This is a genomic window from Cupriavidus sp. 207A1, from assembly GCF_057798955.1.
The window spans coordinates 336,265-392,103 of record NZ_JBYOJO010000002.1; the positions used below are offsets into that span (position 1 = coordinate 336,265).

The 55,839-nt window shown below is 69.3% G+C and carries 51 protein-coding genes (2 of these 51 cut by a window edge); 31 read left to right on the forward strand and 20 right to left on the reverse strand.

The features are described 5' to 3' along the window. Positions 1-2,245: the 5' portion of an ABC transporter transmembrane domain-containing protein gene (locus AC3FMM_RS04320; RefSeq protein WP_115711553.1), read on the reverse strand. It extends 458 nt beyond the left edge of the window; only the first 2,245 of its 2,703 coding nucleotides appear in the window; the start codon lies at positions 2,243-2,245; its stop codon lies beyond the left edge, outside the window. A gap of 174 nt (positions 2,246-2,419) precedes the next feature. Between AC3FMM_RS04320 and AC3FMM_RS04325 the strand changes: the two genes are divergently transcribed. Then, complete coding sequence (locus tag AC3FMM_RS04325) at positions 2,420-3,028, forward strand: UdgX family uracil-DNA binding protein (RefSeq protein ID WP_414249743.1); 609 nt, start codon at positions 2,420-2,422, stop codon at positions 3,026-3,028. A 5-nt stretch (positions 3,029-3,033) separates the two neighbouring features. Here AC3FMM_RS04325 and AC3FMM_RS04330 read toward each other — a convergent pair whose 3' ends face one another. Further along, the gene (locus AC3FMM_RS04330; protein WP_115679503.1) at positions 3,034-3,315 is read right to left on the reverse strand and encodes a hypothetical protein; all 282 of its coding nucleotides are present in this window, start codon (positions 3,313-3,315) and stop codon (positions 3,034-3,036) included. 280 nt (positions 3,316-3,595) lie between these two features. Here AC3FMM_RS04330 and AC3FMM_RS04335 point away from each other — a divergent pair, with 280 nt between their 5' ends. Beyond that, positions 3,596-3,979: a hypothetical protein gene (locus AC3FMM_RS04335; protein WP_326348629.1), complete on the forward strand. Its 384-nt coding sequence runs from the start codon at positions 3,596-3,598 to the stop codon at positions 3,977-3,979. A gap of 6 nt (positions 3,980-3,985) precedes the next feature. Here the strand turns inward: AC3FMM_RS04335 and AC3FMM_RS04340 are convergent, their stop codons facing one another. Beyond that, entirely contained in the window at positions 3,986-4,927 is a 942-nt protein-coding gene (locus tag AC3FMM_RS04340) for a zinc-binding dehydrogenase (RefSeq protein WP_414249745.1), read from the reverse strand. Between the two features lie 209 nt (positions 4,928-5,136). On the opposite strand from AC3FMM_RS04340, the gene AC3FMM_RS04345 reads away from it, so the two are divergent. Together AC3FMM_RS04345 and AC3FMM_RS04350 are read left to right on the forward strand one after the other, a co-directional pair. Beyond that, positions 5,137-6,150 (forward strand): LacI family DNA-binding transcriptional regulator, encoded by a 1,014-nt coding sequence (locus AC3FMM_RS04345; RefSeq protein ID WP_414249746.1) that lies wholly within the window; start codon positions 5,137-5,139, stop codon positions 6,148-6,150. Between the two features lie 79 nt (positions 6,151-6,229). Next, positions 6,230-7,174 carry a LysR substrate-binding domain-containing protein gene (locus AC3FMM_RS04350; RefSeq protein WP_252674618.1) on the forward strand — a complete coding sequence of 315 codons (945 nt, stop codon included), beginning with the start codon at positions 6,230-6,232 and terminating at the stop codon, positions 7,172-7,174. A 51-nt stretch (positions 7,175-7,225) separates the two neighbouring features. Here AC3FMM_RS04350 and AC3FMM_RS04355 read toward each other — a convergent pair whose 3' ends face one another. From AC3FMM_RS04355 to xseA, 5 genes are all read right to left on the reverse strand, one after another. Continuing rightward, complete coding sequence (locus AC3FMM_RS04355) at positions 7,226-8,938, reverse strand: amidohydrolase (protein WP_473703436.1); 1,713 nt, start codon at positions 8,936-8,938, stop codon at positions 7,226-7,228. A 66-nt stretch (positions 8,939-9,004) separates the two neighbouring features. Further along, positions 9,005-9,985, reverse strand: a complete 981-nt coding sequence (locus AC3FMM_RS04360; RefSeq protein ID WP_115708332.1) for a tripartite tricarboxylate transporter substrate binding protein — start codon at positions 9,983-9,985, stop codon at positions 9,005-9,007. Between the two features lie 53 nt (positions 9,986-10,038). Beyond that, positions 10,039-11,133, reverse strand: coding sequence for a porin (locus AC3FMM_RS04365; RefSeq protein WP_488686161.1), 1,095 nt, complete (start codon positions 11,131-11,133; stop codon positions 10,039-10,041). 450 nt (positions 11,134-11,583) lie between these two features. Beyond that, entirely contained in the window at positions 11,584-12,165 is a 582-nt protein-coding gene (sodB, locus tag AC3FMM_RS04370) for a superoxide dismutase [Fe] (protein WP_012351891.1), read from the reverse strand. Between the two features lie 200 nt (positions 12,166-12,365). Further along, positions 12,366-13,751 carry an exodeoxyribonuclease VII large subunit gene (gene xseA / locus AC3FMM_RS04375; RefSeq protein WP_488686162.1) on the reverse strand — a complete coding sequence of 462 codons (1,386 nt, stop codon included), beginning with the start codon at positions 13,749-13,751 and terminating at the stop codon, positions 12,366-12,368. 1,073 nt (positions 13,752-14,824) lie between these two features. On the opposite strand from xseA, the gene AC3FMM_RS04380 reads away from it, so the two are divergent. From AC3FMM_RS04380 to AC3FMM_RS04410, 7 genes are all read left to right on the forward strand, one after another. Then, positions 14,825-15,445, forward strand: a complete 621-nt coding sequence (locus tag AC3FMM_RS04380) for a MotA/TolQ/ExbB proton channel family protein (RefSeq protein WP_026164567.1) — start codon at positions 14,825-14,827, stop codon at positions 15,443-15,445. 24 nt (positions 15,446-15,469) lie between these two features. Beyond that, positions 15,470-15,895 carry an ExbD/TolR family protein gene (locus AC3FMM_RS04385; protein WP_115679493.1) on the forward strand — a complete coding sequence of 142 codons (426 nt, stop codon included), beginning with the start codon at positions 15,470-15,472 and terminating at the stop codon, positions 15,893-15,895. 149 nt (positions 15,896-16,044) lie between these two features. Then, positions 16,045-17,148 carry a tetraacyldisaccharide 4'-kinase gene (gene lpxK / locus AC3FMM_RS04390; protein WP_115708329.1) on the forward strand — a complete coding sequence of 368 codons (1,104 nt, stop codon included), beginning with the start codon at positions 16,045-16,047 and terminating at the stop codon, positions 17,146-17,148. Next, positions 17,129-17,332, forward strand: a complete 204-nt coding sequence (locus tag AC3FMM_RS04395) for a Trm112 family protein (RefSeq protein WP_012351886.1) — start codon at positions 17,129-17,131, stop codon at positions 17,330-17,332. Before lpxK ends, AC3FMM_RS04395 begins: the two co-directional genes overlap by 20 nt. Positions 17,333-17,343: 11 nt before the next feature. After that, complete coding sequence (kdsB, locus tag AC3FMM_RS04400; RefSeq protein ID WP_115679491.1) at positions 17,344-18,153, forward strand: 3-deoxy-manno-octulosonate cytidylyltransferase; 810 nt, start codon at positions 17,344-17,346, stop codon at positions 18,151-18,153. 390 nt (positions 18,154-18,543) lie between these two features. Further along, entirely contained in the window at positions 18,544-19,209 is a 666-nt protein-coding gene (gene adk, locus AC3FMM_RS04405; protein WP_488686163.1) for an adenylate kinase, read from the forward strand. Positions 19,210-19,419: 210 nt separating this feature from the next. Then, positions 19,420-20,178 (forward strand): 3-hydroxyacyl-CoA dehydrogenase, encoded by a 759-nt coding sequence (locus tag AC3FMM_RS04410; protein ID WP_018008911.1) that lies wholly within the window; start codon positions 19,420-19,422, stop codon positions 20,176-20,178. Positions 20,179-20,196: 18 nt separating this feature from the next. Here AC3FMM_RS04410 and AC3FMM_RS04415 read toward each other — a convergent pair whose 3' ends face one another. Further along, positions 20,197-21,006 carry a helix-turn-helix transcriptional regulator gene (locus tag AC3FMM_RS04415; RefSeq protein WP_488686164.1) on the reverse strand — a complete coding sequence of 270 codons (810 nt, stop codon included), beginning with the start codon at positions 21,004-21,006 and terminating at the stop codon, positions 20,197-20,199. 154 nt (positions 21,007-21,160) lie between these two features. On the opposite strand from AC3FMM_RS04415, the gene AC3FMM_RS04420 reads away from it, so the two are divergent. Beyond that, positions 21,161-21,940 carry a class I SAM-dependent methyltransferase gene (locus tag AC3FMM_RS04420; protein WP_488686165.1) on the forward strand — a complete coding sequence of 260 codons (780 nt, stop codon included), beginning with the start codon at positions 21,161-21,163 and terminating at the stop codon, positions 21,938-21,940. Between the two features lie 15 nt (positions 21,941-21,955). Here AC3FMM_RS04420 and AC3FMM_RS04425 read toward each other — a convergent pair whose 3' ends face one another. Next, entirely contained in the window at positions 21,956-22,873 is a 918-nt protein-coding gene (locus AC3FMM_RS04425; protein ID WP_115708324.1) for a LysR family transcriptional regulator, read from the reverse strand. Between the two features lie 104 nt (positions 22,874-22,977). Between AC3FMM_RS04425 and AC3FMM_RS04430 the strand changes: the two genes are divergently transcribed. After that, entirely contained in the window at positions 22,978-24,003 is a 1,026-nt protein-coding gene (locus AC3FMM_RS04430) for a bile acid:sodium symporter family protein (protein ID WP_115708322.1), read from the forward strand. A gap of 78 nt (positions 24,004-24,081) precedes the next feature. On the opposite strand, the gene AC3FMM_RS04435 is transcribed toward AC3FMM_RS04430, so the two are convergent. Both AC3FMM_RS04435 and tsaE read right to left on the reverse strand, forming a co-directional pair. Further along, a complete protein-coding gene (locus AC3FMM_RS04435; RefSeq protein ID WP_116378193.1) occupies positions 24,082-25,602 on the reverse strand; it encodes an N-acetylmuramoyl-L-alanine amidase in 1,521 nt (506 codons plus the stop codon). Further along, positions 25,596-26,108, reverse strand: a complete 513-nt coding sequence (gene tsaE, locus AC3FMM_RS04440; protein ID WP_115708318.1) for a tRNA (adenosine(37)-N6)-threonylcarbamoyltransferase complex ATPase subunit type 1 TsaE — start codon at positions 26,106-26,108, stop codon at positions 25,596-25,598. Before tsaE ends, AC3FMM_RS04435 begins: the two co-directional genes overlap by 7 nt. A gap of 16 nt (positions 26,109-26,124) precedes the next feature. Here tsaE and queG point away from each other — a divergent pair, with 16 nt between their 5' ends. Next, positions 26,125-27,339, forward strand: a complete 1,215-nt coding sequence (queG, locus tag AC3FMM_RS04445) for a tRNA epoxyqueuosine(34) reductase QueG (RefSeq protein WP_115708316.1) — start codon at positions 26,125-26,127, stop codon at positions 27,337-27,339. 21 nt (positions 27,340-27,360) lie between these two features. Here queG and AC3FMM_RS04450 read toward each other — a convergent pair whose 3' ends face one another. Continuing rightward, on the reverse strand, positions 27,361-28,254 hold the full coding sequence (locus AC3FMM_RS04450) for an AEC family transporter (protein ID WP_116312195.1): 894 nt from the start codon (positions 28,252-28,254) through the stop codon (positions 27,361-27,363). Between the two features lie 157 nt (positions 28,255-28,411). Here AC3FMM_RS04450 and AC3FMM_RS04455 point away from each other — a divergent pair, with 157 nt between their 5' ends. The 6 genes from AC3FMM_RS04455 to plsY all read left to right on the forward strand — a co-directional run bounded on the left by AC3FMM_RS04455 (position 28,412) and on the right by plsY (position 32,944). Next, positions 28,412-29,107, forward strand: a complete 696-nt coding sequence (locus AC3FMM_RS04455; protein WP_488686166.1) for a chalcone isomerase family protein — start codon at positions 28,412-28,414, stop codon at positions 29,105-29,107. Positions 29,108-29,210: 103 nt separating this feature from the next. Next, complete coding sequence (locus AC3FMM_RS04460) at positions 29,211-30,179, forward strand: tripartite tricarboxylate transporter substrate binding protein BugE (protein ID WP_115662932.1); 969 nt, start codon at positions 29,211-29,213, stop codon at positions 30,177-30,179. A gap of 106 nt (positions 30,180-30,285) precedes the next feature. After that, complete coding sequence (locus tag AC3FMM_RS04465; protein ID WP_488686167.1) at positions 30,286-30,765, forward strand: methylated-DNA--[protein]-cysteine S-methyltransferase; 480 nt, start codon at positions 30,286-30,288, stop codon at positions 30,763-30,765. Then, positions 30,762-31,700 (forward strand): site-specific tyrosine recombinase XerD, encoded by a 939-nt coding sequence (gene xerD / locus AC3FMM_RS04470; protein WP_488686168.1) that lies wholly within the window; start codon positions 30,762-30,764, stop codon positions 31,698-31,700. Before AC3FMM_RS04465 ends, xerD begins: the two co-directional genes overlap by 4 nt. Before the next feature lie 19 nt (positions 31,701-31,719). Beyond that, positions 31,720-32,211 carry an aminoacyl-tRNA deacylase gene (locus tag AC3FMM_RS04475; RefSeq protein ID WP_116312193.1) on the forward strand — a complete coding sequence of 164 codons (492 nt, stop codon included), beginning with the start codon at positions 31,720-31,722 and terminating at the stop codon, positions 32,209-32,211. Positions 32,212-32,335: 124 nt separating this feature from the next. Continuing rightward, complete coding sequence (gene plsY, locus AC3FMM_RS04480; RefSeq protein WP_115708308.1) at positions 32,336-32,944, forward strand: glycerol-3-phosphate 1-O-acyltransferase PlsY; 609 nt, start codon at positions 32,336-32,338, stop codon at positions 32,942-32,944. 99 nt (positions 32,945-33,043) lie between these two features. Here plsY and AC3FMM_RS04485 read toward each other — a convergent pair whose 3' ends face one another. Further along, positions 33,044-34,315, reverse strand: a complete 1,272-nt coding sequence (locus tag AC3FMM_RS04485; RefSeq protein ID WP_116378188.1) for an ATP-binding protein — start codon at positions 34,313-34,315, stop codon at positions 33,044-33,046. Between the two features lie 33 nt (positions 34,316-34,348). After that, on the reverse strand, positions 34,349-35,092 hold the full coding sequence (locus AC3FMM_RS04490; RefSeq protein ID WP_111518539.1) for a response regulator: 744 nt from the start codon (positions 35,090-35,092) through the stop codon (positions 34,349-34,351). Between the two features lie 336 nt (positions 35,093-35,428). Between AC3FMM_RS04490 and AC3FMM_RS04495 the strand changes: the two genes are divergently transcribed. From AC3FMM_RS04495 to AC3FMM_RS04510, 4 genes are read left to right on the forward strand one after another with little or no spacing between them, the layout of a single operon-like run. Then, entirely contained in the window at positions 35,429-36,904 is a 1,476-nt protein-coding gene (locus AC3FMM_RS04495; RefSeq protein ID WP_488686169.1) for an MdtA/MuxA family multidrug efflux RND transporter periplasmic adaptor subunit, read from the forward strand. 9 nt (positions 36,905-36,913) lie between these two features. Next, complete coding sequence (locus AC3FMM_RS04500) at positions 36,914-40,036, forward strand: MdtB/MuxB family multidrug efflux RND transporter permease subunit (protein ID WP_115708305.1); 3,123 nt, start codon at positions 36,914-36,916, stop codon at positions 40,034-40,036. A gap of 2 nt (positions 40,037-40,038) precedes the next feature. Continuing rightward, positions 40,039-43,335: an efflux RND transporter permease subunit gene (locus tag AC3FMM_RS04505; RefSeq protein ID WP_115708304.1), complete on the forward strand. Its 3,297-nt coding sequence runs from the start codon at positions 40,039-40,041 to the stop codon at positions 43,333-43,335. Between the two features lie 17 nt (positions 43,336-43,352). Continuing rightward, positions 43,353-44,864, forward strand: a complete 1,512-nt coding sequence (locus AC3FMM_RS04510) for an efflux transporter outer membrane subunit (RefSeq protein ID WP_116312190.1) — start codon at positions 43,353-43,355, stop codon at positions 44,862-44,864. Here the strand turns inward: AC3FMM_RS04510 and AC3FMM_RS04515 are convergent. Beyond that, positions 44,861-45,763 (reverse strand): LysR family transcriptional regulator, encoded by a 903-nt coding sequence (locus tag AC3FMM_RS04515; RefSeq protein ID WP_115679469.1) that lies wholly within the window; start codon positions 45,761-45,763, stop codon positions 44,861-44,863. The two genes, AC3FMM_RS04510 and AC3FMM_RS04515, sit on opposite strands and share 4 nt — an antisense overlap. 108 nt (positions 45,764-45,871) lie before the next feature. Between AC3FMM_RS04515 and AC3FMM_RS04520 the strand changes: the two genes are divergently transcribed. The 7 genes from AC3FMM_RS04520 (at position 45,872) to AC3FMM_RS04550 (ending at position 52,625) form a co-directional block, all read left to right on the forward strand. Next, on the forward strand, positions 45,872-46,336 hold the full coding sequence (locus AC3FMM_RS04520; protein ID WP_115708301.1) for a PACE efflux transporter: 465 nt from the start codon (positions 45,872-45,874) through the stop codon (positions 46,334-46,336). A 152-nt stretch (positions 46,337-46,488) separates the two neighbouring features. Then, positions 46,489-47,742 carry a flavin-dependent oxidoreductase gene (locus AC3FMM_RS04525; protein WP_116312189.1) on the forward strand — a complete coding sequence of 418 codons (1,254 nt, stop codon included), beginning with the start codon at positions 46,489-46,491 and terminating at the stop codon, positions 47,740-47,742. A gap of 111 nt (positions 47,743-47,853) precedes the next feature. After that, positions 47,854-49,005 carry an ABC transporter substrate-binding protein gene (locus tag AC3FMM_RS04530; RefSeq protein WP_116312188.1) on the forward strand — a complete coding sequence of 384 codons (1,152 nt, stop codon included), beginning with the start codon at positions 47,854-47,856 and terminating at the stop codon, positions 49,003-49,005. Next, positions 49,002-49,589, forward strand: coding sequence for a MarR family winged helix-turn-helix transcriptional regulator (locus tag AC3FMM_RS04535; RefSeq protein ID WP_115708296.1), 588 nt, complete (start codon positions 49,002-49,004; stop codon positions 49,587-49,589). Before AC3FMM_RS04530 ends, AC3FMM_RS04535 begins: the two co-directional genes overlap by 4 nt. A 51-nt stretch (positions 49,590-49,640) precedes the next feature. Beyond that, positions 49,641-51,278 carry a D-alanyl-D-alanine carboxypeptidase/D-alanyl-D-alanine endopeptidase gene (gene dacB, locus AC3FMM_RS04540; RefSeq protein ID WP_488686170.1) on the forward strand — a complete coding sequence of 546 codons (1,638 nt, stop codon included), beginning with the start codon at positions 49,641-49,643 and terminating at the stop codon, positions 51,276-51,278. Positions 51,279-51,465: 187 nt separating this feature from the next. After that, the gene (locus AC3FMM_RS04545) at positions 51,466-52,302 is read left to right on the forward strand and encodes an AzlC family ABC transporter permease (protein ID WP_115708292.1); all 837 of its coding nucleotides are present in this window, start codon (positions 51,466-51,468) and stop codon (positions 52,300-52,302) included. Continuing rightward, positions 52,299-52,625: an AzlD domain-containing protein gene (locus AC3FMM_RS04550; RefSeq protein ID WP_092307849.1), complete on the forward strand. Its 327-nt coding sequence runs from the start codon at positions 52,299-52,301 to the stop codon at positions 52,623-52,625. Before AC3FMM_RS04545 ends, AC3FMM_RS04550 begins: the two co-directional genes overlap by 4 nt. A gap of 48 nt (positions 52,626-52,673) precedes the next feature. Here the strand turns inward: AC3FMM_RS04550 and AC3FMM_RS04555 are convergent, their stop codons facing one another. The 4 genes from AC3FMM_RS04555 to AC3FMM_RS04570 all read right to left on the reverse strand — a co-directional run. After that, positions 52,674-53,663, reverse strand: a complete 990-nt coding sequence (locus AC3FMM_RS04555; RefSeq protein WP_115708290.1) for an L-threonylcarbamoyladenylate synthase — start codon at positions 53,661-53,663, stop codon at positions 52,674-52,676. A gap of 39 nt (positions 53,664-53,702) precedes the next feature. After that, the gene (locus AC3FMM_RS04560; RefSeq protein ID WP_488686171.1) at positions 53,703-54,947 is read right to left on the reverse strand and encodes a 5-(carboxyamino)imidazole ribonucleotide synthase; all 1,245 of its coding nucleotides are present in this window, start codon (positions 54,945-54,947) and stop codon (positions 53,703-53,705) included. A gap of 41 nt (positions 54,948-54,988) precedes the next feature. Further along, a complete protein-coding gene (purE, locus tag AC3FMM_RS04565; protein WP_115708286.1) occupies positions 54,989-55,486 on the reverse strand; it encodes a 5-(carboxyamino)imidazole ribonucleotide mutase in 498 nt (165 codons plus the stop codon). Positions 55,487-55,653: 167 nt separating this feature from the next. Further along, positions 55,654-55,839, reverse strand: partial view of a phosphoribosylaminoimidazolesuccinocarboxamide synthase gene (locus AC3FMM_RS04570; protein ID WP_116312185.1) — the end only. Its footprint extends 723 nt past the window's final position; the window shows 186 of its 909 coding nt (coding positions 724-909); the start codon falls outside the window, past its right edge — the gene reads right to left on this strand; its stop codon occupies positions 55,654-55,656.

A 55,839-nucleotide genomic window follows, 5' to 3' on the forward strand; every position in this document is an offset into this window, starting at 1 on the left:
CGGCGTGCGGCGTGGCGTCCGGCGCGCGACGCGGCTCGGCCTCCTGCACGGCGCGCATCGGCATCAACAGCTGGTAGGCGTGCGCGGGCCCGTCGGCAGTCAGCGTGACGCCGTGCTCGGCCAGCCATTCGTGCAGGCCCTGCACATCCGGCAAGGGCAGATCGCCCGGCGTGGCGGACAGCCGCAGGCCGGCCTGGCCGTCCAGCCGCTCGAGCCGCAGTTCCAGCCGCCCGCCCGGCTCGATGGTGGCGATCATGTGCTGGCACAGCTCCCAGATCGCCTTCTGCAGCACGCCCGGATCGCCGGTGACGCGCAGCTCCGACTCGCTCTGCACCGTGAACAGGTTGACATGGCGCTCGGCGATCAGCTCGCGCAGCCCGTCGACCACGCTGGCCAGCAGGATCTCGAGGCGCACCGGCTGCAGCGCCAGGCGCCGTTCGGCGCGTTCCAGCTCGCGCTGCTGCTGCTGCAACTGCCACATCTGGGTGTAGATGCCGCCGCGCTCGAGCAGCGTGGCGTGGTTGCCGTCTTCGACGATGCGGCCGTGCTCCATCACCAGGATGCGGTCGGCATCGACGATGGTCGAGAGCCGGTGCGCGATGATCAGCGCGGTGCGCCCGCGCGCGACTGCGGACAGCTCCTGCTGGATCGCGCGCTCCGAGCGCGTGTCCAGCGCCGAGGTGGCCTCGTCGAAGACCACGATGGGCGGGCGCTTGAGCATCGCGCGCGCGATCGCCACGCGCTGGCGCTCGCCGCCCGACAGGCGCACGCCGCGCTCGCCCACCTGGGTTTCGTAGCCGTCGGGCAGGCGGTCGATAAAGGCGTCGAGCTGCGCCGCGCGCGCCGCGGCGACGATGTCGGCGCGGGTGGCGCCTTCGCGGCCATAGCCGATGTTGTAGGCAATGGTGTCGTTGAACAGGATGGTGTCCTGCGGCACGATGCCGATCAGTTCGCGCAGGCTGCGCTGCGTCACCAGGCGCAGGTCCTGGCCGTCGATGCTGATGCTGCCGCTGTCGGGCTGGTACAGCCGGAACAGCAGCCGCGCCAGGGTCGACTTGCCCGAGCCGCTGCCGCCCACCACCGCCACGGTCTGGCCGGCGCCGGCGCGGAAGCTGACGTCCCACAGGGTCTGGTGGCTGGGGTCATAGCTGAAGTTGACGCGGTCGAAAACGATCTCGCCGCGGCTCACGCGCAGCGGGCGCGCCGCCGGCGCGTCGCTGTCCTCGCCGGGCTTGCCATGGGCGTCTAGCAGCGCGAACAGCCGCTCGACATTGGTCATGGCGTCGTTCGACTCGCGGAAGATAAAGCCGAGCGTGTTGAGCGGCAGCACCACCTGGATGATGTAGGCGTTGATCAGCACCAGGTCGCCCACCGACAGCGAGCCCTGGATCACGCGCTGCGTGGCCAGCAGCATCACCGCGCCGACCCCCACCGCAATGCACACGCTCTGCCCGATATGCAGGGCCGACAGCGCATACTGGTTTTCCACGCTGATGCCGATCCAGCGCTGCAGCATCTCGGACAGGCGCCGGGTCTCGAACGACTCGCGTGCGAAGAACTTGACGGTGTCGTAGTTGAGCAGGCTGTCCACCACCTTGCTGTTGGTGGTGGCCTCGACCGCATTGACCTGGCGCTGCACGCGCATGCGCCGCTGCGTGAAGACATAGGTAAAGCCCGCGTACAGCACGAACACGCCGAGGATGATGGCGGCGAAGGCCGCGCCATAGGCGCCGATCATGATGGCCAGTACCGAAACGATCTCCATCAGCGTCGGCACGATGGTGAAGACCGCCACGCCCAGCAGGAAGCCGATCGCCGCGGTGCCCTTCTCGAGGTCGCGGATCACGCTGCCGGTGGCGCGCTGCGCGTGGAAGCGGGCGCCCAGCGCATGCAGGTGCGCGAAGGCGCGTTCCATGAAGCCCGCCACCGTGCTCTGCGTGACGTAGGCAAAGACCACGTCGCGCAGTTCGCTGAAGGCGTTGCCGAGCAGCCGCAGGATGGCATAGGCCAGCACCAGGAACACCGGCATCGCCACCAACCCCAGCCGCGCCGCATCGGTGCCGGCCGCGGCGGGCGTGACCTCGTCGACCACCAGCTTGAGCATCAGCGGCACCGCCACGGCACAGGCCTTGGCCAGCAGCAGCAGCGACACCGCGACCAGCACGCGCGCGCGGAAGCGCCAGATCGCGCGGAACAGTTCGGCGGCGATGCGGCGGCGGGAGGCGGGACGGTTGGTCTGGGGCATGCGCGGTTCAGGCGTCAGGCGTTCGGTGCAGCATGGCAAGGCACGCATGGCGTGGCCGGCGCGCGATCCCTCGGAGAAGGCAAGTTCCATACCGATCGCAACGCGGCGCCATGGCGCGAAACCTGCAGCGCATCGGCAGCAGCGCCCGCGCGCGCTGCGTCACCGCCATCCGCCATGCCCGAGCGCATCAAGCCGCCTGTCAGCCGCGGCGAACTGAACCAATGCCGGCGCTGCCCGTTGTGGCGCAACGCCACCCAGGGCGTGCCCGGCGCCGGCGCGGCGCACGCGCGGATCATGCTGGTGGGCGAACAGCCGGGTTCGCAGGAAGACCTGCAAGGCTCGCCTTTTGTCGGGCCGGCCGGACACCTGCTGGATGAAGCGCTGCAGGCCGCCGGCCTGGACCGCGACAAGCTTTTCATGACCAACGCGGTCAAGCATTTCAAGTTCGAGTGGCGCGGCAAGCGCCGCCTGCACAAATCGCCGGCGCAGCAGGAGATCGAGGCCTGCAACCTGTGGCTGGAGCGGGAGCTGGAAAAAGTGCACCCAGCGGTGGTGGTGGCGCTCGGCGCCACCGCGGCGCGCGCGGTGCTGGGCCGCAAGAGCGTGACGCTGGCGGGCATGATGCAGACGCCGGTCGAGCACGAGGGGCGGCTGGTCATCGCCACCTACCACCCCTCGTTTGCCCTGCGCCAGCGCAGCGACGAGGCGCGTGCCGCGGCCTTCGACCGCATCGTGCGCAGTCTGCAGGCTGCCGCGCGGCTGGCGCGCGGTGCCAGGCAATGACCGGATCAGGACCGGTTCACTGTCGGCGGCGCGTCGGGATCGCGGCTGCCGGGATCGTGCAGGTCACGCGCGCCGACTCCCGGCGGCATCTCGCCCTTGCCGCCCTTGTCCGGCTTGCGCGCCGGTTGGTCATCCTTGCGGTGTGATGCCGCATGCTCCCAATCGGCACGGGCGCGCTCGCGCGCACGCTGGTTGTCCGCGGCGTTTTCCTTCAGTTCACGGTCATCCAGGCCCTGGCGCCGGTCCAGCGCCGGATCGTTCGACGTGTCGTGCTTGCTGTGTTTCATGACGCCTCCGCTGAGGTGGGCCGCAATCGCGGGCCAACGCTTAAGTGCGCGCAACTTCCGTTCCCGCGGCACTGGCCCCGGCCGCTGCCCGCGCCTGCCGGCACCGCTGCGCCCGTCGTCGCCGCGTCCTTGTAACAACCACCGGCGCTTGTAGAAAGTGCGTTGCGCCGGTGCTCCGCCCGGCCCCGCTCGGCGGTATGCGAGATGGCCCGGCAAATGCTTTTGCCGTACCAGCATGCCCGCGCTTGACAGCACGCCAGCGTTCAACAGGAGAATCCAGATGCGATCCACCATCCCCCGCGCCGCGGCCGTCGCGCTGCTGTGCGCGCTCGCCGGCGGCACCCTGGCGCAGCCGCCCGAAACCGGCGTGCGCACCGACAAGGGTCCCAAGGGCAGCCAGACCATACCGCCGCCCGGTGCCAGCGTGGCGCCGGGCAGCACGCCGGGCGCCACGCCCACCAACCCGGGCGGGCTGGCCAGGGATCTCGGCGACGTGCCCAAGGAGCCGCACACCGCCGGCGGCCTGCCCGGCCACGACAAGGCCAAGCCGGCCTCGGAAAGCGCCGGCAAGGTCGATCGCGACGGCCTGCATGGCAAGCCGCGCACGGGCACCGGCGGGGCCTCGATCGACCAGACCCGCGTGCCGGACTCCAAGGCGCGCTGATTTTTTTCAGGGCATCAGCACGAAGCGCTGGCGCGCGCCGCGGGCCTGCGCCGCCCACACGCGCCCGATCGCTTCCAGCGGCTCGGCGACGATATCCATCTCCATGCGCCCCGCGGCGGTATGCCGGCACAGTTCGGCGTAGGCCTGCGCCTGCGCCGCGATGGGCGCGTGGTAGTAGGCAAAGCCCATGATGTCGAAGCACGCCTGGCGCGCGGCGGCGCCGGCAAAGGTGATGGTCGGCGCGACCGTGGTGCCGATATGGACCAGCCGGCCGCCGTGGCCCAGCGCCAGCAACGCGGCTTCGGCGGGCGCGCCGCACAGGTAGTCCAGCACGATATCGACGCTGCCGTCGGCCGCATTGCGGTAGGCGTCGAGCAGGTCGCCGGGCTGGTCGAGCGGCACTACCGCATCGGCGCCCAGTCGGCGCGCACGCTGCAGCGCGTGCTCATCGCGCCCGGCGGCGATGACGCGGCCCGCGCCGAGCAGCTTTGCCGCGGCCACGGCCAGCAGCCCTGAAACGCCGGTTGCCCCAAGCACCAGCACGGTTTCGCCGGGCTGCATGCGGGCGCGCCATGACAGCGGCAGCCATGCCGCCAGGCCGGCGTTGCCGAGCGCGGCCGCGCGCGCATCGTCGATGCCGTCCGGCACCGGGAAGGTGAGCGCCGGGTCCACCAGCGCGCGCTGCGCCATCGACCCGTACGGCGCGCGCGGCGCATTGACGTTGAAGTAGACGCGCCGCCCATCGGCGAGGCGCCCCACGCCCTCGCGCCCCACCACGAAGCGGCCCGCGCCTGGCTTGAGGTAATGGCGGCCTTCGGCAATCGCCATGTCGAGCCGCGTCAGCGCCGCCGCCGCAACCTCGACCACGACCTTGCCCGGCCCTGCGGCCGGCTCGTCGAACTCCTGGTACACCGGCGCCTGGCCGGCGAGCGAAACCGCTGCCTTCATTTCCGTCTCCTTTTGCTACGCCCGGCCGGCCATGGCTTGGCATGACCGCGCCGGGCAGATTACAATGCAATCGATTGCACGACAAGCGAGGTTGCGCGCATCCGGGCCGATTCTAGGAAGCGCCGGTGTCTTGCGTCCAATCCACTTTTTGCCGGTATCCCGATAACCAGGCGGTATGGCGCGCCGTCTGCCGCACGTAACACATAGCGATGAGCAAGCCCACCATCAAGCAGATTGCCGAAGCACTCGACGTGCATCCGTCGACCGTGTCGCGCGTGCTCAACCCGCAGACCCGGCACCGCATCGGCGACGAACTGGTGGCGCGCGTGCTGAAGGCGGCGCAGGAGCTGCACTACTCGCCCAACCGCATCGCCGCGGCGCTGCGCACGCGGCGCTCGGGCACCATCGGCGTGGTGGTGCCGGACATCGGCAGCCCGGTGTTTCCGCCGATCGTGCTAGGCATCGAGAACGCACTGTCGCGGCACCGCTATATCCCGATCGTCGCCAATGCCGGCGGCGACAAGGCGCGCCAGACCTTCATCGTCGATCAACTGCTGGCGCGGCAGGTCGACGGCCTGATCCTGGCCACCGCCGAGCGCAACGACCCGGTGGTGGACCATTGCCTGGCGCAGGGCGTGCCACTGGTGATGGTCAACCGCAGCGACGATGCGGGGCGCGTGTCCAGCATCGTCGGCGACCACCGCCAGGCGATGGCGCTCGCCGTCGGTCACCTCCACGCGCTGGGCCACCGGCGCATCGGCCATGTGGCCGGACCGGGCAATCTCTCGACCGGCCACGAACGCGAAGCAGGCTTCCTGCAGGCGGTGGCGGAGCTGGGGATGGCCGTCTCCCACTGCCCGGTGGTGCGCGCGCCGGCCTACACGGAAGCGGCCGGCCAGGCCGCGTGCGCGCAACTGCTGGCACAGCGCCGTCGCGTCACCGCGGTGGTGGCCGCCAATGATTTCCTGGCGCTGGGCTGCTATGCGGCCGTCAACGCGGCGGGCGGCAGTTGCCCGTCGGACCTGTCGGTGGTCGGGCACAACGACATGCTGCTGATGCATGCGGTGGCCCCGGCGCTAACCACCATCCGCGTGCCGTTCTACGAGATGGGCACGCGCGCCGCCGTGTTGATGCTGGGCGCGCTGGACGGCAGCATCACCACCACCGCGCGGACCCTGCTGGCACCGGAACTGGTGGTGCGGGGCTCGACCCGGTCGCTGTAACGCTGGCGCTCGCAAGGGCGCCGTTTTTTTCGACAGTTTGTGCAATCGATTGCACAAATCCGGCCAGTAGAGCTACGCCATGGATCTCCGACAGCTTCGCTACTTCAAGGTGCTGGCCACGCTGCAGCACTTCGGCCGCGCCTCGGCAGCGCTGCATATCGCGCAGCCTGCGCTCAGCCGCCAGATCCGGCTGCTCGAGGAAGAACTGGGCGTGCGCCTGCTGGAGCGCCACGTGCGCGGCGCCACGCCCACGCCGGAGGGCCTGGTGCTGCTGGACCGCGCCTCCTTCCTGCTGCGCTACGCCGACCAGGTCAAGGTGGACATCGCCGACCTCGCCGCGTCGCCGCGCGGGCTGGTTGCGGTGGGGCTGACGCCGGCGCTGGCGCCGCTACTGTTCATCCCGCTGGCCGAAACGCTGCGCGAGCAGTATCCGGAGATCCGCCTGCGCCTGGTGGAGAATTTCGCTCCCGCGCTGCAGGATGCGCTGCTGCAAGGCACGCTCGACGTCGCGCTGCTGAGCGGGCCGGTGTCGAGCTCCGGGGTCTCGGCGGTGCCGCTGGTGGCGGAGAGCCTGTGCGCGATCGGCCCGCGGGGTGATGCCGCGCTGGGTGATGGGCCGGTGGAGATCGAACAGCTGCAGGGCCTCCCATTGATCCTGACCGGCGTGCCCAAGTCAGGCGTGCGGCTGGCGCTGGAAGCACTGGCCGCGCGCCAGGGCCTGGAGCTGCAGGTCACGATGGAGGTGGAATCGATCGAGGTAGCCCGGCGACTGGTGGCGCGCGGGTTCGGCTGGACCGTGCATTTTGCCGCGGCGATCCGGGACGAACTGGAGGCCGGACACCTGCAGGCCGTGCCGGTGCAAGGGCTCGAACTGCATCGGCTGATCGGCTATGCCGCGGCACGGCCGCCGTCGCGGGCGACGCTGGCTGTGATGGAAACGCTGAGGCGGGTGGCGACGGAGTTGGCGGTGGCTGGGAGCTGGCCGAATTGCAGGGTGCTGGGGGAGATCGGGGGTGGTTCTTAGTGGGCGTTGGCGCGGTTAAGCACGTCTTCCCTTCCGCGGAGCTTTCTGCTCCTATCGCTCCTTGCGCGCAGCAAAGCCCCCATCGCCATGCACCACCCTGCCACCCACCATCGTCAGCACCGAACGGATGCGGTGGATGTCTTCAACCGGGACGGTCAGGTAGGGCCGGTCCAGCACCGCCAGATCGGCCAGCTTGCCCGCCTCCAGCGTGCCGCGCGAAGCCTCATCGAACGAAATCCACGCCGCGTTGGCGGTATAGAGCCGCAACGCCTCCAGCCGCGACAGCCGGAACTCATCCTTGCGCCGGACTTCCCGGCCGATCGAATAGCCCCCGACATGGAACTCCAGCGCACGCCAGACGCCCGGGATACCGATGCGCGTGGCATCCGTGCCCCCTGCCACTTTCAGCCCGTGCTGCAGGGCCAGCCGCACCGGCGGCGCGGCCTCGGCCACATGATGGCCATTGGCGTGGCCGATGGCGCCGGCCTCGAAGTACGGCCCCATCTGCACCGTGTAGGCCAGCCCTAGCGCCTTCATGCGGCGGAAGGTCTCGGGCTTGCCGGTGTTCAGGTGGGCCATGGCCCAGCGCAGCTTGCCCAGGTCATGGTGTCTTGCCACTTCCTCGAACACGTCGAGGATGGCGTTGGCGGCATCGTCGGTATAGGCGTGGATCTCGACCGGATAGCCGCGGCTGGCGGCGAAGGTGGCAACCTTCAGCAGTTCCTCGCGGTCCTTCGCCGACGGCTGGAATCCGGGTCCCATCTTCACGCCGTCGTCCATGCCGAACACCAGCATTTCGCCCGGTCCCAGGAAGCGCAGCTTGCCGTCGCCCAGGCGCGGCGGCAGGTAGGCCAGCGTGTTGCGGAACCACTCGGCCTCGTTGCCCGCGACCATGGTGGGGATGCGGTAGCCGACCCGCAGCGACAGGCTGTCTTCGCGCCACAGAGCGAACAGCGGATCGTACGCGGGGCCCGGTCCGGCGGTGGGGTCGATCAGCGCGGTCACGCCCAGGCTGTTGAGGCGGCCGAAGAAAGCTTGCAGGCTGGCCTTGGGGTCGACCTGGCTCTGCGCCAGGATGCGCCCGAACAGCGCCGACAGCGGCCGGATCGCGCCGAAGATCCGGCCGGTGACACGGCCGTCGCGGTCGCGCTCCATGCGGATGCCGGGCGGCAGCGCATCGGGCTGATCGAGCTCGAGCACTTCGATCGCCTTGGCGTTGACCAGCGCGTAGTCGTACAGGTACTGCACGTAGGCCGGATTGCCGGGGAGCAGCGCGGTCAGCTCGGCCGGGGTCGGCGCGCGCTTCTCGGTGAACTGGTCGGGGTGCCAGGAACCGGTCACGGCCACCCATTTGCCGGGGCCGCGCGCCAGCGCGGTCTTGCGCAGCTGTTCCAGGCCCGCAGCCAGGCTGGTGGTTTCGCCCTCGTACCAGTAGGTTTCGAAGGCATAGCTCTGGCCGCCGCGAATGGCGTGGATATGGGTGTCGATCAGCCCGGGGATCACCGTGCGCCCGCCCAGGTCGATCACCTCGGTGGCTGGTCCTGCCAGGCGGCGGATGTTCGGGTTGGTGCCCACTGCAACGATGCGCTCGCCACGGATGGCAATGGCCTGCGCCACCGTATCCGCGCCGTCCATGGTAAGCACCGTGCCGTTGACCAGGATCCGGTCCGCGGGCGCGGCGGCGGCCTGCGCCTGTGCTCCTCCGGCCGCGATCACGCAAGCCGCCGCCATGGCATGCGCCAGGCCCCGTGCAATCCAACGCATATCGATGTTCCCTTGGTTTGAGAGAGGCGGCGCCCGGATGATGCGCCGGGCGCCAGTGCCGCGGCGTTACTGGCCCGGCTGCGCACCCGAGCGCTTGACGATGGGCTCGAGCTTGGCGATGTCGGCGGCGATCAGCTTGTCGAACGCGGCCGGCGTCGACGGCTTGGCTTCGGCGCCTTGCGCCATCAGCTTGTCGCGCGTTGCCGGCGCACCCAGCGCCTGCTGCATCGCCGTGTTCAGGCGCGCCACGATCTCCCTGGGCGTGCCCGCCGGCGCCAGCACGCCGAACCAGGCATCGAACACATAGCCCGGCACGCCCGCCTCGGCGATGGTGGGCACGTCCGGCAGCGACGGCACCCGCGCCGCCGTGGCCACGCCCAGGATGCGCAGCTTGCCGTCCTTGACGAACTGCAGCGCGGTGATCGACGGGGCGAAGAACATGTCGACGCGTCCGCTCATCACATCGGTGATGGCCGCCGGCGCGCCCTTGTACGGGATATGCCGGGTCTGCACGCCGGCGCTCACGTTGAACAGCTCGCCGCTCAGGTGCGAAGAGCTGCCGCTGCCCGCCGAGCTGTAGGTGACCGAGTCCGGCCTGGCGCGCGCGGCGGCCAGAAGGTCCTTGAGCGTGCGGTACGGGCTGGAGGCGCTGACCACCAGCAGGTAGGGCATGGTCGCCACCGTGGAGATGCCCTTCAGGTCGCGCGTGGTGTCATACGGCAGCTTCGGATAGAGCGTGGGATTGACCGCATGGCCGGCGGAGGTCAGTAGCAGGGTGTAGCCGTCAGCGGGAGCCTTGGCCACCACCGCGGTGCCGATGGTGCCGCCGGCGCCGGGCCGGTTGTCGACGACGATCTGCATGTTCGACGAGGCGCTCATCTCGGCGCTGACGATGCGCGCGAGCAGGTCGGTGGCGCTGCCGGCGGCAAACGGCACCACCATGCGGATCGGCTTGTCGGGATAGCTGTCGGCGCGCGCGGCGCCGTGCAGCAGCGGCAGGCACAAGGCGGCGGCCAGCGTGGCGCGCAGCATGTGGCGGAATCTCATGTGGGGTCTCCTGGATCGTTGGTGTCTTGGTAATGGCCTGCGGCGAAGCGCCTTCAGAACACGTGGCGCATGCCCAGCGCAAAGGTCTGCGGATCGGCGCCGGCGGAGATGCCGAGCTCGTTGATGGCAAAGTCGTAGGTGGCGTTCTTCTTGTTGAAGATGCGGCTGTAGAAGCCGAACACCGAGGTGCGCTTGGACAGCGGGTATTCGTAGCCGACGGTGGCCTGCACGGCGCCGGTGTCCGGGCCGCTGCGGAAGAAACCGACGGTCTCGGTGGCGTTGCCGCGGCCGTTGCCGGCGTAGCCGACGCCGGCACGCAGGCTGCCGGTCCACAGCTTCTGCACCACCGAGGCGTAGTACGCATCGCGCTTCAGGTCGCCGGTGGCAGTGCGGTAGTGCAGCCGCTCGTAGATCGCGGATACCCTGGTGGTGGGGAACTGGTACGACAGGCCGATCTTCATGCCTTCGTCGTCGCGGCCCGCGGTCTGGTAGTTGTTGTGGCGCTCGTAGGCCAGCACCACGTTCAGCGGGCCGTTGTCATAGGCCCCGGCAAACGACCACAGGCTCGGGTTGCGCGGCACCGTGGCGCGCTCTTCATTGACGCCCCACGTTACGCCGCCGCTGAAGCCGTTCCATTTGGGGCTGCGGTAGTGCACGCTGTTCTTCTGGCGGCGGTCGAAGGAGGTGGTGTCCTGGATGTTGTCGGAAGTCGGGGTCGAGCCGTTGCCGATCAGCGCCATATAGCCGGCCGTGGTCGGATAGAACGGATCGTAGGCGGAAGTCGCTTCCAGGTAGGGCGTGGTCCAGTTCCCCATGAAAAAACTGCCGGCCGACCCGGCCAGCCCAACACGGGTATTACGGCTGGCCAGTTGCCCGCTGCCCGTATCCAAAGAGATATTGCTTTCGATCTGCCAGATCGCCTTCAGACTGCCATACAGCACCTCTTCGCCACGCATGCCGAACACCGAGCGGTTGTTGGTCAGCCGGCCGGTGCCGCCGAGCCTGGTGCCATCGGATGCCGTCGACGCATCCGAGTATTCCATCGACGTATTCAGCCGGCCATACAGCGTGACGTGGTTCTGCGCCGAAGCGACGGTGCAGCAGGCCGCGAGCGCCGCAAAGGTGGCGCCCGCAAGGGGGTTGTTCATGTTGTCTCCAGTGTCGGTCTTGCGCCTGTCCGAATCGATACGGGGATGCCTGCCCCGCCCCTTGCACGAAATCGCGGGCAGCAGCAACCCCTGCCCGGACTACGGCATCAGCAATTTGTGGATTCTTGATTGCGCTATCTCATGCGGCGGATGTACGCGGCGATGCAGCGTGAGGGGATTCTAGAAATCGGGTATCGCAGCGTCCATTCGCATTTTCTTTTGGTCACCATATCGATTTGTTATCGTGATGGCGGACCACGCCGGCATGGACATCCGCAGCATAGGGCGCGGGTGCGGGACCCGGTAGTGGGCGGTAGTGTGTCGCTGTGTTCCAGCCATGGGACGGCGTGAACACAGGAAGTGCGGAGTGTGCGGGACTACGGAATCGCGGGGCAACAAAAAAGGGCCTGGCGGCCCTTTTTGTTTGCTGCGGTCTGGACGATGCGTGGATCAGCCAGCGAAGTTCTTGCCGGCGAAGTCCCAGTTCACGACATTCCAGAATGCCTCGACATACTTCGGGCGGGCATTACGGTAGTCGATGTAGTAGGCGTGCTCCCACACGTCGCAGGTCAGCAGCGGCTTGGCATCGGTGGTCAGCGGCGTGGCGGCGTTGGAGGTGGACACCAGGTCCAGGGAGCCGTCGGCCTTCTTGACCAGCCAGGCCCAGCCCGAACCAAAGGTGCCGACGGCAACCTTGGTGAACTCTTCCTTGAACTTGTCGAACGAGCCCCACTTGGCGTTGATGGCATCGGCCAGTGCGCCGGTCGGCTGGCCGCCGCCGTTGGGCTTCAGCGAATCCCAGTAGAAGGTGTGGTTCCACACCTGTGCGGCGTTGTTGAAGATGCCGCCCGACGACTTCTTGACGATCTCTTCCAGGGTCGCGTTCTCGAACTCGGTGCCCTTGATGAGGTTGTTCAGGTTGGTGACGTAGGTCTGGTGGTGCTTGTCATGATGGAACTCCAGCGTCTCCTTGGAGATGTGCGGAGCCAGGGCATCATGCGCGTACGGAAGCGGGGGGAGCTTGTGTTCCATTGTTCTGTCTCTGTGGGTTGGGGTTGTTGGGTCCGGAATTGCCGATTGTAGGGGACTTGCAAGACCCACGCAAACCGCGGCGCAAAGCCCCCTGCTCCGATGTTAGTTTGTCCGCGCGCGGCTTTCCGGGAGATTTCGGCGCAGCCTTTCGGGCCTGTGCCGCACGCGAATGGGAGGCGTTCCCGGCGCCGCGCGGCGGCTCAGAATTCCGGCAGCTTGGCCTGCACGCCGGCGATCGCCAGGTCGGCCACGCCCTCGGCCAGGTGCGCTTCGACCACACTGCCCGCGCGGATCTCGGCGGGGGCACGCAGCGCGCGTCCGCGCTGGTCGAGCAGCACCGCATAGCCGCGTTCCAGCGTACGCTGCGGCGCCAGCAGCTCGAGCGCGCCGGCGCTGCGCGCCAGGCGCTGGCCGGCGCGCTCGTGCTGGCGCAGCGCGGCGGCCTGCAGCCGCTGCCACAGGCGCGTCGCGTCGGCGTGGGCCGCGGCGGCGTCGGGGCGGCATGCGCGCCAGCGCATCGCCAGCAACTGGTGGCGATGGCGCTGCGACACCACGGTGTCGCGCAATGCCGACCGCAAATGTCGCGCCAGATTGTCGATCTGCGCGCGGCGCTCCTGCAGTTGCGCCTGCGGGCTGCGCACGCGCCGCGCCAGCCAGTCGAGGTGCTGCGCGCGCAGGTCCAGCCCGCGGCGCAGGCATTGCCTCAGCGCATCGCGCGCGCGCGCGGTCTGCGCGAGCAGGTGCGCGCGATCCGGGCTGACCAGCTCGGCCGCGCCGGTGGGGGTCGGCGCGCGCACGTCGGCGACAAAATCGGCAATGGTGAAATCGGTCTCGTGGCCGACGCCGGAGACCACCGGCAGCGTGCAGCGCGCGATCGCCTGCGCCACCACCTCTTCATTGAACGACCACAGGTCTTCGATGCTGCCGCCGCCGCGGCACAGGATCAGCACGTCGCATTCGGCGCGCGCGGCCGCGGCGTCGAGCATGTCCGCGATCTTCTGCGCCGCGCCCGCGCCCTGCACCGGTACCGGATAGACCACCACCGGCACATGCGGCGCGCGCCGCCGCAGCGTGGTGAGCACATCGCGCAGCGCCGCGGCCTGCAATGAGGTGACCACGCCGATGGTGCGCGGCTGTGCCGGCACCGGGCGCTTGCGCTCCGGCGCGAACAACCCGGCCTGCGACAGCTTTTCCTTGAGCCGCAGGAAGGCTTCATAGAGGTTGCCGAGGCCGGCGCGGCGCATGGCCTCGACCCCCAGCTGCAGCTCGCCGCGCGCCTCGTACATCGAGACCACGGCGCGCACCTCGACCGCCTCCCCCTCGCGCGGCTGGAAGTCGACATGCTGGTTGCGCCCGCGGAACATCACGCAGCGGATCTGCGCGCGCGCGTCCTTCAGCGAGAAATACCAGTGGCCACTGGCGGCACGCGTGAAGTTTGAGATTTCGCCCCGTACCCAGGCGAGCGGGAAACTGCGTTCGAGCACGCGCGCGATGGCGTGGTTGAGTTCGCCGACGGGGATCACCTCGCGGCCGCTGCGCGGCGTGGTGGCGGAAGGGTCACGCGAAAAATTCGGCAGGTCAGACATGGCGAAGCCGCGGACATGCGGCGTAGATCAGACATGTCCACAGCATAACTGCAATGTCAAGGGGGTAGCGCTGATGGGCGCGCGCTACCCTGAAAGCCGCATGAATTCGTGCAAGCCTTTGATTCTTATGCGGTTTATGAGCGCAACAAAAATTAGGCAATATAACCATTTCTCTTTTGCATCAACCACTTACATGCCGGGCCAAGGGCTTGTTCACAAAGTTATCCACAGCCTTTCTGGATAAAATGCGATGTATAGAACACTTTTCCAGCTTGCGTGGCGGGTAGCCCGCTTATTGGATGCGCCAAGCGCCTCGCCCTGCGCCTGGCCAACACGCGCCTGAAGGCAGCCCCGTCATGGAACGCGTCTGCTGCATTTGCACATTTTCTCGGCAGTACCAAAGAAACCGTTGATATTCAAACGCTTGCGTATCTTCTCCCGGATTTGTCCACAAGCCATCCACAGCGCTCTCCCTCCTCGCTGTGGACAAACCCTGCTTTTGACCACGCCCGCCCGCTGCAGCGCCGGCCCAAAGCGAATAAGCCTGTCTGCCCGTTTTTTAAGCAGGGAGTTGGAGTCCCTTTGGAATCAACGTCTTATGGAAACTCTCAGGCACCTTTCCACAAGCCCTCCACAGTACTGTCCCGCTGCTTTGTGGAAAGTCGTGCGCTTGCGCACAGAAGCCGGGCCTGAAACCGTGGCAGCGGTCGCCGCGGCACGTGCCGGATGCGCCGCAGCCGCTGGGGAGCGCTGTTGCACAAAATTTAAGCAGCATCTGTTTCGCCCTTTCCGATCAATGAGTTAGCCATCTTGTCCGGCGGCTTTCCACAATCGATCCACAACACTGTCCCTGCCGGCTGTGGAAAGCGGCAGCCTGTACGGCAGTGACACGATGCGCGCCGGAGACAGGCGCCCATCGTCCCTTGCCGCGCGCCAGGCCGCGGGTTAGAGTGGCGCCTGTTTTTTCAGAGCAATGCCGGAGCGCGCAGCAAGGCATCATGCCCACGCGCCTCAAGGCATGCCGGTTGGTGGTTTGGGGTTTCGTAATTCGGTTGTCGATCCCGGGGGTCCAATTGTTTTCCATCATTCAAGCGGCCGGCTGGCCGATCTGGCCGCTGTTGCTCGCCTCGGTCATCGCGCTGGCGCTGATCGTCGAACGCTTCCTGTCGCTCAAGCGCAGCAAGGTGCTGCCGGCGAAGCTCTATGAAGAGGCGCTGGCGGCCGCGCAGCAGCGCCGTGCCACGCCGGAAGTGGTCAACACGCTGGAGCAGAATTCACCGCTGGGCCGCGTGCTGGCCGCCGGGCTGCGCCACGTGGTGCTGCAGCCGCATACCTCGCGCGACGCCGCCAAGGACGTGGTCGAGGAAGCCGGCCGCGTGGTCGCGCATGAGCTCGAGCGCTACCTCAACGCACTCGGCACGATCGCCTCGGTGGCCCCGCTGATGGGGCTGCTGGGCACGGTGATCGGCATGATCGAGATCTTCGGCAGCCAGGGCGGCACCGGCACCAGCCCGGAGCAGCTGGCGCACGGCATCTCGGTGGCGCTGTACAACACCGCCTTCGGCCTGATCGTGGCGATCCCGGCGCTGATCTTCTGGCGCTACTTCCGCCGCCGCGTGGACGACTACGTGGCCGAGCTGGAATTCCGCGCCACCTCGTTTCTCGACGCCATCCTGCCGCAGCGCCGCGCCTGAGCGCGGCACGCCCACCCGAACGCCATGCACTTCCGTTCCCGCCAGCGGCGCGAAGAGCCGGAGATCAACCTGATCCCGCTGATCGACGTGCTGCTCGTGATCCTGATCTTCCTGATGATCACGACCACGTACTCGCGCTTTACCGAGCTGCAGATCCAGCTGCCCACCGCCGACGCCGAGCGCGCCCGGCAGCAGCCGCAGGAGATCGTGGTGTCGGTGTCCTCGCGCGGGGTCTACTCGGTCAACAAGCAGGTGATGGAGCAGAAGGACGTCACCAGCCTGGCCGACCAGCTGCGCACCGCCGCGGGCACCGGCGGCCAGCCGCCGGTCGTGATCGTCAACGCCGACGCCCAGGCCACGCACCAGGCCGTGGTCAACGTGATGGAGGCCGCGCGGCTGGCCGGGCTGTCGCGCCTGACCTTCGCCACGCAGAGCGCGCAGCCGCGCTGACCCCGGGGCCGGGCCGCGCCTGCCGCGCGCGGTCCGCGGGCTTGCCCCATGCGCACGGCAGTGCCCATAATGGTTGGGCCGCCCCCAGGGGCGAAGCCGCGAGCGCACTACAATCGCATCCCGACCATCGACTCTCGCCCGCCGCGTCCATGCCCGTTCCCCGCCATGCCCTTGCCGACTTCGTGACCGCCCAGTGGCAACGCCGCGGCTGGTTCGCGTGGCTGATGCTGCCGTTCTCGCTGCTGTTCGGCCTGGTCGCGCGGGTGCGCCGCCATGGCTACCAGCGCGGCTGGTTCAGGTCGACGCGGCTGCCGATGCCAGTGGTGGTGGTGGGCAACGTCACCGTCGGCGGCACCGGCAAGACCCCGGCGGTGATCGCGCTGGCGCATGCACTGACCGAGGCCGGGCTGCGGCCGGGCGTGGTCTCGCGCGGCTACGGCGTGCAGCTCAAGCACCCGCGCCGGGTCAAGCCGACCTCGCAGGCCGGCGACGTCGGCGACGAACCGCTGCTGATCGCGCGCGCCACCGACGTGCCGGTCTGGGTCTACCCCGACCGCGCGCTGTGCGCGCAGGCCATGCTGGTGTCGCACCCCGGCATCAACGTCCTGCTGCTCGACGACGGCCTGCAGCATTACAAGCTGCAGCGCGACTTCGAGATCGTGATGTTCGACGCGCGCATGGGCGGCAACGGGCTGATGCTGCCGGCGGGCCCGCTGCGCGAGCCGCTCTCGCGCCCGCGCGACGCCACGCTGATCAACGACCCCAATTTCCGCGCCACGCCCGACCGTCCCGGTGTGTACGGCATGCGGCTGGAACTGGATGACGCCTGGCAGCTCGCCGACCCCACCATGGCGCGGCCGCTCAGCGCCTTCGCCGGCCGGCGCGTGCTGGCCGCGGCCGGCATCGGCAACCCCGAGCGCTTCTTCGCCAGCCTGCGCGGCGCCGGCCTGGCGCCGAAGACACTGCCGCTGCCGGACCACTATGACTTCGTGGTCGACCCGTTCGTCGACCATCCCGATGCGCTCGATGCCGACGTGATCCTGATCACCGAGAAGGATGCCGTAAAATGCGAGCGCTTCGACGACCCGCGCATCTGGGTCGTGCCCACCAGGCCCGTGATCGATGCGGGCCTGATCGATAAAATCCGCCGCGCCGTGCAGGCGCAAATCCAACCCGCGCCGACCGCGCCGGCCGCCGCGAGCGGCGCCGCCGGGCGCAACGAGGAACACCGAGATGGACAACCGGCTGCTTGAAATCCTGGTCTGCCCGCTATGCAAGGGCAAGCTGGAATACGACCGCGCCGCGCAGGAGCTGATCTGCCACGCCGACAAGCTGGCCTACCCGATCCGCGACGGCATTCCCGTGATGCTGGCCGACGAGGCCCGCCAGTCGGTGCCGGGCCGCGTGATCGAGCCGGACGCGCCGGCGGGCAACTGAGCAGCGCGGCCATGACCCTGCCCGCGTTTACCGTCGTCATTCCCGCACGGCTGGCTTCGACCCGCCTGCCCGACAAGCCCCTGGCCGATATCGGCGGGCGCCCGATGGTGGTGCGCGTGGCCGAGCGCGCGCATGCGTCGTCGGCGCAGCGCACCGTGGTCGCCACCGACGCGCCGGCGGTGGCGCAGGCCTGCGCCGCGCACGGCATCGAAGCGGTGCTGACCCGCGCCGACCACCCTTCCGGCACCGACCGCCTGTCCGAGGTCGCCGCGCAACTGGGCCTGGCCGATGACGCCATCGTCGTCAACGTGCAGGGCGACGAGCCGCTGATCGAGCCGGCGCTGATCGACGAAGTCGCGCTGCACCTGGCGCACCACGCCGATTGCGCCATCGCCACCGCGGCCCATCCGCTGCACGACAGCGCCGAGGTGTTCAACCCCAACGTGGTCAAGGTGGTGTGCGACGCCGCCGGGCGCGCGCTGTATTTCTCGCGCGCGCCGATTCCGTGGGCGCGCGACGCATGGTCCGGCGTGCCGGCCATGCCCGCCGAATCGGCCCGGGTGCCGCTGCCCGACATGCCGGTGCTGCGCCATATCGGCCTGTACGCCTATCGCGCCGGCTTCCTGCGCCGCTTCCCGACGCTGGCGGCAGCGCCGCTCGAGCAGGCCGAGGCGCTGGAGCAGCTGCGCGCGATGTGGCACGGCGAGCGCATCGCGGTGATGCAGACCGCCGGCGCGCCCGCGCCCGGCGTCGACACCCAGGCCGACCTCGAGCGGGTGCGCGCGCTGTGGGCGCAGTCGATGGCCCAGGAAGGGCCCTGACCGGCATCCCCCCGGGCATCGCCGCCAGCGCGGGCGGCGCCTGCCCGCTCAGGTCGATTCTGCTGCAACCGAACCGGGAGGCCGATTTCGGGCCGAATCCCGGCTGCCTCATGGCATAATGCTTGCCGATACAGAGCCGCCCCGCTGGCGCGAGCAATCGCGCCGCCGGCCAAGGCTCGGTGGGGAGATAAAGATAGAGCCCGTCCGGTGCGCCGCGCCGCCATCCCCCTGGCAGCCGCCGCCGGCCGTACGCGTGGGTACGCCTGAGCCGTGCCCGCGCTGAACGCAGTCAGCGCGTCCCGGGACCGCAGTCAGTCTCGCGTCAAGTTACGGCGTTACCCTCCTTCTGATCTCCCGCCATACCGGATTAAAAACTCTGAGGACCCGTAAATGCGTTTGATCCTGTTGGGCGCGCCTGGCGCCGGCAAAGGCACGCAAGCCAAGTTCATCTGCGAGAAGTTCGGCATTCCGCAAATCTCCACCGGCGACATGCTGCGCGCCGCGGTGAAGGCCGGCACGCCGCTGGGCGTGGAAGCCAAGAAGGTCATGGACGCGGGCGGACTGGTGTCGGACGACATCATCATCGGCCTGGTGAAGGACCGCCTGAAGCAGGACGACTGCAAGAGCGGCTACCTGTTCGACGGCTTCCCGCGCACCATTCCGCAAGCCGAGGCGATGAAGGACGCGGGCGTGGCGATCGACTACGTGCTCGAGATCGACGTGCCGTTCGACGCCATCATCGAACGCATGAGCGGGCGCCGCGTGCACGTGGCATCGGGCCGCACCTACCACCTCCAGTACAACCCGCCGAAGGCGGAAGGCGTCGACGACGAGACCGGCGAGCCGCTGATCCAGCGCGACGACGACAAGGAAGAAACCGTCAAGAAGCGCCTCGACGTCTACTCGCAGCAGACCCGCCCGCTGGTCGACTACTACTCGGCCTGGGCGGCCAACGGCGACGCCGCGGCCAAGGTGGCGCCGCCGAAGTACCGCAAGATCCTGGGCGTCGGCAGCGTCGACGAGATCACGGCGCGGGTGTTCGAGGCGCTGAAGTAATTGTCTCGCTGGACACTGCAGGAAGATGAAAGCGGCTTTCGGGCCGCTTTTTTTTATTGAATATCAGAGTGATCGGCACCCGATCGCGCAGGCGATTCCCGCTAAGCATCATCCTGACCGGAAATTAATCGCCCCCCTTGCACATCAGTTCCGCCTCCGTACAATGCTTAACGTTTACGTAAACGGAAACCATACCGAGGAGACACCATCGTGGAAATCAAGGACAACGTCTTCATCATCACCGGCGGCGCCTCCGGCCTTGGCGCCGGCACCGCCCGGCTGCTCGCCGAAGCCGGCGCCAGGGTTGTCATTGCCGACCTGAACGAGGCTGCCGGCCAGGCGCTGGCGGCCGAGACCGGAGGCCGGTTCGTGCGCTGCGACGTCACCTCGGAAGCCGATGGCCAGGCCGTGGTCGCGGCGGCGCAGTCGCTTGGCCGCCTTGCCGGCCTGGTCAACTGCGCCGGCATTGCCACCGCCAACAAGACGGTCGGCAAGAATGGTCCGCATCCGCTCGATGCCTTCGACAAGACCATCCGCATCAACCTGATCGGCACCTTCAACATGATCCGCCTGGCCGCCGCGGCGATGGTGCAGAACGCGCCGGACAGCGAGGGCGAGCGCGGCGTGATCATCAATACCGCCTCGGTGGCGGCCTTCGACGGGCAGATCGGGCAGGCCGCCTATGCCGCGTCCAAGGGCGGCGTGGTCGGCATGACGCTGGCGATCGCGCGCGACCTCGCGCGCGACGGCGTGCGCTGCATGACCATCGCCCCGGGCCTGTTCGAGACCCCGATGCTGCTGGGCATGCCGCAGGAGGTGCAGGACGCGCTGGGCAAGATGGTGCCGTTCCCGTCGCGGCTGGGCCGGCCCGCCGAATACGCGAAGCTGGCGCGCTCGATCATCGAGAACCCCATGCTCAACGGCGAGGTGATCCGCCTGGACGGCGCGATCCGGATGCAGCCCAAGTAAGCGCAGCGCGCTGCCCGCTCAGCCGGGCAGCAGCATCACCAGCATCAGCCCCGGCGCCGCCGCGGGCACCAGCGTCAGCTGCTCGAACTGCAGCGCACCCTGGCGCGGATGGCGAAAGCCGCGGCGCCCGCCTTCCCGGTCTTCCACGTCCTGCGACAGCCAGGCGGCGCGGAAGTCCGCGCTCTCTGCCATCAGTCCCTCGATCAATGCCCGCGTCGGCGCCGCGTCGGCGTGGCGGATGCTGTGCGCGCGGAACTCCGCCACCAGCCGGGCGGCGCGATGCGGCCAGTCCTGCACCAGTGCCTGCAGCGCCGGCGACAGGAACATCGCGCGCAGCAGGTTGCGCTCGGTGCCGGCGGCGTCGAGCCAGCCGGTGAACAGGTCCGCGGCCGCGGGGTTCCAGGCCAGCGCGGTCCATTGCCGGTCGAGCAGGTAGGCCGGCCCGTCGATGGCATGCACGCTCGCCAGCACCGCGGGCGGCACCGGCTCGCCCTCGGCGTGTTGCGGGTCACGCCGCCCGGCCAGCTCGAACAGGTAGGCGCGCTCGGCGCGCGACAGCCGCAGCGCCGCGGCCAGGCTGGCCAGCGCGCGCGCCGACAGTGACACCGGCCGACCCTGCTCCAGCCACGTCACCCAGGTCGTGCTCAGTCCCGCCAGCTGCGCCACTTCCTCGCGGCGCAGGCCCGGCGTGCGGCGGCGCTGGCCGGGCGCCAGGCCCACGTCCGCCGGCGCCAGGCGTTCCCGGTGCGCGCGCAGGAAAGCGCCGAGCACGGCTTCGCGCGAGGCTGGCGAGGCGGGCGAAGCGGAAGGTTGGGCGTGTGGCGGCATGGGAGGCTGGTGGCACTTATACCAGGATAAAGCGGTGACTTGTACCGGGAAAACGACCGGCCTACAGTATGCCGGACCCGCCTCGCGGGCAAGTCCCCTCCCCGACAACAACAGCGCCGCCCTGGCTCGGCCGCGGCACAAGGAGCCCAGCACCATGCAGCAACAGGAACTCGTCGCCGCCCAGTTCGGCGCCACCGCCAGCGCCTATCTCACCAGCGCGGTCCACGCCAGCGGCGCGGACCTGCAGCAACTGAAGGACGAACTGGCCGCGCTGATTCCCGCGGCCAATCGCGCACGCAGCCGCGTACTCGACCTGGGCTGCGGCGCCGGCCATGCCAGCTTTGCCGCCGCGGCGGTGGCGGGCGAGGTGACTGCTTACGACCTGTCGGCCGACATGCTGGCTGTGGTCGAGGCCGCTGCGTGCGAACGCGGGCTGGCCAACGTGCGCACCCGCCAGGGCGCGGCCGAGCAACTGCCGTTCGGCGATGCCAGCTTCTGCGCGGTGGTGTCGCGCATGAGCGCGCACCACTGGCGCGACGTGCCGGCCGCGCTGGCGGAAATTCGCCGCGTGCTCAAGCCCGGCGGCAAGGTGGTGATGATCGACATCGCCGGCGCGCCGGACCCGTTGCGCGATACCTGGCTGCAATCGGTCGAGTTGCTGCGCGATCCCTCGCACGTGCGCGACTACACGCCGGCAGGCTGGCGCGCGATGTTCGAAGCCGCGGGCTTTGCCGCGGAAGCGATTGCCGTATCAGAAACCTGGCGCATCGGCATTGAGTTCGACAGCTGGGTGCAGCGCATGCGCGCGCCGGCGGTCGCGGTGGACGCGATCCGGCACCTGTGGCAGGTGGCGCCCGCGGAAGTGCGCGAGCACTATCGCGTGCAGGCAGACGGCAGCTTCGAGCTGGAAGCGGTGATGGTCACCGCGCGCTGACAGGAGCAAGCCTGCTCAGGCCGCAGCGCTGATCGTTGGCGCTTCGGCCCGCACGGTCAGGCGCCGCACCAGTTCCCACACCGCCGCCGCGGCCGGCGACAAGGAGCGGTCCTCGCGCCGCACCATGACGATGCTGCGCTCCTCGCGCGGCACCAGCGGGCGCCACACCAGCGGCGACGCCGCCGGCAGCGGCAGCGAGAACGACGGCAGCACCGAGGCGCCGATGCCGGCCTCGACCATGCCGAACACACTGGCCGAATGGCCCAGCTCCTGCACCACCTGCGGCACCACGCCGTGGCGGCCGAACACGCGGTCGATCAGCGGCCGGCTGCCCGAGGCAAAGTCCAGCAGCACCAGCCGCATCCCATGCAGCGCCGACCACGGCACCGATTCCGCCTGCGCCAGCGGATGGTCGCGCCGGCAAACGAAGCAGAACGGATCGGTCGCCACCGGCTCCACCAGCAGCCCGTCGCGCACCAGCGGGTCGATCAGCACGCCGAAATCCACCGCACCGGCGCGCACCTGCTCCAGCCCGTCGGCCTGGACGTTATCGCGCACGGTCAGGCGGATCTCGGGATACTGCGCGGCGCACGCGGCCACGTAGAGCGGCATCAGCCGGGCCGAAATCGTCGGCGCGCCGGCTATCACTACACGACCCCGATAGCGTTCACCCAGCTGCCGCGTTTCTTCGAGGGTATCGTCGAGCTGCCCGAGCAGGCGCTCCAGCGCCGGTGCCAGCGCATGGCCGGCTTCCGTCAGCACCACTTCGCGCGTGGTGCGATCCAGCAGGCGCACGCCGAGCGCGTCTTCCAGCTCGGCAACGCCGCGGCTGACCGCCGGCTGGGTCAGTCCGACGGCGTCCGCGGCCCGGCTGAATCCGCCGCTACTGGCCACGGCCAGGAACACGCGCAACTGGCGCAATGTGTAATTCATGCAACAAGTAGATAAATAGATTCTATAAATGAATTTGCATTCTAGACCCGGCTGGCGTCCAATACTAGGCAAAACCCTAACACCGCAGGATTTCACCCGCAGTCATGTCCCGTATTGTCCGCAACCTCAAGAAGCTCTATGACCTGATCGACGGCTTTGTGCTCGTCATGCTGACCGCCATCGCCATCGCGCTGGCCGCGCCCGAACTCGGCACCGGCGACGGCCCGCTGCACCTCGGCGTGGTGACCAGCCTGGGCGTGGCGCTGGTGTTCTTCCTGCACGGCGCGGCGCTGTCGCGCGACAAGCTGGTGGCGGGTGCCAAGCACTGGCGCCTGCATGTGTTCGTGCAGGTCTTCACCTACGTGGTGTTCCCGGTGGTCGGTGCGCTGCTGATGCTGTCGCTGCGCAATACGCTGCCGGCCGACCTGCTGCTGGGCGTGTTCTTCCTGTGCGCGCTGCCGTCGACGGTGTCGTCGTCGGTGGCCATGACCTCGATGGCGCGCGGCAATGTCTCGGGCGCGATCTTCAACGCCACCATCTCGGGCCTGATCGGCATGCTGGTGACGCCGCTGCTGATGGGGCTGGTGATCAGCGCCAGCGGCGCCTCGATGCCGCTGGGCAAGGCGCTGACCGGCGTGGCGCTGCAGCTGCTGCTGCCGTTCGCGCTGGGACAGCTGCTGCGCCCGCTGATCGGCAGCTGGCTCGCCAGGAAGAAGCACATCACCAACAAGATCGACCGCGGCGTGATCGTGCTGATCGTCTATTCGTCCTTCTGCGACGCCACCGCCGAAGGCCTGTGGCACCAGTACCAGTGGCAGACCATCGGCGCGGTGATGGGGATTGCCGCGGTGCTGCTGTTCGTGGTGCTGGGCTTTACCACGCTGACCGCGCGCCGCCTGGGCTTTTCCGTCGAGGACGAGATCACCGCGGTGTTCTGCGGCTCGAAGAAGAGCCTGGCCAACGGCATCCCGATGGCCAAGATCCTGTTTGCCGGCCATCCGGCGCTGGGGCTGCTGGTACTGCCGCTGATGGTCTATCACCAGCTGCAGCTGATCGTCTGCTCGGTGATCGCGTCGCGCTATGCCAACCGGGATGCGCTGCTGGAGGACCAGGCCACCGCGCGCGCCTGAAGCACGCGGCCATGAAAAAAACCGGACATGCCCTTGGCCATGTCCGGTTTTTTCTGTGCCTGCCGCCGGCGCGACGGCTCAGACCGACGGATTCTTCGACAGCGGCGGATTGCGCGCGAAGTACGAACGGATGCCTTTCAGGATGGCATTGGCCAGCTGCTCCTGGTGCGCGTTGTCGTTGAGCTTGCGCTCCTCTTCCGGATTGCTGATAAACGCGGTCTCGATCAGGATCGACGGGATGTCCGGCGCCTTCAGCACGGCAAACCCCGCCTGTTCGACGTGGGCCTTGTGCAGCTTGTTGATGCCGCCGATCTCGCCCAGCACGGCCTTGCCCACCAGCAGGCTGTCGTTGATCTGCGCGGTGGTCGACAGGTCCAGCAGCACGCGTGCCACCTGCGCATCCTTGTTGCCCATGTTGGCGCCGCCGATCAGGTCCGAGGCGTTTTCCTTGTTGGCCAGCCAGCGCGCCGCGGTGCTGGACGCGCCGCGCTCGGACAGCGCAAACACCGACGCGCCGCGCGCCTCGGGCGACAGGAAGGCGTCGGCGTGGATCGACACGAACAGGTCCGCCTGCACCCGGCGCGCCTTCTGCACGCGCACGTTCAGCGGCACGAAGAAATCGGCGTCGCGCGTCATCATCGCGCGCATATTGGGCTGGGCGTCGATCTTGGCGCGCAGCCGGTGCGCGATCTGCAGCACCACGTCTTTCTCGCGCGAGCCGGCCGCGCCGATCGCGCCCGGGTCTTCGCCGCCATGGCCGGGGTCGATCGCCACGGTCAGCAGGCGACGCATCTTGAACGGACGCTCGGCGGTGGGATTGTCGCGCGCGACCGGCGGCACCACGGGCGCGTTCGGGGCCGGCACCGGCGGCACCGGCGCCGTGGACGGCGTCGAGGGTCGCGGCCTTGCGGCGGCCACCGGCGGCGGCAGCGGCGCGGTGGTGGGCGGCACCTCGCCCTTCTCGTCGAAGCGGCGCACCAGCGCGCCGATGGCGTCTTCTTCGGCGCCGGCCGGGGCGCCGGCGATGCCTTCCGCGCCCGGCGCCGGGTCGGAGGTGGCAAAGCGGCGCTGCTTTTCCTCGGTGTCGCGCACCAGCTTCCACAGCGGGTCGGGCGGGTTGACCGGGTACAGGTCGAACACCAGCCGGTTGCGGTAGCTGCCGATGGGCGCCAGCGTGAACACCTGCGGCGCCACGTTTTCCTTCAGGTCGAACACCATGCGGACCACGCGCGGGCGGTTCTGCCCCACGCGCACGGTCTGGATATACGGGTCGTTCGGGGTGATCTTGGCCACCAGCTCTCGCAGCGTGGGCGACAGGTCGAGGCCGTCGATGTCCACCACCAGCCGGTCGGGCTCGCGGATCATCTGGTGCACCGCGGCCAGCGGCGTATCGGATTCGATGGTGACCCGGGTGTAGTCCTCCGCCGGCCACACGCGCACCGCGACGATGCCGGCGCCGAACGCGATCTGCGGACCGGCCAGCGTCAGCACGGCGGTGCCGGCGCCCAGCTTCAGCGCCTGCGCCATCCATTTGCGGCGCGCCTGCAGCAGGCCGTCGGGTCCATCGGGGCGGTCGGTGGCAAGTCGCTTGATCAGCATGCGTTCAGCAAGGTAAGTCCAGTGGGAGTATAGGCGCGCATTGTCGCGATCCGCCGCTCGCCGGCGTCATCGGCGCCGGCCATGTCCGATTGGAGCAACACGTGCAGGTCGGGTTCCCCCAGCAGGCGCCCGGCCTTTTCCGGCCACTCGACCAGGTTGAAGGCCGGTTCGGCGAAGCAGTCGCGAAAACCCGCGTCGAGCCACTCTTCGGGATCGGCAAAGCGGTACAGGTCGAAGTGGTAGACCGTCAGCGGCGAGCCGTCGGCGCGGGCCACTTCATAAGGCTCGCACAGCGTATAGGTCGGGCTGCGGACCTTGCCCGCGTGGCCCAGGGCGCGCAGCACGGTACGCGACAGCGTGGTCTTGCCGGCGCCCAGGTCACCGGAAAGCTGCACATGCACCGTGCGCGGCGGCATGGCCTGCACGGCGGCGGCCAGCGCGGCGCCCAGGCGCGCGGTGGCGGCTTCGTCAGGCAGCGTCAGGGTGCGTTCTTCGAGCAAGGGCATTGCGTACAATTCAGGAATGATCGACCGAGTCGCCCCCGGGCAGGCGGATGCGCCGCCCACACCAGTACCAGACACCAGCGGCCATGCGGCCGCGGGCCCGGGGGAGCTTGCGGCGCTGGCCGCGTCGATCCGCGCATGGGGCGCGGCGCTGGGCTTTGCCTCGGTGCGCATCGCCGATGTCGACCTCGCGCACGCCGAGCCCGGACTGCTGGCCTGGCTGGCGCAGGGCTACCACGGCGACATGGATTATATGGCCAACCACGGCCTGCGGCGCGCCCGTCCGGCCGAACTGGTGCCCGGCACGGTGCGCGCGATCGTGGCGCGCATGCCCTATGTCCCGGTCGCCGGTGCGCACGCCAACGCCGCCGACTGGCGCCGCCACGAACTGGCGCGGCTGGACGACCCGGCCACCGCGGTGGTGTCGCTGTACGCGCGCGGGCGCGACTACCACAAGGTGCTGCGCAGCCGGCTGCAGCAGCTGGCCAGCCGGATCGAGGCCGAGATCGGCAAGTTCGGCTATCGCGTCTTTACCGATTCGGCCCCGGTGATGGAGGTGGCGCTGGCCAGCCAGGGCGGACTCGGCTGGCGCGGCAAGCATACGCTGCTGCTGGACCGTGACGGCGGCTCGATGTTCTTCCTCGGCGAGATCCTGGTCGACATCCCGCTGCCCGCCGATCCGCCCGAGTCCGGCCATTGCGGCAGCTGCCACCGCTGCCTGGACATCTGCCCCACGCGCGCCATCGTCGCGCCCTACCGGCTCGATGCGCGCCGCTGCATTTCCTACCTCACCATCGAGCACAAGGGCGCGATCCCGGTGGAATTCCGCGCACCGATGGGCAACCGCGTCTACGGCTGCGACGACTGCCAGCTGGCGTGCCCGTGGAACAAGTTCGCGCACGTGGCCACGGTGCCGGACTTCGACGTGCGCAACGGCCTCGATGCGCCGGACATGGTGGCGCTGTTCCAATGGACCGAAGCGGAATTCAACCAGCGCCTCGAGGGCAGCCCGATCCGCCGCATCGGCCATGAGCGCTGGCTGCGCAACCTGGCGGTGGGACTGGGCAACAGCCTGCGCACGGCACTGTCGGGCTCGCGCGCCGAGGACGCGGCCCTGGCCGCGCGCATTCGCGGCGCACTGCTGGCGCGGCGCGAGACCGCCACCCCCATGGTGCAGGAACATATCGACTGGGCCCTGGCGCAAGGCGGCCCGCCAGCGCAACGGGCAGGCTGACCTCCCATCTCCCCGGCCAGGTCAGCTCACCAGCGCCAGCCACAGCGGCGTGGTGACGATCGCCGCCACCGTCATCAGCGAGATCGTCGCCGCCACCATCGGCCCGTTGCCGCCCATGCGCACGGCCAGGATGTAGGCGCTGGAGGCGGTCGGCAGCGAGGCGTACAGCACCACGATCTGGTATTGCAGCGCGGTCAGCGGCAGGTGCCGCCCCACCAGCCAGGCCACGCACGGCATCGCCAGCAGCTTGACCCCGGTCCACCACGCCACCGGCCCGGCGGTGCCGGTCGCGCCGCTGATCTGCAACCCCGCGCCCACCGTCATCAGGCCCAGCGCGGTCGACGCCGAGCCCAGCCGGTTCAGCGTCATGCCCAGCACCTCGGGCGCGTGCAGCCCCATCAGGTTGGTCGCCAGCCCGCCGGCGGTGGCCAGGATCAGCGGGTTGCGCGCCAGTTCCTTCCACAGCGCGGACTGGCCATGCCGGGCCAGCGCCCACACCGCGGCCACGTTGCACAGCGGCACGGTGCAGCCGACGATCACCGCCATCAGCGCCAGCCCTTCGGAGCCGCCCAGCCGCGCGGCCAGCGCCAGCCCGATATAGGAATTGAAGCGGAACGCGGTCTGCAGCCCCGAGGCAAAGCTGACCGGATCCGGCCGCAGCACCCATTTGACGGCATAGCCGCCGGCCAGGCCGGTGGCCAGCACCAGCAGCGCCAGCCCCAGCATGGCCGAGGTCGACGAGAAGTCCAGCACCGCGGTATTGGTCGACTGCAGCAGCAGCGCCGGGAACAGGACGAAGTAGACCAGCCGCTCCACCCCGCCCCAGAAGGCGCGGTCGAAGGGGGAATAGCGCACCAGCAGCCAGCCGATCAGGATCAGGCTGAAGTCCGGGACCAGCAGGAGGGCGGAAGACATCTAGGGTTGTTGTGGTGGTGGCAGTGGCATGGCGCGGCACTGCCCGGGCAGCCGTCGCACCGAAACCGCGGCGGGGAGAGATAACGGCAAAAACGCCGGAATGTGCAGCCTAGGGCAGATACGGATAGGTATTTTTCCAGATTTCGGGCAGCATGACATGCCAAGTTGTACGCCTGCCGCCATGTTGTCCCGCATCCGTTCCGCGCACCTGCGCGTGGACACCTTCCTCCGCTCCCGACTCAGCCCTGCTTTCCGGCCGGGCCGCCGCCTGCGCCTGGCCGTCGTGCTGGCAGCGCTCGGCGCCGCGGCCGTGGTGCATGCCGTACCGGGGCCGGCGCGGGCGGTCGAGATCGCCGGCGTGCGTTTCGACGACGCGGCGCGCGTGGGCGGCAAGGAACTGCAGCTCAATGGCGCGGCGCTGCGCACCGGCTTCCTGACCAAGGGCTACGTGGCCGCGCTGTACCTGGAGGAAAAGGCCCGCAACGCGGCCGTGGTACTGGGCACGTCCGGCGCCAAGCGGCTACAGTTACGCATCCTGCGCGAGACCGAGCCGCCGGCGGTGGTGCGCGCGATCCGCCAGGGCATGCGCGACAACCACAGCGAGGCGCAGATGCAGGCGCTGGCGGCGCGGCTGGTACAGTTCGAGCGCGCCCTGGGCGAGATCGGCACCGCGCACAAGGGCGACGTCATCAACGTGGATTTTTCCCCGCAAACGGGGACGGTCGTCGCCATCAACGGCACGCCGCGCGGCCGGCCGATTCCCGGCGAAGACTTTTACCAGGCCCTGCTGCGGGTGTTCCTGGGCGAACACCCGGTCGACGCCGGGGTCAAGCGCGGCCTGCTGGGCGGCTGACCCAGATTACGCTGCCGGCGCACCGCCCGACCTGTGGCACTGCGACGGTTTTTTTGCTTCCGGGCGGCATCCTGCCCGGATTTCTGACGGGAGACATGATCTCATGCAAGCTGGCAAACTCGCACTGACCCTGGCCCTGGCGGCCGCCGCCACCGCGGCGCAAGCCCAGAGCTACCCCACCAAGCCGATCCGCCTGATCATTCCGTTCGCACCCGGCGGCACCACCGACATCGTCGGCCGCGGCGCGGCGGACCAGATGAGCCGCATCCTGGGCCAGCCGGTGGTGGTGGAAAACCGCGCCGGCGGGGGCGGTTCGATCGGCGCCGACGCCATCGCCAAGGCCGCGCCGGACGGCTATACCATCGGCATCTCGACGGTCTCGACCATGGCCGTGAACCCGGCCTGCAACCCCAAGCTGTCGTACGACCCGATCAAGGACTTCAAGCCCATCACCAACCTGGCCAACGTGGCCAACGTGATCGCGGTGAACCCCAACTTCCCGGCCAAGGACTACAAGGAGTTCCTGGCCGTGCTGAAGGCCAACCCTGGCAAGTATTCGTACGCGTCGTCGGGCACCTGCGGCTTCGGCCACATGCTGGGCGAGCAGTTCAAGGTCTCGACCAAGACCTTCATGGTCCATATCCCGTACCGCGGCGCGGGCCCGGCACTGAACGACGTGCTGGCCGGCCAGGTGCCGATCATGGTCGACAACCTGCCGTCGTCGATGCCCTACATCAAGGCCAACAAGCTGCGTCCGATCGTGGTGGCCTGGAACAAGCGCCTGGAGTCGCTGCCCAATGTGCCGACCTTCGGCGAAATGGGCCTGAAAGAGCCGAACGATCCGGCCTGGTACGGCCTGGTGGCGCCGGCCGGCACGCCTGACGAGGTCATCAAGAAGCTCAACGAAGCCGCCGTCAAGGCCCTGCAGGACAAGGACTTCCAGCAGCGCCTGCGCACCGCCGGCGCCGAGCCGTCGGGCAACACGCCGGCGCAGCACGCGGCCGAGATCAAGAAGGAATTCGACAAGATGAAGAATCTCGTGAAGGTGCAGAACATCAAGCTGGAGCAATGATCCGGCCGGTGTGACGCCACCCGCAAAGGGCCGCCGCGAGGCGGCCCTTTTTTCTTGCCCGCGCCAAAAAGCACTAAAATCCAGCATTCGCCCCAGCCTGACCGCCATGCCCGCACCCTACGACGCCATCCTTACCGCCCCGTTCGGCAAGATCGGCGTGCGCACGGACGGCGCGCGCATCCGGGCCATCGTGTACCTTCCCGGGCTCGTCGAGGGCCTTGCCCCGGCCGATGCGCTGACGCAGCGGCTCGCGGCGCAGCTCGCGGCCTATTACGACGATCCCGACAGCGCCTTCGACGTGCCGCTGGCCGCCGCCGGCAGCGCCTTCCAGCAGCGCGTGTGGCAGGCCATCTGCGCGGTGCCGCGCGGCGCCACCACCACCTACGGCACCATCGCCGAAGCCATCGGCGCGATGCCGCGCGCGGTCGGCCAGGCCTGCGGGCAGAACCCGTTCCCGATCCTCGTCCCCTGCCATCGCGTAGTCTCGGCGCGCGGCATCGGCGGCTTCTCGCACCATGCCGAAGACGGCTTCCACCTCGACGTCAAACGCTGGCTGCTGCGCCATGAGGGCGCCATGCTGATATGAGCGGCGCCCCGGCGGCAGCCGAGCCCAGCGCCGTCGCCAGCGCTGCCGACGAGGCGCTGGTCGGCCGCTTCTGCGATGCGCTGTGGCTGGAGGACGGGCTCTCGCGCAACACCATCGACGCCTACCGGCGCGACCTGACACTGCTGGCGCGCTGGCTGCAGCAGGAGCAGCGCGGCGAGCTGCTCGGCGCCGACGACGGCGCGCTGTCGGCATACTTCAGCGCGCGCCATACGCAGACCCGCGCGTCGTCGGCCAACCGGCGCCTGGCGGTGTTCCGCCGCTTCTACCAGTGGGCGCTGCGCGAGCACCTGGTGCAGGCCGATCCCTGCCTGCTGCTGCGCCCCGCCAAGCAGCCGCCGCGCTACCCCAAGACCCTGACCGAGGCCCAGGTCGACGCGCTGCTGGAGGCGCCCGACACCGACACCCCGCTGGGCCTGCGCGACCGCACCATGCTCGAGCTGATGTACGCCAGCGGGCTGCGCGTGTCTGAGCTCACGCAGATGAAGACCATCGAGATCGGCCTGAACGAAGGCGTGGCGCGCGTGGTCGGCGGCAAGGGCGACAAGGAGCGGCTGGTGCCGTTCGGCCAGCAGGCCGGCGACTGGCTGCGCCGCTACCTGGCGAGCGCGCGACCGGCGCTGCTGGCCGGGCGCGCGTGCGACGCGCTGTTCGTCACGCAGCGCGGCGAAGGCATGACGCGGCAGGCGTTCTGGCACCTGATCAAGCGCCATGCGCGCGATGCCGGCGTGCATGCCCCGCTGTCGCCGCACACGCTGCGCCATGCCTTTGCCACGCACCTGCTGAACCACGGCGCCGACCTGCGCGTGGTGCAGTTGCTGCTGGGGCACGCCGACATCTCCACCACCCAGATCTATACCCACGTCGCCCGCGAACGCCTGCGCGAGCTGCACCAGCAGCACCATCCGCGCGGCTGAGCGGCACACAGCGATCGCCATGAGCAAGACCAAGCACGTCTCCGAAACCCCTGCCACCCAGTTCCTGCGCAAGCACGGCGTGGCCTTCGGCGAACACCCCTATGACTATGTCGAGCACGGCGGCACCGGCGAATCGGCGCGCCAGCTGGGCGTACCCGAGCATGACGTGGTCAAGACCCTGATCATGGAAGACGAGCGCGCGCAGCCGCTGGTGGTGCTGATGCACGGCGACTGCTCGGTCTCGACCAAGAACCTGGCGCGCCAGACCGGGCGCAAGAGCGTGCAGCCTTGCAAGCCCGAGGTGGCGCAGCGGCACAGCGGCTACCTGGTGGGCGGCACCTCGCCGTTCGGCACGAAGAAGCGCATGCCGGTGTATGTGGAAGCGACCGTGCTGGAACTGGCGCGCATCTATATCAACGGCGGGCGCCGCGGCTACCTGGTCAGCCTGGACCCGAGGCTGCTGCCCGCGCTGCTCGAGGCCCAGCCGGTGCAGTGCGCGCTGCCGGACTGAACTTGCCGGCCGCGTGGCGCCGCTCCAGACCGAAGCAAGCCTCCACGCCAATCCGGGTAGTCACGGTCGTGGCCAGGCCCCTGCCGCGCTACAATCGCGCCAGCCTGAAAACATCCCACTCCACATGGCCAATCTGCTTTTTGCCCTTGCCGCTTACCTGATCGGCTCCGTTTCCTTCGCTGTGGTCGTCAGCAAGCTGATGGGGCTGCCGGATCCGCACTCCTATGGCTCGGGCAACCCCGGCGCCACCAACGTGCTGCGCACCGGCAACAAGAAGGCGGCGATCCTGACGCTGATCGGCGATGCCCTGAAGGGCTGGCTGGCGGTCTGGCTGGCGGCGCGCTTCGGCCCGGCGTACGGCCTCAACGACACCGGCCTGGCCATGGTTGCGCTGTCGGTGTTCCTGGGCCACCTGTTCCCCGTATTCCACCGCTTCGCCGGCGGCAAGGGCGTTGCCACCGCGGCCGGCATCCTGCTGGCGATCAACCCCGTCCTGGGCCTGGGCACGCTCGCCACCTGGCTGATCATCGCCTTCTTCTTCCGCTATTCGTCTCTGGCCGCGCTGGTGGCCGCGATCTTCGCGCCGTTCTTCCATGTGCTGATGAACGGCGTCGACGTGATGGCCGGCGCGATCTTCGTCATCAGCGTGCTGCTGATTGCGCGGCACCGGCAGAACATTGCCAAGCTGCTGGCGGGGAAGGAAAGCCGGATCGGGGAGAAGAAGAAGGTTTGAAGGTTTGAATGGCTTTGCCGCAAACGGCTGCGAGCGTCAGCAGGCGGCCGGTTTGCTCGCCCTCTCCCGCAAGCGGGAGAGGGAGTACACCAGCGGTCATCAAACCCCAGCCGCCCCAAACTGCATCTCCACCCGCAGCCCGCCCCCGTCGGCATTCACCAGGTTCAGCTTCCCCCCCGCCTGCCGCACCAGCCGGTCGACGATCGCCAGCCCCAGCCCGGAATGCGCATTGCCGCCGCGCGCCGGGTCCAGCCGCACGAACGGCAGCGTGGCGCGTTCCTTGTCGTCGTCGGGAATGCCGACGCCCCGGTCTTCCACCACCAGCATGTAGCCGTCCGGCGTGCGCGAGGTCGCGATGCTGACCGGCGGCTTGCCATAGGCGTAGGCGTTGTCCACCAGGTTGCCGACGATGCGGTCCAAGTGCGTGGCGATCATGCGGAAGCCCTCGCCCGCGCCCAGCGACAGCTCCACCTGGCGCTCCTGCTCGGCCAGCGAGGCGGCCAGCTCGTTGACGCGCCGGTCCACCGGCACCGGCCGCGCGGTCGACTCGCTGGTCTGCGCGAAGCTCAGGAACTGCTCGACGATGGCCGCCATCGAATCGACATCGCGCGTGACCCCCGCGGCGGCCTTGGGATCGGCCAGCATCTCGGCGCGCAGGCGCAGGCGCGCCAGCGGCGTCTTCAGGTCGTGGGCGATGCCGGCCAGCATGGTGTTGCGCTCCTGGTCGATGCGCGCGAGGTCGGCCACCATGCGGTTGAAGCGCTCGATCAGCTGGCGCAGCTCGTGCGGGCCGCGCTCGCGCAGCGGCGGCACGGCGTGCTGGCGCGACAGCAGCGCGGCCGCGTTGGCCATGTCGCGCACCGGCCGCTGGATCTGCCATGCGATCAGCACGGCGAAGACGATGGCGACGCCGACCACCAGCATCACCCCCGGCACCAGCCGGTTGTCCGGCGGCGGGTTGTGGACCCACAGGATCGGCATCGCGATCCAGTCGGCGCGGCTCGGCAGCTTGATCCAGATGCGCGGCGTGGTCTCGTCCTCCAGGCGGATCTCGGTGCCTTGCGGGAGCCGGCTGATGAACTGCTCCACCAGGCGGCGCGAGCGCCCGCCCTTGGGCGCGGTGGCGTGCTCGTCGGCATCGGCGGTGTTGGCGGTTTCCACCAGGCTGGGCAGCCTGGCCGGCGGCCGTGCATCGAGCGCGCGCTCGATGCTGTCGAGCTGGAACAGCATCTGCTCCACCGAATAGTCGACCTGCTGCTGGCGCCGGTCCATGCGCAGGATGGCCAGCCACGAGAAATGGCTGATCACCAGCACCGCGGCGATCAGCAGCGCAATGCGGCCGAACAGGGTATCGATACGTCGCAACTTCATCGGCAAGCAGATCCTGGTGGCGCCGGCGCCGGGTTATTCGGGGAGGCCCGCGGGAATCTCTTCCGCTTCGTCGGGCACGAAGGTGTAGCCGCGGCCGCGCACGGTCTGGATGTAGCGCGGGCGCTGCGCGTCCTCATCCAGCAGCCGGCGCAGGCGCCAGATCTGCACGTCGATGCCGCGGTCGCTGATGCCGCTGGCGCTGCCGTACATCAGCTCGACGATGCGCTCGCGCGACAGCACTTCGAGCGGATGCATCAGCAGCAGCTTGAGCAGCGCGAACTCGGTATCGCTGATCGACAGCGCCTGGCCGGCACGCGTCAGCGTGCGCTGGCGGAAGTTGACGCGGAACGGGCCGAACGCGACCGACTCGCGGTCCTCGGGCGCCGCCGCCGGGCGCGCCAGCTTGCGGCGCAGCACCGCGTTGATGCGCGCCAGCAGCTCGCGCGGCGAGAACGGCTTGCCGAGATAGTCGTCGGCACCGATCTCGAGGCCGACGATGCGGTCGATCTCGTCGCTGCGGGCGGTCAGCAGGATCACCGGGATATCGTCGTTGCGGGCGCGCAGGTTGCGCAGCGCGGTCAGGCCGTCGACCTTGGGCATCATCAGGTCCAGCACGATCAGCGCCGGCCGCTCGCGCTCCAGGCGCGCCTGCAGGCCGTCGCCGTCATGCATCACCGAGACGGCGAAGCCCTGCTGGGTCAGGTACTCGCGCAGCAGGTCGCGCAGTTCGGGATCATCGTCGACGACGAGGATCTGGGTAGGCTGGTTCGTTCGCATAGGCACATGATAGTCAGCCCCGGCGCCACATATGCCGGCGGGGCCGGACGGTTTTGTTTCCGCAGGTTACACCCGGGGTCCTGGTAATCCTCTGTAATAAATCGGCCGGACGCCGAAATACGGGCGTCCGTGCCCGCACATTATCCTTGCCGCATGACTTGCCGCCGGTGCCGCCCCATGCGCGCCGCGCGGCACTCGCCGGCACGCCGGCGCTTGCGGGCCCGCTGCCCCCCGAGGCCGGCCGGCACCCATGGCGATGCGGCATACTGCGGCATCGTCACTTGCCAGCAGAACACATGACGGTGCGCCGCGCGCGCCGTTCCCAGGATTGCGGACATGTCCAACCCCGAACCAGGCCAAACCCACCCCTCCCCCTCCCCGTCGTCCCGCCCGCCCGACCCGTCCGGCAAACCGCCGCGCCGGAACCAGCGCCCGCTGTATGCCGGGCTGCTGGTGCTGTTGCTGGCCGGGGCCGGCTGGTACTGGCATGCGCACCGCGGCGACACCCCCCAGGGCAGCGCGGCGGGCCCCGGCGGTGCCAGCGCACCCGCGGCGGGAGGCCGGGGAGGTCCAGGAGGTCCGGCCGGCATGCCGCGCTCGCCGGTGGTGGTCGCCACCGTGGCCCAGCGCGACATGGACGTGGTCCTGAACGGGCTGGGCAACGTGACCCCGGTGTCGAACGTGACCGTGCGCGCGCAGGTGTCCGGCCCGCTGCTCAAGGTACTGTTCAAGGAAGGCCAGATGGTCAGGGCCGGCGACGTGCTGGCCGAGATCGACCCGCGCCCGTTCCAGGCCGCGCTCGACCAGGCCGTGGGGCAGCTGGCGCGCGACCAGGCGCTGCTGCAGAACGCGCGGCTGGACCAGCAGCGCTACCGCACGTTGCTGGGCCAGGATTCGATCTCCAAGCAGCAGGTCGATACCCAGGACGCGCTGGTGCGCCAGTACGAGGGCGTGGTCAAGACCGACCAGGGCAACGTTGCCAACGCGCGCCTGCAACTGGGCTATACCAGGATCGTGGCGCCGGTGTCGGGCCGCATCGGCCTGCGCCAGGTCGATCCCGGCAATATCGTCAATACCAGCGACACCAACGGCATCGCGCTGATCACGCAGATCCAGCCGATCGCGGTGATGTACACCATCCCCGAGGACAACCTGCCGTCGGTGCTGAAGAAGCTCAACGCCGGCGAGAAGCTGCCGGTGCAGGCCTGGGACCGCCAGGTGCGCAATCAGCTGGGCGAAGGCGAGCTGCTGACCACCGACAACCAGATCGACACCACCACCGGCACGGTCAAGCTCAAGGCGGTGTTTCCCAATGCCGACGGCATGCTGTTCCCCAACCAGTTCGTCAACGTGCGCACGCGCGTCGATACGCTCAGGGACGCCACCGTGATCCCGGTGGCGGCGATCCAGCGCGGCCAGCAGGGCACCTTCGTCTATACCGTGGACGAAGCCAGCCAGGTCAAGGTGCAGGTGATCGAGCTGGGCCCCGGCGACGGCGCCCGTAGCGCGGTGCTCAAGGGGCTCGAGCCTGGCCAGCGCGTGGTGGTCGATGGCGCCGACCGGCTCAAGGAAGGCATGACGGTCGAAACCGTCGACCCGGCCGCGCGCGCCGCCGCGGTGGTGCCGGCCAGCCAGCCGCGCGCGCGCGGACGGCGCCATCGCGATGGTGCGGGCGGTGCTGGCGGTGCTGGCGGTGCCAGCGGCGCGCAGGCCGATGCCGGCGCGGCAGGTGCTTCGGCACCGCAAGGCGAACGCCGCCGCCACCGCGAAGCCGGCGCCAGCGCACCAACCGCACGCGCGCCGCAGCCGTAAGGACGCCGCATGAACCCGTCCCGCCTCTTCATCGAGCGCCCGGTCGCCACGGCGCTGCTGATGCTGGCCATCCTGCTGTCCGGGCTGGTGGCCTACCGGCTGCTGCCGCTGTCGGCGCTGCCCGAGGTCGACTATCCCACCATCCAGGTCACCACGCTCTACCCTGGCGCCAGTCCGGACGTGATGACCTCGTCGGTCACCGCGCCGCTGGAGCGCCAGTTCGGCCAGATGCCGGGCCTCAAGCAGATGTCGTCGTCCTCGTCAGGGGGGGCGTCGGTGATCACGCTGCAGTTCGAGCTGACGCTGCCGCTGGACGTGGCCGAGCAGGAGGTGCAGGCCGCCATCAATGCCGGCAGCAACCTGCTGCCGTCGGACCTGCCGATGCCGCCGGTCTACAGCAAGGTCAACCCGGCGGATGCGCCGATCATGACCATCGCCATGACCTCCGACACCATGCCGCTGCCAAAGCTGCAGGACATGGTCGATACGCGCGTGGCACAGAAGATCTCGCAGATCCAGGGCGTGGGCCTGGTCACCATCAGCGGCGGGCAGCGTCCCGCGGTGCGGATCCAGGCCAACCCGGCCGCGCTGGCGTCGCTGGGCATGTCGATCGACGACCTGCGCACCGCGATTGGCGCGTCCAACGTCAACGGCGCCAAGGGCAGCTTCGACGGCCCGCAACGCGCCTCGACCATCGACGCCAACGACCAGCTGCGCTCGGCCGACGAATACCGCCAGATCATCCTGGGCTACAAGAACGGCGCGCCGATCCGCATCACCGACGTGGCCGAGATCGTCGACGGCCCCGAGAACAGCCGCCTGGCCGCGTGGGCCAACGACAAGCCCGCGATCGTGCTGAATATCCAGCGCCAGCCCGGCGCCAACGTGATCGAGGTGGTCGACCGCATCAAGGCGCTGCTGCCGCAGCTGCAGAACGCGCTGCCGGCGTCGGTGCACGTGCAGCTGCTGACCGACCGCACCACCACCATCCGCGCCTCGGTCGAGGACGTGCAGTTCGAGCTGCTGCTGGCGATCGCGCTGGTGGTGCTGGTGATCTTCCTGTTCCTGCGCAATATCCCCGCCACCATCATCCCCGGCGTGGCGGTGCCGCTGTCGCTGGTGGGCACGTTCGGGGTCATGTACCTGGCCGGGTTCTCGATCAACAACCTGACGCTGATGGCGCTGACCATTGCCACCGGCTTCGTGGTCGACGATGCGATCGTGATGATCGAGAACATCATGCGCTACATCGAGAAAGGCGATTCGCCGATGCAGGCGGCGCTGAAGGGCTCCAGGCAGATTGGCTTCACCATCATCTCGCTGACCTTCTCGCTGGTGGCCGTGCTGATCCCGCTGCTGTTCATGGGCGACGTGGTCGGCCGGCTGTTCCGCGAGTTCGCGATCACGCTGGCGGTGTCGATCCTGATCTCGGCGGTGGTGTCGCTGACGCTTACGCCGATGATGTGCGCGCGGCTGCTGCATCATGTGCCGGAAGAGAAGCTGTCGCGCTTCCACCGCGCCACCGGCCGCTTCTTCGACAACGTGATCGAGCGCTACGGGCGCGGCCTGGAATGGGTGCTCGATCGCCAGAAGGCAACGCTGGTGGTGGCGGTGGCCACGCTGGCGCTGACGGTGCTGCTGTACCTGCTGGTGCCCAAGGGCTTCTTCCCGGTGCAGGACACCGGCGTGATCCAGGGCATCACCGAAGCCGCGCAGACCACCTCGTTCGGCGCCATGGCGCGCAAGCAGGAAGCCGTGGCCAAGGTGGTGATGCAGGATCCGGCGGTGGCCAGCCTGTCGTCGTTCATCGGCGTGGACGGCACCAACGCCACGCTCAATGCCGGGCGCATGCTGATCAACCTCAAGCCCAAGGACGAGCGCGATCCGATCGACGTGGTGACGCAGCGGCTGCAGCAGGCGGTGCACGACCTGGGCGGCGTGTCGCTGTTCACGCAGCCGGTGCAGGACCTGACCATCGAGGACAAGGTCTCGCGCACGCAGTACCAGTTCACGGTCGAAGATCCCGATCCCCAGACGCTGGCGACGTGGGTGCCGAAGCTGGTGGAGCGCCTGCGCCAGGAGCCGGAGCTGCGCGATGTCACCAGCGACCAGCAGAACAACGGCCTGCGCGCCTATGTCGATATCGACCGCGACGCCGCGGCGCGCTTCGGCATCACCACCGCGGTGATCGACAGCGCGCTGTACAGCGCCTTCGGCCAGCGGCTGGTGTCGACCATCTTCACGCAGTCGAGCCAGTACCGCGTGGTGCTCGAGACCATGCCTGAATTCCGTACCAGCCCGCAATCGCTGGCCGAGCTGCGCCTGCCCTCCTCGTCCGGCGGACAGGTGCCGCTGGGCGCGTTCGCGCGCATCACCGAGCGCACCGGGCCGCTGGTGATCAACCACCAGGGCCAGTTCCCGGCGGCGACGATCTCGTTCAACCTGGCGCCGGGCGCATCGCTGGGCGCGGCGGTCGACAAGATCACCCGGGTCGAGCAGGAGCTGGGGCTGCCGATCTCGATGCAGACCAGCTTCCAGGGCGCGGCGCTGGCGTTCCGCGCGTCGCTGTCGAACACGCTGTGGCTGATCCTGGCCGCGGTGGTGACCATGTATATCGTGCTGGGGGTGCTGTATGAAAGCACCATCCACCCGGTCACGATCCTGTCGACGCTGCCGTCGGCCGGCGTCGGCGCGCTGCTGGCGCTGCTGGTGGCGGGGATGGACCTGGGCATCATCGCCATCATCGGCATCATCCTGCTGATCGGTATCGTCAAGAAGAACGCGATCATGATGATCGACTTCGCGCTCGAGGCCGAGCGCGAAGGCGGCATGAATCCGCGCGACGCGATCTTCCAGGCCTGCCTGCTGCGCTTCCGCCCGATCCTGATGACCACCATGGCGGCGCTGCTGGCGGCGCTGCCGCTGATGCTGGGCTCCGGCATCGGCAGCGAGCTGCGCCGCCCGCTGGGCGTGACCATGGTCGGCGGCCTGCTGCTCAGCCAGGTGCTGACGCTGTTCACCACGCCGGTGATCTACCTGGCCTTCGACCGCGTGGCGACGCGCGTGAAGGGCTGGCGCAAGCGCCGCTTCGGCGATCCGGAGGAAGGCGGCACGGGCGAGGAGCCGGTCTGAGCATGAATCTCTCGGCTGCCTTTATCCATCGCCCGGTCGCGACCGCGCTGCTCACGCTCGGCATTTTGCTGGCTGGGCTCGCGGCGCTGCGGCTGCTGCCGGTGTCGCCGCTGCCGCAGGTGGACTTCCCCACCATCTCGGTGTCGGCGTCGCTGCCCGGCGCCAGCCCCGAAACCATGGCCGCCACCGTGGCGACGCCGCTGGAGCGCGCGCTCGGCACCATCGCCGGCGTGACCGAAATCACCTCCAGCAGCTCGCTCGGCTCGACCCGCGTGACGCTGCAGTTCGACCTGTCGCGCGATATCGACGGCGCCGCGCGCGACGTGCAGGCCGCCATCAACGCCTCGCGCGCGACGCTGCCGACCAGCCTGCCCAACAACCCGACCTACCGCAAGGTCAACCCTGCCGACGCGCCGATCATGATCATCGCGCTGACCTCGCCGACCATGACGCGCGGGCAGCTCTACGATGCGGCCTCGACCATCCTGGCGCAGAAGCTGTCGCAGGTCGAGGGCGTGGGCCAGGTCACCATCGGCGGCGCCTCGCTGCCGGCGGTGCGGGTGGAACTGAACCCGACTGCGCTGAACAATTACGGCATCTCGCTCGAGGACGTGCGCAACACCATCAGCGCGACCAACGCCAACCGGCCGCTGGGCACGCTGGAAAACGCCAGCAGCAACTGGCAGGTCTACGCCAACGACCAGGCGATGAAGGCGGAAGACTACCTGCCGCTGATCATCCGCTACGCCACCCCGGGCACGTACTCGTCGGCGTCGGCGGGCGCGCTGATCGCCAGCACCGCCAACGCCACCGCCAGCGGCGGCGTCAGCACCAAGGTGGTCAACGGCGTCACCGTGACCACGCTGACCACCAGCAGCGGCACCACCACCATCACCAGCGGCGCCACCGGCGGCACCAGCGCCACCAGCGGCCCCAATTCGTTCGCGGTGCCGGTGCGGCTGCGCGACGTCGCCAACGTGGTCGATTCGGTGCAGGATACCCGCAACGCCGGCTCGGCCAACGGCAAGCCGTCGGTGCTGCTGGTGCTGAACCGCTCGCCCGGCGCCAACATCATCGAGACCGTGGACCGCGTCAACGAGATGCTGCCGCAGCTGCAGAAGATGATCCCGGCGGCGATCTCGATGGACGTGATGATGGACCGCACGCCAACCATCCGCGCCTCGCTGCGCGAGGTCGAGCACACGCTGATGATCTCGGTGGCGCTGGTGATCATGGTTGTGTTCGTATTCCTGCGCAACGTGCGCGCCACCCTGATTCCCAGCGTGGCGGTGCCGGTGTCGCTGATCGGCACGTTCTCGGTGATGTACCTGGCCGGGTTCTCGCTGAACAACCTGTCGCTGATGGCGCTGACCATCGCCACCGGCTTCGTCGTCGACGATGCCATCGTGGTGCTGGAGAACATCTCGCGCCATATCGAGGAAGGCATGAAGCCGCTGGCGGCGGCGCTGCGCGGCGCGCGCGAAGTCGGCTTCACGGTGCTGTCGATGAGCCTGTCGCTGATCGCGGTGTTCATCCCGCTGCTGATGATGGGCGGCATCGTCGGCCGGCTGTTCCAGGAATTCGCGATCACGCTGTCGGTGGCGATCCTGGTATCGCTGGTGGTCTCGCTGACCACCACGCCGATGATGTGCGCGCGCATGCTGCGCCCGGTGGAACCGGAGCAGCAGGGTCGCTTCTTCCGTGCCACCGAGCGCATGTTCCAGTGGCTGCATGACGGCTATGCGCGCTCGCTGTCCACCGCGCTGCGCTTCAGCCCGCTGGTGTGGCTGGTGCTGATCGCCACCATCGCGCTCAACGTCTGGCTGTATGTGATCGTGCCCAAGGGCTTTTTCCCGCAGCAGGACACCGGGCGGCTGATCGGCTTTATCCGCGCCGACCAGGCCACCTCGTTCCAGGCCATGCGCGGCAAGCTCGACAGCTTTATCAAGATCGTGCAGTCGGACCCGGCGGTGGAGAACGTGACCGGCTTTACCGGCGGCTCGCAGCGCAATACCGGGCAGATGTTTGTCACGCTCAAGCCACTGGCGCAGCGCGAATCGGCCGACACCATCATTGCGCGGCTGCGCGACAAGCTGGCCAAGGAGCCGGGCGCGAGGCTCTTCCTGCAATCGGTGCAGGACATCCGCGTCGGCGGGCGCCAGAGCAGCTCGCAGTACCAGTTCACGCTGCAGTCCGACGACCTGGAGGTGCTGCGCGCGTGGGAGCCCAAGGTGCGCGCGGCGCTGTCCAACCTGAAGGGGCTGGAGGATATCGACACCGACACCAACGACAAGGGCCTGCAGACCTCGGTGATCATCGACCGCGACGCGGCCTCGCGCCTGGGCGTGACCGCGCAGCAGGTGGATGCGGTGCTCAACGATGCCTTCGGCCAGCGGCTGGTGTCGACCATCTACCATCCGCTGAACCAGTACCGCGTGGTGATGGAGCTGAGCCAGGAATACCTGCAGGGACCCGAGGCGCTCAAGGACATCTACGTGGTCACCGGCAACGGCAACCGCGTGCCGCTGGCCGCATTCGCGCGCGTGACGCCGAGCAGCACGCCGCTGGGCGTGAACCACCAGGGCCAGTTCGCGGCCTCGACGATCTCGTTCAACCTGGCCGAAGGGACTTCGCTGTCGCAGGCGACCGACGCCATCAACCGCGAGATGGCGCGCATCGGCGCTCCGGAGACCCTGCGCGCCAACTTCCAGGGCGGCGCCAAGGCGTTCCAGGACTCGCTCAAGAGCCAGCCCATTTTGATCCTGGCGGCGTTGATCACCATCTACATCGTGCTGGGCGTGCTGTATGAAAGCTATGTCCACCCGCTGACGATCCTGTCGACGCTGCCGTCGGCCGGCGTGGGCGCGCTGCTGGCGCTGCTGGCCTCGAAGACCGACTTCAGCATCATCGCGCTGATCGGCGTGATCCTGCTGATCGGCATCGTCAAGAAGAACGCGATCATGATGATCGACTTCGCCATCGACGCCGAGCGGCGCGAGGGGCTGTCGCCGCGCGACGCCATCTACCGCGCCTGCCTGCTGCGCTTCCGCCCGATCCTGATGACCACCATGGCCGCGCTGCTGGGCGCGGTGCCGCTGGCGCTGGGCCGCGGCGACGGCGCCGAGCTGCGCGCGCCGCTGGGCATTTCCATTGTCGGCGGGCTGGTGGTGAGCCAGCTGCTGACGCTGTACACCACGCCGGTGGTCTACCTGACGCTGGACCGCTGGCGCCTCAAGGTGAAGGCCTGGCGCCAGCGCCGCCGCAGCGCCGGCACGCCGGACCAGCCCGCCGCCGTCTAGATTTGCGAAGACTCGACATGAATGCTCTTACCCGTTTCCTGTCCCAGGGCCTGCCGGTACCACTGGCATGCGCGCTGCTGCTGGCCGGCTGCGCCGTCGGCCCCGACTACCAGCGCCCCGACGCGCCGATGTCGGCCGAGTTCAAGGAAGCCGCGGCCGATACTGCCACCCCGGCGTGGACCGGCGATTGGAAGCCATCCTGGAAGCCCGCCGAGCCGCAGGATGCGCTGGCGCGCCCCGACTGGTGGACCGTATTCGGCGATGCGCAGCTCGATGCGCTGATGGCCGAGGTGCAGATCTCGAACCAGAACATCAAGGCGGCCGAGGCCCAGTACCGCCAGGCGGTGGCGTCGCTGCAGGCGGCCCGCGCCGGCTTCTTCCCGCTGGTCGATGCGCAGGCCGGCGCCTCGCGCGCGCGCAATGCCACCGGCAACACGCTCAACGGCCAGAGCGCCACGCTGGGCGCGACCTGGGAGCTCGACGTCTGGGGCCGCGTGCGGCGCCAGGTCGAAAGCAGCGAGGCCAGCGCGCAGGCGAGCGAGGCCGACCTGGCGTCGACGCTGCTGTCGACGCAGGCCACGCTGGCGCAGAGCTACTTCCTGCTGCGCGTGGCGGATGCGCAGAAGGCGCTGCTGGACCGCACCGTGGCCGACTACCAGAAGTCGCTGCAGCTGGTGCAGAACCAGTACGCGGCGGGCACCGCGCAGCGCTCCGACGTGCTGCAGTCCGAGACCCAGCTCAAGAGCGCGCAGGCGCAGCAGATCGACATCCAGATCACGCGCGCGCAGCTGGAGCATGCCATCGCCGTGCTGGTGGGCAAGCCGCCCGCGGCGCTGTCATTGGCCGCCGGCGAGTTCCGCGCCGCGCCGCCGCGCGTGCCGGCCGCGGTGCCGTCGCAACTGCTGGAGCGCCGCCCCGACATCGGCGCGGCCGAGCGGCGCATGGCGTCGGCCAATGCGCAGATCGGCGTGGCGCAGGCGGCTTACTATCCGACGCTGTCGCTGTCGGCCAGCGGCGGGCTGACCGCCAGCACGCTGGCGCGCTGGGTGTCGCTGCCGGACCGGATCTGGTCGATCGGCGGCGGCCTGGCCGGCACCCTGTTCGACGGCGGCGCGCGCCGCGCGGCCAAGGCGCAGGCGGTGGCGGCCTACGACCAGACCGTGGCCAACTACCGCCAGACCGTGCTGGGGGCGTTCCAGGAAGTCGAGGACAACCTCGCCGCGCAGCGGCTGCTGGAACAGGAGGCGGTGGTGCAGAACGACGCACTGCGCTCGGCGCGCGAGGCGCTGGCGCTGGTGAACAACCGCTACCGCGCCGGCACCGCCGGCCTGCTCGATGTGCTGACGGCGCAGACCAGCGCCTACACCGCCGAGCGCACCGCGCTGTCGATCACCGGCCGCCAGTACACCGCGGCGGTGGTGCTGATCAAGGCGCTGGGCGGCGGCTGGCACGCGCAGCCCGCAGGTAGTAGCGGCAGCGCGAGTCCCAGCGTGCCAGCCGCCGCTTCCGCCACCGTCGGCCAGCGCTAGGCGCCGCGCTGCGGGGCATTCGGCAGCGGCTGCGCGCAGATGCGCTCGCGCAGCCAGGTGGCGGCCTTGCCCAGCGGCCGCTGCTTGTGCCACACCAGCTCCATCGCCACCGGCCAGTCCTGCTGCTGGAACGCCAGCGGCGGCGACACCAGCTGCGCCGCGGCCGGCGAATTGGCGACCACGTGCCACGGCACGAAGGCCCAGCCCAGCCCGCGCTTGACCAGCTCCACGATCACCCACTGGCTTTCCACCCACCATACGTCGGCGGCCACGCGCAGGCGCATCTTTTCCTCGCTGTCGGTGCGGGTCGCGACCATCAGCTGGCGGTAGCGCTTGAGCTCTTCCCAGTCGACCCGCTGCGACGCCAGCGGGTGGTCGGGCGCGCACAGGATCTGCATCGGCATCCAGCCGAGCGCATGGAAGCCCAGCTCCGGCGGCAGCACTTCCTGGCGCCACATGATGCCGAGGTCGGCGCCGCCCTCCAGCACCAGCCGGCTGACGTCCTCCATCAGCGGGAACAGCAGTTCCAGCTCCACCGCCGGGAAGCGCCCGGAAAACTCCACCAGCAGCGCACCCAGTGTCTCTTCCGGATAGAGCTCGTCGACCGCCAGCACCAGCCGCGTCTCCACGCCCTCGCCCAGGCTCTTGGCCACGCCGCGGAAATGCTCGCAGCGCTCCAGGATCACGCGCGCCTCGGCCAGCAGCCGTTCGCCTGCGGGGGTCAGCACCGGGTAGCGGCCGGTACGGTCGAACAGCGCGTTGCCGGCATCGATCTCGAGGTTGGACACGGCCGCGCTGACCACCGACTGGGCCTTGCCGAGCCGGCGCGCGGCGGCCGAGAACGAGCCCGTGTCGGCCGCCGCGACAAAGGCCTGCAATTGCTCCAGAGAGAGACTCATACGTAACCCCACTCCTTCATCTATCTGTTATGACGATAGTATCCAACTTGGCAATCCCTGCCCAGCAGATAGACTAGGCACCATCGTATTTGCCCGCAAGGAGAAATCATGCGCAATACCAGGGACCGGATCCGCCATGCCGTGGGCTTCGAGGTGGTCGGCCTGCTGATCTTCGCCCCGCTGGCGAGCTGGGCCTTCGGCTATGAACTGCACCAGATGGGGCTGATCGGCGCGGTCGCCTCGCTGGTCGCCACCGGCTGGAACTACCTCTACAACGTGCTGTTCGACAAGGGCATGCTGCGTTTCACCGGCCAGCTGCGCAAGTCGGTGCCGGTGCGCGTGCTGCACGCGGTGCTGTTCGAACTGGGCCTGCTGGTGGTGTTCCTGCCGTCGCTGGCGTGGTACCTCGACATCAGCCTGATCGACGCGCTCATCATGGACATCGCCGTGGCCGGCTTCTACATGGTCTACGCGCTGGTGTACAACTGGCTGTACGACATCGTGTTCCCGGTGCCGGCGCTCAAGGCGCAGGCCACCTCCCAAGCCAAGCCCGAAGGCACCGCGCTGGGCTGAGCGCGGGTTTTTCCCGACCCCGGGCGCGCCGCGCCGAGGTCTTCCCCGTCTTGCCGCCACCGGTCGAATCGTTATACTCCATAACAAATTCGATTCGCCGGGAGCGGCGCCGCGTGCGCGGCCCCGGCGCGACCTGCACGCGGGGAGACACCATGAAAATCGCAATCGCCGGGGGCGGCATCGGCGGACTGACACTGGCGCTGCTGTGCCACCGCCACGGCATCGAGGCCGAGGTCTGGGAAGCCAGCGAAACGCTGCGCCCGCTGGGCGTTGGCATCAACCTGCTGCCGCACGCCGTGCGCGTGCTGTCCGAGCTGGGCCTGCGCGATGCGCTGGCCGCGATTGCCGTCGAGACCTCGTCCCTGTCGTACTACAACAAGCTGGGCCAGCGCATCTGGCATGAGCCGCGCGGGCTGGCCGCCGGCTATGACTGGCCGCAGTTCTCGATCCATCGCGGCGAATTCCAGATGCTGCTGCACCGCACCGTGGTCGAGCGCCTTGGGGCCGGCGCGATCCATACCGGCCACAGTTTCGAGTCCGTGCTGGATACCGGCGCGCGCGGCCAGGCGCGCTTCGTGCTGCGCCGCCGCGCCGACAACGCCGCGGTCGAGTCCGGCGCCGACGTGCTGGTCGGCGCCGACGGCATCCATTCGGCGGTGCGCCGCCATTTCTATCCCGGCGGCGACCTGCCGCGCTTTTCGCGCCGGCTGCTGTGGCGCGCGGTCACCGAGGCGCCGCCCTACCTGGACGGCCGCTCGATGTTCATGGCCGGGCACCAGGACCAGAAGTTCGTCGCCTACCCAATCTCCGAACCGCTGCGCCGCCAGGGCCGCGCGCTGGTCAACTGGATTGCCGAGCTGCGCGTGCCCGACAGCGTGTCCGACACCCCGCCGCGCAGCGACTGGAACAAGCAGGTCGACAAAGCCGTGTTCCGCGCCCGGTTTGCCAACTGGCAGTGGGACTGGATCGACATCCCCGCGCTGATCGACGGCGCCGAGGCCATCTACGAATTCCCGATGGTCGACAAGGACCCGCTGCCGCGCTGGACCTTCGACCGCGTCACGCTGCTGGGCGACGCCGCGCACCCGATGTATCCGATCGGCTCGAACGGCAGCGCCCAGGCCATCCTCGACGCGCGCTACCTGGTCGACAGCCTGCTCGGCACCCGCGACACCGGCTACGCGCTGCGCGAATACGAGGCCGAGCGCCTGCCGCGCACCGCCGGCATCGTGCTGCGCAACCGCATGAACGGGCCGGAGCAGGTGATGCAGCTGGCCGAGGAGCGCGCGCCGCAGGGGTTCAGCGATATCGACCAGGTGATCCCGCGCGCCGAGCTGGAAGCGATTTCGCTGCGGTACAAGCAGCTGGCGGGGTTCGACCGGCAGTCGATGCAGGGCAAGGCGTAAGGCGATGCCTTGATCTCGACCGCGGGTGTACTCCCTCTTCCGCAAGCGGGAGAGGGAAGCAGACCAGCGGGATGGAAAACACATAAGATGATTCAGACCGAGGAGACAACCATGGCACCCCGAACCCCGACCGAGCTCACCCGCCTCGCGCTGGCCGCCCTGCTGGCCTTCACCGCCACCACCGCCCTGGCCGACATCACCGTCGGCGTCAGCCTGTCGACCACCGGCCCGTCCGCTTCCCTCGGCATCCCGCAAAAAAATACGCTGGCCTACCTGCCGCAGCAGATCGGCGGCGAGCCGGTGCGCTACATCGTGCTGGACGATGCCTCCGATCCGACCCAGGGCGCCAAGGCGGCGCGCCGCTTCGTCGCCGAGGACAAGGTCGACATCATCCTGGGCTCGTCCGCGGTGGCGCCGTCGATCGCGATTGCCGAGGTCGCCGACGAAGCCCAGACCGTACAGCTGGCGTTCTCGCCGATCGAACTCAAGCCCGGGCGCGGCGCATGGACCTTCCGGCTGGCGCAGCCGGTGCGGCTGATGGCCAATGCCGTGGCCGCCACCGCCAAGACCCAGGGCGTCAAGACCATCGGCTTTATCGGCTTTGCCGATGCCTACGGCGAGACCTGGCTGAAGGATTTCACCGCCGCCGCCACCGCCAACGGCATCCGCCTGATCGCCACCGAGCGCTACGGCCGCGCCGACACCAGCGTGACCGCGCAGGCGCTCAAGCTGATCGCCGCCCGGCCCGATGCCATCCTGATCGCCGGCGCCGGCACCGGCGCGGCGCTGCCGCACACCACGCTGCGCGAGCGCGGCTACGGCGGCACCCTCTACCAGACCCACGGTGCGGCCACCAAGGACCTGATCCGCATCGGCGGGCGCCTGGTCAACGGCGCGATCCTGCCCGCCGGCCCGGTGATCGTGCCGGAGCAGCTGCCCGCCGGCGATCCGGTGCGCAAGCCCGGGCTGGACTACGTCACCCGCTATGAAAAGCAGTACGGGGCCGAGACCCGCACGCAGTTCGGCGCCCATGCCTACGATGCCGGGCTGGTGCTTGAGCGCATCGTGCCGGTGGCGCTGAAGCATGCCCGCCCCGGCACGCCGGCCTTCCGCCAGGCGCTGCGCCACGCGCTGGAAACCGAGCGCGACATCGTGGTCTCGCACGGGGTGCTGAACTTCAGTGCGCAAGACCACTATGGCTTTGACCAGCGTGGTCGGGTTATGGTGACAATAGAGAACGGCAACTGGAAACTGCTCAAATGATTCCCGACGCATCCGGCACCCCGCCCGCCACCCCCGCGCGGCGGGCCCGCACCGCCGCAGCGCCCGCGCGGCGCAGGACGCGCGATGCGCTGGCGCCCGACCCGGCCGCCGGCGACGGCGCCGATGGCGGCTTCGACCCGCATGTGCCGAACATCGACTACGGCGTGCTCGACAACCTCGTCGGCTACGCCATCCGCCGCGCGCAGATCCGCATCTACGAAGACTTCGTGCAGTCGCTGGCGCAATGGCAGATCACCCCGCCGCGCTTCTCGGCGCTGGTGATCATCTCGCGCAACCCGCACCTGAAGCTGACCGAGCTGGCGCAGATCCTCGGCATCGCGCGCTCGGGCGCGGTGCTGCTGGTGGATGCGCTCGAGGCCATGAAGCTGGTGGCGCGCCGCCCCGCCGCGGGCGACCGGCGCGCCTACAGCCTGGTGCTGACCCCGGCCGGCCGCCGCACGCTCGAAGCCGCCACGCAGGCAGTCCAGGCGCACGACGCCCACGTCAGCTCGGCGCTCAGCGAGGCCGAGCAGGCCACGCTGAAAGCGCTGCTGGCACGGCTGGCACCGCCGCGCGCCGGCTGAACCGCCGGACCCGCGGAGCTGTCATCCGCTTGCGGGCGGCCATGCGTTAACATGGCCGCCATGCCAAGAACCCTCGCCGCGCCCACCGCAGCGCGACCCGGCGCGCTGCCGCGCCGCCTGTCGCTATTGCTCTCGTCCATCCTTGCCGCCGTGCTGCTGGCCGGCGGTCCGGCACTGACCCCGGCCTACGCCAAGCCGCCCGCCAAGGCGGCCAAGGCGACCAAGCCCGCCAAAGCACCGAAAGCCGGCAAAGCCGCTGCCAAAGCCGCCACCAGAGCCGCCACCAGAGCCGCCACCGATCCGGCGCTGGTCAGCGCCGGCGTGCCCGCGCCGGTGGCCGCGGCGCTGCGCCGCGCCGGGGTGCCGGCCGCGGCGGCCAGCTTCTATGTGGTGCGGCTGGGCGACAGCACCGCGCGCGCCAGCTGGAACGCGCAGCTGCCGATGAACCCGGCGTCGACCATGAAGCTGGTCACCACCTTCGCCGGCCTGCAGCTGCTCGGGCCCGACTATCGCTGGCAGACCTCGCTCTACGCCGACGCGCAGCCGGGCAACGACGGCACCGTCAACGGCAACGTCTACCTGCGCGGCCACGGCGATCCCAAGCTGGTGCCCGAGGAAATGGCCAAGCTGGTGGCGCGGGCGCGCGCCGCCGGCGCCAACACCATCAACGGCGACCTGGTGCTGGACCGCAGCTACTTCGCCGATGGCCTTGACAGCAACGGCACCATCGACGGCGAGGTGCAGCGCGCCTACAACGTCGGCCCCGATGCGCTGCTGTACGCCTTCAAGACGCTGTCGTTCACGCTGACGCCGGACCCGGCCTCGCAGACCGTGGCGGTCAGCGTCACGCCGGAGCTGGCGCAGCTGAAACTGGACAACCGCCTCACGCTGACCAACGGCCGCTGCGGCGACTGGCAGAGCAGCGCCAGCCCGACCGTGCTGCCGCAGGCCGACGGCACCGTGCTGGCCTCGTTCTCGGGCGACTATTCCAGCGACTGCGGCGAGCACGTGCTCAATATCGCCACACTGTCGCACGCGGAATTCACCTGGGGCGGCTTTGTCGCCGAGTGGCAGCGCGCCGGCGGGCGCTTTGCCCGCCTGCCCGCGCTGCGCAGCGGCAAGGTCCCGCGCGGCGCGGTGCTGCTGGCGCGCCATTACGGCCTGCCGCTGGCGGATATCGTGCGCGACATCAACAAGTTCTCGAACAACGTGATGGCGCGGCAGCTGTTCCTGACCCTCGGCGCCGAGATGGACCGCGGCGGGCCCGCCAGCACCGGCCGCTCGATCCGCGTGGTGCAGCGCTGGCTGGCGCGGCAGGGGCTGGACCTGCCGGGCCTGGTGCTCGACAACGGCTCGGGCCTGTCGCGCGCGGAACGCATCAGCGCCTATGACATGGCGCGGCTGCTGCAGCAGGCCGCGGCCAGCCCGGTCGGCCCGGTGCTGATCGACTCGCTGCCGGTGCTGGGCGTCGACGGCACGCTGCGCAACCGCCTGACCCGCGCCAGCGCGGCCGGCAGCGGCTACCTGAAGACCGGCACGCTGGCCAATGTGCGCGCGCTGGCCGGCTACGTCGATGCCGCCGAGGGCGGCCGCTACGTGGTGGTGAGCATGATCAACCATGCCAACGCCGCGCAGGCGCAGGAGGCGCACGACGCGCTGCTGCAGTGGGTGTACCGCGGGGCGCATTGACGCCCCGCCGGGCGCGCTGGGGCGCGGGGCCGTGGCCTGCCGCCAACGCCGCGGCGGCATTTTGTTAAGCGCTCGCTTACCAGCCCGCCATCCCACCCTATAATGCCTGGGTGCCGGCGCGTCCTGCGGCGGCAGCCTTCCGGGCCGGCCTGCGGCCCCGGGCCGCATCGCCCCCGCTTCCTCTGACATGACTTCCCCACAACCCCCGGTGTGGTTGCGCCTCTGGCATCGCTTCGCACCGGCCGAACGCGCCGGCTTTATCGACGGCGCGCGCCGCTTTGCCCCGTCGCTGCCCGCGGTATTTTCCTGGGGCCTGGTCACGGGCGTGGCCATGAGCAAATCCGTGCTGACCGTGCCCGAGGCCATCGGCATGTCGCTGCTGGTCTACGCCGGCTCGGCGCAGCTGGCGGTGCTGCCGCTGTTCGCAGCAGGGCTGCCGCTATGGACCATCTGGCTGACCGCGGCCATGGTCAACCTGCGCTTCGTCATCTTCAGCGCCGGCATGCAGCCGCATTTCAGCTACCTGACGCTGGCGCGGCGCACGGTGCTGGGCTTCTTCAACGGCGACCTGCACTTCGTCTACTTCCTGCAGAAATACAGCACACCGGGCTACGAGCCCGGCAAGGAAGGCTACTTCTGGGGCATGGCACTGACCAATTTCTGCATGTGGCAGGTGTCGTCGATCATCGGCATCGTGCTGGCCAGCCTGTTCCCGGACAGCTGGGGCCTGGGCCTGGCCGGCACCATGGCGCTGATCCCGGTGATGATCGCCACCATCAATTCGCGCTCGACGCTGATGGCGGTGGTGATTTCCGCGGTGCTGGCGCTGCTGTGCTTCGACCTGCCGTACCGGCTGGGGCTGGTGGTGGCCGTGGTGGGCGCGATTGCCGCCGGCATGGCCAGCGACGAACTGGCCGCGCGCGCCGCGCTGCGCGGCATCCAGCGGCGCAGGCAGGCACCGCTGGCCAAGCCCGCTTCCAAGCCAGCGCCCGAGCCGGCGGACGTACCGGGAGACCGCGCATGAGCCATACCGAAGTCTGGATCGCGCTGGTCGGCATGGCGGTCGTCACCGTGATCACGCGCGCGCTGTTTCTGATGGCGGGCGAACACATCACCGTGCCGGACCGCATCCAGCGCGCGCTGCGCTATGCGCCGGCGGCGGCGCTGGCCGCCATCATCCTGCCGGACCTGATGACCTGGCAGGGGCATTTCACCGTGGCGTTCTCCAACTACAAGCTGATGGCGGGCGTGGCCGCGACGGTGTTCTACCTGCTGACCAGGAAGATGGTGGGAATGATCGTGGTGGGGATGGCGGTTTATACGGCGTTGCGGTTGCTGGGGGGGTGAGGGCCGGCGGATCGACCAGGTCAGGCCAGCGGCAAACCCCTGTCCGCCCTACCCCCCAAACGCCGCCGCCGCCCGCTCCAGCCGGTCGCGCACTCCGGCCCAGTCCTGCCCCTCGGGCAACACCTCGAACACCAGCTGCGTATACCCCTGCCGGTCGAGCTTGCGCAGCAGCCGGTACAGCTCCTGCGCATAGGCGGCGGCATCGGCAGGCGCCTGCACCCAGGTGCAGCGTTGGTCCGCCAGCGGCGCGCGCCCGACCCATGCCACGCGGGCATCCGCCGGCAGCGCTTCCAGGCGCGCGGCGGCGGCCTGCGCATCGGCCAGCAGCAGCGGCGTGTGCGGCGCGTAGTGGGCCTTCAGGGTTCCCGACGCGCGCGGCGCGGCGGCGTCCGGCGGCAGCGGGGCTTCGCCCAGCACCTGCGCGAGCATCCCCACCGTGACCGCGCCCGGGCGCAGCAGCACCGGGCCGATGCCCTGGTCCAGCCGCGACAGGTCGACGATGGTCGATTCGATCCCGACCTCGACGCCATCGCCCTCCAGCACATAGACCGCGTCGCCGAATTCCTCGCGCACATGCTGCGCGGTGGTCGGGCTGACCTGGCCGAACTTGTTCGCGGAAGGCGCGGCAATGCCGCCGCGGCCGCGCTTGAAGCGCGACAGCAGCGCCTGCGCCACCGGATGCGACGGGCAGCGCAGGCCGATGCTGTCCTGCCCGCCGGCGACGGCGGCATCGATATGCGCGGCGCGCTTCAGGATCAGCGTCAGCGGGCCGGGCCAGAAGGCGTCGATCAGCTGCTGCGCGGCCGCGGGCACGTGGTCGGTCCAGTAGCCGATGTCGGCACCGTCGACCACGTGCACGATCACCGGATGGTTCGACGGCCGGCCCTTGAGCGCGAAGATGCGGCCGACCGCCGCGGGGTTTTCTGCGTCGGCGCCAAGGCCGTAGACGGTCTCGGTCGGGAAGGCGACCAGTTGCCCGGCCTCGAGCAGGCGGACGGCTTCATCCAGTTCGGCGGCCGTGGGCGTGCGCGGCGACATCGTGTTCCTTCAAAGGGTGGCGTGGCGGTCGGCGGAAATTCAGAGCGGGATGTGCAGCGCCTGCGCGGCCGCCTGGAAAGCGGCGTCGGCGGCCTCGGCATGCTCGCCGATGCAGTTGACGTGCCCCATCTTGCGCGACGGGCGCGCATCGCTCTTGCAGTACAGGTGCAGCTTGGCGCCGGGTTGCGCCACCACCTCGTCCCAGGCCGGGGTGCGTTCCAGCCCGAACTCGAACCACACGTCGCCCAGCAGGTTCAGCATCTTGCCGGCCGAATGCTGGCGCGTGCTGCCCAGCGGCAGCCGCGCCATGGCGCGCACCTGCTGCTCGAACTGGCTGGTCTCGCAGGCATCCATGGTGATATGGCCGGAATTGTGCGGGCGCGGCGCCATTTCATTGGCGACCAGCGAACCATCGGTCAGCACGAAGAACTCGATGCACAGCACGCCGACATAGCCCATTTCCGTGGCAATCGCGGCGGCGGCGGCGCGGGCGCGCTCGGCGATCTCGGGCGAGACGCTGGTCGACGGCATCTCGGTCGAAAACAGGATGCCGTCGCGGTGCACGTTCTCGGCCAGCGGCCAGGTGGCGGTGGCGCCGTCCGCGCCGCGCGCGGCCAGCACCGACACCTCGTACGCCAGCGGCAGCATCTGCTCCAGCACGCACGGCACATGCTGCATCGCCTTCCACGCGGCGCGCACGTCGTCGCGCGTCTTCACGCGCGCCTGGCCCTTGCCGTCATAGCCCATGCGCGCGGTCTTGAGGATGCCGGGCAGCACGTGGTCGGGCAGCTGGTCGACGTCGGCGTCGTGCTGGATCACCCAGTGCGGCGCCGTCGGCACGCCGGTGCGCTCGGCGCACGCGGCAAAGAACTTCTTCTCGCCGATGCGGTTCTGCGCGATCGACACGCAGTAGCCGCGCGGCGCGACAAACGCGCCCAGCTGCTCGAGCCGGTCCAGCGACAGCGACGGCACGTTCTCGAACTCGGTGCTGACCGCCTGGCACAGCTTGCCCATCTCGGCCAGCGCGGCCTCGTCGGTGTACTGCGCGCAGATATGCTTGTCGGCGACCACGCCGGCCGGGCTGTCCTGGTCGGGATCGAGCACGCATACGCGATAGCCCATCGCCTGCGCCGCATGCGTGAACATGCGGCCGAGCTGGCCGCCGCCGAGCATGCCCAGCCACGCGCCGGGCAGGATGGGCGCGTCGGGACGGTCGACGCCGAACTCGGCGCGCGATTCCGGCGTGTGGGCTTCGGAGAGGTAGGGATGGATATCGGTAGGCATTGCTCGGTTCCGTGTCGGTCCGGAGAGTTACAGCGGCAGCATTACAGCGGCAAGGTCATGGCGCGCGCGGCTTCGGTCTGCTTGGCGCGGAAGGCTTCCAGCGCGGCGGCCAGCGCGTCGTCAGTAGTGGCCAGCGTGGCGATGGCGTGCAGCGCGGCGTTGGCCGCACCCGCCTCGCCGATGGCGAAAGTGGCCACCGGCACGCCCTTGGGCATCTGCACGATCGACAGCAGCGAGTCCTCGCCGCGCAGGTACTTCGACGGCACCGGCACGCCGAACACCGGCACGATGGTCTTGGCGGCGATCATGCCGGGCAGGTGCGCGGCCCCGCCGGCACCGGCGATGATGGCGCGCAGGCCGCGGCTGCGCGCGCTCTCGGCATAGCGGAACATGTCGTCGGCCATGCGGTGCGCGGACACCACCTGGGCTTCGAACGGCACGCCGAAATCCTTCAGCATCGCCACGGCGTGCTGCATCACGTCCCAGTCCGAGCTGCTGCCCATGACGACGCCGACCAATGGCTTATCTTGCTTGCTCACGTTTGATCCTTGCTTGTTTGCTCCCCTCTCCCGCTGGCGGGAGAGGGGCGGGGGTGAGGGCCGGGCGGCTCTCGACGCGTGGTGCCTTGCCAAACCACCCCTCACCCTACCCTCTCCCCATGAGGGGAGAGGGAAACACCGTCGGCTTGCGGGAAGCCGGGGGAAACTTACTTCAACTCTTCACCCGTCAGGCGCGTCAGCGCCTCACGATACTTCGCCGCGGTCTTCTCGATCACGTCGTCCGGCAGCTGCGGCGCCGGCGCGGTCTTGGGCCAGGGCTTGCCGTCGATGCGCACCGCTTCCAGCCAGTCGCGCACGAACTGCTTGTCGAACGACGGCGGGTTGGTGCCCAC

Excerpts from the sequence above, each read along its gene's own strand:
- AC3FMM_RS04345 (WP_414249746.1), top strand. The coding sequence starts at position 5,137 with ATGAGCAAGCCCACCATCAAGCAGATTGCCGAAGCACTCGACGTGCAT.
- AC3FMM_RS04430 (WP_115708322.1), top strand. The coding sequence starts at position 22,978 with ATGTCCCGTATTGTCCGCAACCTCAAGAAGCTCTATGACCTGATCGAC.
- AC3FMM_RS04365 (WP_488686161.1), bottom strand. The coding sequence starts at position 11,133 with ATGAACAACCCCCTTGCGGGCGCCACCTTTGCGGCGCTCGCGGCCTGC.
- AC3FMM_RS04545 (WP_115708292.1), top strand. The coding sequence starts at position 51,466 with ATGACTTCCCCACAACCCCCGGTGTGGTTGCGCCTCTGGCATCGCTTC.
- AC3FMM_RS04455 (WP_488686166.1), top strand. The coding sequence starts at position 28,412 with ATGCCAAGTTGTACGCCTGCCGCCATGTTGTCCCGCATCCGTTCCGCG.
- AC3FMM_RS04355 (WP_473703436.1), bottom strand. The coding sequence starts at position 8,938 with ATGCGTTGGATTGCACGGGGCCTGGCGCATGCCATGGCGGCGGCTTGC.
- AC3FMM_RS04505 (WP_115708304.1), top strand. The coding sequence starts at position 40,039 with ATGAATCTCTCGGCTGCCTTTATCCATCGCCCGGTCGCGACCGCGCTG.
- AC3FMM_RS04360 (WP_115708332.1), bottom strand. The coding sequence starts at position 9,985 with ATGAGATTCCGCCACATGCTGCGCGCCACGCTGGCCGCCGCCTTGTGC.
- AC3FMM_RS04525 (WP_116312189.1), top strand. The coding sequence starts at position 46,489 with ATGAAAATCGCAATCGCCGGGGGCGGCATCGGCGGACTGACACTGGCG.
- AC3FMM_RS04535 (WP_115708296.1), top strand. The coding sequence starts at position 49,002 with ATGATTCCCGACGCATCCGGCACCCCGCCCGCCACCCCCGCGCGGCGG.
- AC3FMM_RS04385 (WP_115679493.1), top strand. The coding sequence starts at position 15,470 with ATGCACTTCCGTTCCCGCCAGCGGCGCGAAGAGCCGGAGATCAACCTG.
- AC3FMM_RS04330 (WP_115679503.1), bottom strand. The coding sequence starts at position 3,315 with ATGAAACACAGCAAGCACGACACGTCGAACGATCCGGCGCTGGACCGG.
- AC3FMM_RS04450 (WP_116312195.1), bottom strand. The coding sequence starts at position 28,254 with ATGTCTTCCGCCCTCCTGCTGGTCCCGGACTTCAGCCTGATCCTGATC.
- plsY (WP_115708308.1), top strand. The coding sequence starts at position 32,336 with ATGGCCAATCTGCTTTTTGCCCTTGCCGCTTACCTGATCGGCTCCGTT.
- AC3FMM_RS04485 (WP_116378188.1), bottom strand. The coding sequence starts at position 34,315 with ATGAAGTTGCGACGTATCGATACCCTGTTCGGCCGCATTGCGCTGCTG.
- tsaE (WP_115708318.1), bottom strand. The coding sequence starts at position 26,108 with ATGCCCTTGCTCGAAGAACGCACCCTGACGCTGCCTGACGAAGCCGCC.
- AC3FMM_RS04435 (WP_116378193.1), bottom strand. The coding sequence starts at position 25,602 with ATGCTGATCAAGCGACTTGCCACCGACCGCCCCGATGGACCCGACGGC.
- AC3FMM_RS04550 (WP_092307849.1), top strand. The coding sequence starts at position 52,299 with ATGAGCCATACCGAAGTCTGGATCGCGCTGGTCGGCATGGCGGTCGTC.
- AC3FMM_RS04340 (WP_414249745.1), bottom strand. The coding sequence starts at position 4,927 with ATGAAGGCAGCGGTTTCGCTCGCCGGCCAGGCGCCGGTGTACCAGGAG.
- queG (WP_115708316.1), top strand. The coding sequence starts at position 26,125 with ATGATCGACCGAGTCGCCCCCGGGCAGGCGGATGCGCCGCCCACACCA.
- AC3FMM_RS04395 (WP_012351886.1), top strand. The coding sequence starts at position 17,129 with ATGGACAACCGGCTGCTTGAAATCCTGGTCTGCCCGCTATGCAAGGGC.
- dacB (WP_488686170.1), top strand. The coding sequence starts at position 49,641 with ATGGCCGCCATGCCAAGAACCCTCGCCGCGCCCACCGCAGCGCGACCC.
- AC3FMM_RS04555 (WP_115708290.1), bottom strand. The coding sequence starts at position 53,663 with ATGTCGCCGCGCACGCCCACGGCCGCCGAACTGGATGAAGCCGTCCGC.
- AC3FMM_RS04350 (WP_252674618.1), top strand. The coding sequence starts at position 6,230 with ATGGATCTCCGACAGCTTCGCTACTTCAAGGTGCTGGCCACGCTGCAG.
- AC3FMM_RS04500 (WP_115708305.1), top strand. The coding sequence starts at position 36,914 with ATGAACCCGTCCCGCCTCTTCATCGAGCGCCCGGTCGCCACGGCGCTG.
- AC3FMM_RS04515 (WP_115679469.1), bottom strand. The coding sequence starts at position 45,763 with ATGAGTCTCTCTCTGGAGCAATTGCAGGCCTTTGTCGCGGCGGCCGAC.
- sodB (WP_012351891.1), bottom strand. The coding sequence starts at position 12,165 with ATGGAACACAAGCTCCCCCCGCTTCCGTACGCGCATGATGCCCTGGCT.
- xerD (WP_488686168.1), top strand. The coding sequence starts at position 30,762 with ATGAGCGGCGCCCCGGCGGCAGCCGAGCCCAGCGCCGTCGCCAGCGCT.
- AC3FMM_RS04420 (WP_488686165.1), top strand. The coding sequence starts at position 21,161 with ATGCAGCAACAGGAACTCGTCGCCGCCCAGTTCGGCGCCACCGCCAGC.
- AC3FMM_RS04560 (WP_488686171.1), bottom strand. The coding sequence starts at position 54,947 with ATGCCTACCGATATCCATCCCTACCTCTCCGAAGCCCACACGCCGGAA.
- AC3FMM_RS04465 (WP_488686167.1), top strand. The coding sequence starts at position 30,286 with ATGCCCGCACCCTACGACGCCATCCTTACCGCCCCGTTCGGCAAGATC.
- AC3FMM_RS04460 (WP_115662932.1), top strand. The coding sequence starts at position 29,211 with ATGCAAGCTGGCAAACTCGCACTGACCCTGGCCCTGGCGGCCGCCGCC.
- AC3FMM_RS04415 (WP_488686164.1), bottom strand. The coding sequence starts at position 21,006 with ATGCCGCCACACGCCCAACCTTCCGCTTCGCCCGCCTCGCCAGCCTCG.
- lpxK (WP_115708329.1), top strand. The coding sequence starts at position 16,045 with ATGCCCGTTCCCCGCCATGCCCTTGCCGACTTCGTGACCGCCCAGTGG.
- AC3FMM_RS04490 (WP_111518539.1), bottom strand. The coding sequence starts at position 35,092 with ATGCGAACGAACCAGCCTACCCAGATCCTCGTCGTCGACGATGATCCC.
- AC3FMM_RS04510 (WP_116312190.1), top strand. The coding sequence starts at position 43,353 with ATGAATGCTCTTACCCGTTTCCTGTCCCAGGGCCTGCCGGTACCACTG.
- AC3FMM_RS04520 (WP_115708301.1), top strand. The coding sequence starts at position 45,872 with ATGCGCAATACCAGGGACCGGATCCGCCATGCCGTGGGCTTCGAGGTG.
- AC3FMM_RS04475 (WP_116312193.1), top strand. The coding sequence starts at position 31,720 with ATGAGCAAGACCAAGCACGTCTCCGAAACCCCTGCCACCCAGTTCCTG.
- AC3FMM_RS04530 (WP_116312188.1), top strand. The coding sequence starts at position 47,854 with ATGGCACCCCGAACCCCGACCGAGCTCACCCGCCTCGCGCTGGCCGCC.
- AC3FMM_RS04325 (WP_414249743.1), top strand. The coding sequence starts at position 2,420 with ATGCCCGAGCGCATCAAGCCGCCTGTCAGCCGCGGCGAACTGAACCAA.
- adk (WP_488686163.1), top strand. The coding sequence starts at position 18,544 with ATGCGTTTGATCCTGTTGGGCGCGCCTGGCGCCGGCAAAGGCACGCAA.
- AC3FMM_RS04495 (WP_488686169.1), top strand. The coding sequence starts at position 35,429 with ATGTCCAACCCCGAACCAGGCCAAACCCACCCCTCCCCCTCCCCGTCG.
- AC3FMM_RS04335 (WP_326348629.1), top strand. The coding sequence starts at position 3,596 with ATGCGATCCACCATCCCCCGCGCCGCGGCCGTCGCGCTGCTGTGCGCG.
- AC3FMM_RS04425 (WP_115708324.1), bottom strand. The coding sequence starts at position 22,873 with ATGAATTACACATTGCGCCAGTTGCGCGTGTTCCTGGCCGTGGCCAGT.
- kdsB (WP_115679491.1), top strand. The coding sequence starts at position 17,344 with ATGACCCTGCCCGCGTTTACCGTCGTCATTCCCGCACGGCTGGCTTCG.
- xseA (WP_488686162.1), bottom strand. The coding sequence starts at position 13,751 with ATGTCTGACCTGCCGAATTTTTCGCGTGACCCTTCCGCCACCACGCCG.